The organism is Streptomyces sp. NPDC052236, from assembly GCF_044548015.1.
Taxonomy (GTDB): domain Bacteria; phylum Actinomycetota; class Actinomycetes; order Streptomycetales; family Streptomycetaceae; genus Streptomyces.
Window position 1 is genome coordinate 56191 of sequence record NZ_JBIUBL010000013.1, and the last position, 56357, is coordinate 112547.

Consider the following 56357-nt stretch of genomic DNA (forward strand, 5'->3'; position numbering starts at 1 on the left):
ACGATGATGTGGCTGCTCAGCGGCGGTGCGGGTTATACCGACCCGGTCGGCAGCTACGCGATCGACTCGCCTTCGAACGTCTCCACCTTCAACTGGCTGCGGGACGAGCTGGTCGGGAAGGGGCTCACCGGCCCGGTCTCGCCGTCCAAGCTGAACCGCAAGGAGGCGTTCGCCGCGTTCACGCGCGGTGAGGTGGGCATGCTCAATGGCCACCCCTCGCTGATGCAGGCCGCTCAGAAGGCGGGCGTCGAGGTGGGCAAGGTGGCGCTGCCGGGTCGGGCCGGCCGGTCCAAGGCGACGATGGGTGTCGCCGACTGGATCATGGGCTTCAAGGAGACCGGTCACCGGGCCGAGATCGGCAAGTTCCTGGACTTCGTCTTCGACGACAAGAACGTCCTCGACTTCGCGGGCCAGAACAATCTGCTGCCGGCGACGATCTCCGCGTCCGAGGCGATGGAGGTGGACCCGGAGCGCCAGGAGCTGAAGGAGTTCCTGGAAGAGCTTCCCGGGTCGGTGCTTCCGCCGGTCGGCAAGACGTCGTGGGCGTCGGTCAGCGAGAACATCAAGGGGAACATCGGCAAGGCGGTCGAGGAGGACGGGGACCCGAAGGTGGTGCTGGAGCGGATCGGCAGGCAGGCGACAGCGGCGGAGAACGCGGAGTAACGCGGAGTGGCCGGACAGGTTGCCCGGTCCCGGTATGTTGCCCGTATGACGGACAACGCGGACCGCCCCCGGACACTCTCCGAGCGGGACCGTGCCGTACTGGCCATGGAGAGCGGCTCGTGGCCGGGCCCCGGCGCGAAGGAGCGGGCCATCCGGGAACAGCTCGGGATGTCCCCGGTCCGCTACTACCAGCTCCTCAATGCCCTGCTGGACGATGAGCGGGCGCTGGCGCACGACCCGGTCACGGTCAACCGGCTGCGCCGCGTCCGAGACGCCCGGCGAAGTCGCCGATAGGGTCGGACCATGGGCAGCACAGCACCGTACGCGCATCCCTTGCCGACGCCGTCCACCCCTGCGGGGCGCGAGGGCCTGGCCGCGATTGTGGCCCGCCCCGCGAGGGCGGTGATCGCCCTCGATTTCGACGGCACCCTGGCCGACATCGTGCCCGACCCCGAACAGGCCCGCGCCAACCCGGCGGCGGTACCGGCGCTTGCCGCGCTCGCGCCGAAGGTGGCCTCGATCGCCGTGATCACCGGGCGCCCGGCCGGGGTCGCTGTCCGGTACGGCGGCTTCGCCGGCGTCCCCGGCCTGGACCACCTGGTGGTCCTCGGCCACTACGGCGCGGAACGCTGGGACGCGATCACCGGCACGGTCCGCACCCCGGCGCCCCACCCCGGAGTGGCGGCGGCCCGCGCCGAACTCCCCGGCTTCCTGGACGGCATCGGCAGCTGGCGCGGCACCTGGATCGAGGAAAAGGGCCAGGCGGTGGCGGTCCACACGCGTCGCGCCACCGACCCGCAGGCGGCGTTCGACGCCCTGCGTGAGCCGCTGTCGGCCCTTGCCGCCCGCCACGGCCTGATCGTCGAACCGGGCCGCATGGTCCTGGAGCTGCGCCCGCCGGGCATGGACAAGGGCGTGGCGCTGACGGAGTACGTACGCGAGGTAGGCGCGGAGTGCGTGCTGTACGCGGGGGACGACCTGGGCGACCTGCCCGCGTTCGGAGCGGTGGAGAAACTCCGCTCGGAGGGCGTGCCGGGCGTGTTGGTGTGCAGCGGCGGCACCGAGGAGGTGCCGGACCTGGCGTCCCGCGCGGATGTGTTGCTGCCGGGGGGGCCGGGGGCGGTGGCGGGCCTGCTCGCGTCGCTGGCGTCAGCGATGGCGGCCTGACCGTTCCGGACACGTGCGGGCCCTGGTCGGGGGCGCTGCCCCCGAACCTCCGAGCCTCAATCGCCGGCGAGGCTGGAAATCCAGCCCGTCCGGCGATTGAGGACACACCCGAAGGGCGTACGGGGTCTGGGGCGCAGCCCCAGTTCGGGATGGGGGTACTCCCCCTACGCCTGGCGGCGTGGGGGCACCTCCCACGCCGCCAGGCGTAGGGGGAGGGCGGGTAGGGGACAAGCCCGCCCCTTGGCGCACCCGCACCCACCGCACGCCCCTACCCCCGCAACGCTTCCAACTGCTCCAAAAACCACCGCTGAGGCGGCAACGCCATCGCCGCCGCCGCCAACCGCTTCGTCCGCTCCCCCCGCTCCCCCGCCGGCATCACCAGCGCCTCATGCAGCGCCTCCGCCGTCCCCATCACGTCGTACGGGTTCACCACCAGCGCGTCCTCGCCCAGCTCCTCGTACGCCCCCGCCTCCCGCGACAGCACCAGCGCGCACCCCGCGTCCGAGACCACCGGGATCTCCTTCGCGACGAGGTTCATGCCGTCGCGGATCGGGTTGACCAGCGCGACATCCGCCAGCCGGTACGCCGCCAGCGACCGCGCGAAGTCGTCCTTCAGATGGAGCACGACCGGCGTCCACCCCGCCGTCCCGTAAACCGCGTTGATCTCCCAGGCGACGCGCTGGACCTCGTCCATGTACGTGCGGTACAACGCCAGGTCCTGCCGCGACGGGTACGCGAACGCGACATGCACCACCCGCTCGCGCCACTCCGGCCGGGATTCCAGCAGCTGCCGGTACGCCAGCAGGCCCCGCACGATGTTCTTGGACAGCTCCGTGCGGTCCACCCGCACAATCGTCTTGCGGCCAGGGCCGACCTCCGCGCGGAGCGCCGTCAGCCGCTCCGCGACGTCCGGCCGGTGCGCCCGCTCCCGTAGGAAGTCCGCGTCCGTGCCAAGACCGTGCACCCCGATCCGGGTGCCCGCCAGAGGCAGCGCCTCCGCGCCCAGCACTTCCGTACAGCACGCCCGGAACGCGTCCGCCCACCGGTGGGTCAGGAAACACGCCCGGTCCGCCCCCAGCAACCCCCGCAGCAGCTGCTCCGCGATGTCGTCCGGCAGCATCCGGAAGTAGTCGACGGGCGCCCACGGCGTGTGCGAGAAGTGGCCGATCTTCAGGTCGGGCCGCAGCTCGCGGAGTATGCCGGGGGCCAGTGCCAGGTGGTAGTCCTGGATCAGCACCGCCGCGCCCTCGCCCGCCGCCGCGGCCAGGGCTTCCGCGAAAGCCCGGTTGTACGCCTCGTACGACGCCCACTGCCTGCGGAACTCCGCGTCGAAGACCGGCTCCAGCGCCGTTTGGTACAGCATGTGGTGGACGAACCACAGCGCCGAGTTCGCGATGCCGTTGTACGCGTCGGAGTAGACGGCCGGGTCGATGTCCAGCATCTGCACCCCGGGCTCGCCGACCCCCTGCCGTACCGCCGCACGGTCGCCCTCGCCCAGCGCGGCGCACACCCACAGCGCCTCCGCCTCGGAGCCGATGGCCGACAGGCCGGAGACCAGCCCGCCCCCGCCGCGCCGGGCGTCGAGTGAGCCGTCTTCGTTCAGCGTGTACGTGATCGGGCCGCGGTTGGACGCGACAAGGACCTGGGCGGAGCCGTGCTCGGAGACCATGTGCCGAAATCTAGCCCTTCCCGCAAACCCTCAAACGTACGTACGGTCGAAATGCGGTTGAATCGCAGCTCAGCGGCGCCCGCGCGTGGCGGCGACGGCGATCACGCCCGCCGCGGTCAGGGTCAGCGCCAGCCCGCCGAGCAGCCACAGGCGCTCGGCCCCGCTTGCGGCGTGTGCCGCCGTCACCATGACCGCCGGCGCCGCGATGAGTCGTCTTCCCATAAAGCAAAAAGGTAGACAAAATGACCGGCCGTCCCCGCTTATGCCGCGCGACGCGCCGCGTACTCACCGATCTCGCGCATCGGCGGCCTCTCCTGCGTGTCCACCGCGTACGTACGCGGCTCGAAGCCGCCCTTCGCTCCCGCCCCCCGCTCGAACTGCGTCAGTGACGGACGTATCAAGTGGCCCCGGGACAGCCGCAGTTGAGCCGTACGGTAGATCGCCGCGGCCATTCGCCCCAGCGCCTGCCCGTCCTGGTGGCGGTGGAGGCGCGAGCCCACGTCCACCTGCGCCAGCGCGTCCAGACCCACCGTGTGCAGCGAGTCCACGAGCAGGCCGAGCTCCACCCCGTAACCCACCGGGAACGGCAGCCGCTCCAGCAGCGAGCGCCGCGCCGCGTACTCCCCGCCCAGCGGCTGGACGAACCCCGCCAGCTGCGGCCAGTGCAGATTCAGCAGCGGACGCGCCACCAGCTCGGTCACCCGGCCGCCCTGACCCGCCGCGTCGCCGAGCGGCCGGTCGTACACCGCCTTGACGAACTGCACCTCCGGCTCGGTCAGCAGCGGCCCCACCACCCCCGAGACGAAATCCGCCGAGAACTCCCGCAGGTCCGCGTCCACAAAGCAGACGATGTCGCCGCTCGTCACCATCAGCGAGCGCCACAGCACCTCGCCCTTGCCGGGCACGGCGGGTATGCGCGGCAGGATCGCGTCCCGGTGCACCACCCGTGCCCCGGCCGCCGCCGCCACCTCGGCCGTACGGTCGGTGGAGCCCGAGTCGACGACGACCAGCTCGTCGACGAGCGGGACCGCCTCCATCAGCTCGCGCCGGATGACGGTGACGATCTCGCCGACCGTCGATTCCTCGTTCAGCGCGGGGAGTACGACGCTGACGGTCGTACGGCGCCGGGCCCTGGCCGCGACCAGCTGGTCGAGCGGGCGGTCGGACGCGGACCAGGAACGCCTGCTCAGCCAGCGCTCGACCTCTTCCAGCACGTTCATTACTCCAGGGTTGTGATGCGTCTCGCGGGTCGGACGACTATCTCAACCATCCGGGCCTTCGGTTACAGTCTTGAGCAACGCGGACGGCCCTTGCACACCGGGGCCTCACGCTGACAACCGAATAGCGCTCATCCAGAGGGACTGAGGGAACGGCCCGTTGAAGTCCCGGCAACCATCCAGCCGACCGCGAGGTCACGGTGGGGAAGGTGCCAATTCCGTCTCGTGGCGAAACGCGTCCCGAGGAAGATGAGGAGAAAGGGCCTCGCCTCCATGGCTGTGCAGACTGTTTCGGACACCACCACCCCCCTCACCCCCGTAAACCTGGGTCCCGCCACGGCACTCTCGTGCCGCGAATGCGGAGAACGTTTCGAACTCGGCCCTATCTTCGCCTGCGCCCTGTGTTTCGGGCCGCTCGAAGTCGCGTACAACCTGCCGAGCGGCACTGTGACATCTGAAAGCGCCGAAGCGCTGAAGAAGCAGATCGCGGCCGGTCCTGACAACATCTGGCGGTACGCGCCGCTGCTGCCCGTCCCCGCCGACGTGGCCGACAAGCCGAACCTCAACCCCGGCTTCACCAAGCTCGTCAAGGCCGACAACCTCGCCCGTGAGCTGGGCGTCACCGGCGGTCTGTACATCAAGGACGACTCCGGCAACCCGACGCACTCCTTCAAGGACCGCGTCGTCGCCATCGCCGTCGAGGCCGCGCGCGCCTTCGGCTTCACCACCCTGTCCTGCTCGTCCACCGGCAACCTCGCGGGCGCGGTCGGCGCCGCGGCGGCGCGGGCCGGGTTCCGCTCGTGTGTGTTCATCCCGCACGACCTGGAGCAGGGCAAGGTCGTCATGGCCGCCGTGTACGGCGGTGAGCTGGTCGGCATCGAGGGCAACTACGACGACGTCAACCGCTTCTGCTCGGAGCTCATCGGCGACCCGCTCGGCGAGGGCTGGGGCTTCGTCAACGTCAACCTCCGGCCGTACTACGGCGAGGGCTCCAAGACGCTGGCGTACGAGATCTGCGAGCAGCTCGGCTGGCGGCTGCCCGACCAGCTGGTGATCCCGATCGCCTCGGGGTCGCAGCTCACGAAGATCGACAAGGGGCTGCAGGAGCTGATCAAGCTCGGCCTGGTCGAGGACAAGCCGTACAAGATCTACGGGGCACAGGCGGAGGGCTGCTCGCCGGTGTCCACGGCCTTCAAGGCCGGGCACGACGTCGTACGTCCGCAGAAGCCGAACACCATCGCCAAGTCACTGGCCATCGGCAACCCGGCGGACGGCCCGTATGTGCTGGACATCGCGCGCCGCACGGGCGGCGCGGTCGAGGACGTCAACGACGAGCAGATCGTCGACGCGATCAAGCTGCTGGCGCGTACGGAGGGCATCTTCGCGGAGACGGCGGGTGGCGTGACGGTGGGGGTGACGCGGAAGCTGATCGAGGCGGGCGTGCTCGACCCGACGCTGACCACGGTCGTGCTCAACACCGGCGACGGGCTCAAGACGCTGGACGCGGTGGCGCCGACGACCGGCCCGACGGCGACGATCCGGCCGAGCCTGGACGCGTTCCGCGCGGCGGGCCTTGCCGCCGCTGCCGCCGGCTGAAGCCGCTCCCGCGCCGAAGAACCCCTTGAAGACTTGAGGAGAACCCCATGAGCGTCAATGTCCGAATCCCCACCATTCTCCGTACCTACACGGGCGGCAAGGCCGAGGTCCCGGCGGAGGGCGCGACGCTCTCCGAGGTCATCGCGGACCTGGAGAAGAACCACACGGGCATCGCCGCCCGCGTCCTGGACGATCAGGGCAAGCTGCGCCGCTTCGTCAATGTGTACGTCAATGACGACGATGTGCGCTTCGAGCAGGGTCTGGAGACGGAGACTCCGGACGGCGCGGGCATCTCGATCATTCCCGCGGTCGCCGGCGGCTGAGCGCCGAAGGAGAAGCGGAGGGGGCAAAACCGCAGGGTTGAGCGCGGTACAGTTGGGGAAGCCCCCTCCGCTGCTGATAGCGAGCGCATATGAGAATGCGCCCCCGCACGACAAGAAGCAGCCAAAGTGACCGAGCGAATTGCCGCTTAGGTGTCATTTGTTGGGCCCGAATTGCCCCGGAATTCACAGAATTCATATGAATCATCCCTTCGGCCGTGCCCGGAATTCTCGTCCGACTGACCTGTTGCAGAGGGCAGTTGGGCAGATACATTCAGCCGCGGTCGACGCGTTCCGGCGCACACCCCTCCTGTTGCGGGGGGTGGAGATCTGACCCGGGTCCGCGAAGTGCGGTCCTGCGCAAGGGCCAGTAATAGGGGAGTTAGGCATGGCTCAGGGCACCGTCAAGTGGTTCAACGCGGAGAAGGGGTACGGCTTCATCGCGGTCGACGGTGGTGCGGATGTTTTCGTCCACTACAGCGCGATCCAGATGGACGGGTACCGCACCCTTGAAGAAGGTCAGCGAGTCGAATTTGAGATCTCGCAGGGCCAGAAGGGTCCGCAGGCGGACATGGTCAAACTCGCCGTCTGATCTCGGCGCGATCGGCCACCGACGCACTCACGCCGAGGGGCCCGCATCCCACCAGGGATGCGGGCCCCTCGTGCGTCCCGGTCCCCTGCGCGGGCCCCCGGGATCCCCTGCCGACGCCCCCCAAGCCGCTTGCACTCGAAGGGGTCGAGTGCTAATCATTGCGTTAGCACTCTGACAGTGAGAGTGACAACCGGGACCGGTCGGTGAGGCCCGCAGGCCGTGTGGGGCAAGGAACCACGCGGTAGGCAGGCCGTCCGTCGCGGGCGCCAACACGGTCCGGAGAATCCACCCCAGTCCGGGAGGACCACTTCACATGGCCAAGATCATCGCGTTCGATGAGGAGGCACGGCGCGGTCTCGAGCGCGGGATGAACCAGCTCGCCGACGCCGTCAAGGTCACCCTTGGCCCCAAGGGCCGGAACGTCGTCCTCGAGAAGAAGTGGGGCGCCCCCACGATCACCAACGATGGTGTTTCCATCGCCAAGGAGATCGAGCTCGAGGACCCGTTCGAGAAGATCGGCGCCGAGCTGGTCAAGGAAGTCGCCAAGAAGACGGATGACGTCGCCGGTGACGGAACGACCACCGCGACCGTCCTTGCCCAGGCACTCGTCCGCGAGGGCCTGCGCAACGTGGCGGCCGGCGCCAACCCGATGGCTCTCAAGCGCGGAATCGAGAAGGCCGTAGAGGCCGTCTCCGGTGCCCTGCTGGAGCAGGCCAAGGACGTGGAGACCAAGGAGCAGATCGCTTCGACCGCCTCCATCTCCGCCGCCGACACCCAGATCGGCGAGCTCATCGCCGAGGCGATGGACAAGGTCGGCAAGGAAGGCGTCATCACCGTCGAGGAGTCCCAGACCTTCGGTCTGGAGCTGGAGCTCACCGAGGGTATGCGCTTCGACAAGGGCTACATCTCGGCGTACTTCGCCACCGACATGGAGCGTATGGAGGCGTCGCTCGACGACCCGTACATCCTGATCGTCAACTCCAAGATCGGCAATGTGAAGGACCTCCTTCCGCTGCTGGAGAAGGTCATGCAGTCCGGCAAGCCGCTGCTGATCATCGCGGAGGATGTCGAGGGCGAGGCGCTGTCGACCCTGGTCGTCAACAAGATTCGTGGCACCTTCAAGTCCGTCGCCGTCAAGGCCCCGGGCTTCGGCGACCGCCGCAAGGCCATGCTCAACGACATCGCCATCCTCACCGGTGGCACGGTCATCTCCGAGGAGGTCGGCCTCAAGCTTGAGAACGCCGGCCTGGACCTGCTGGGCCGCGCCCGCAAGGTTGTCATCACCAAGGACGAGACCACGATCGTCGACGGTGCGGGCGAGAGCGACCAGGTTGCCGGTCGCGTGAACCAGATCCGTGCCGAGATCGAGCACTCCGACTCGGACTACGACCGCGAGAAGCTCCAGGAGCGCCTGGCGAAGCTGGCGGGCGGCGTGGCCGTCATCAAGGCCGGCGCCGCGACCGAGGTCGAGCTGAAGGAGCGCAAGCACCGCATCGAGGACGCGGTGCGCAACGCCAAGGCCGCCGTCGAGGAGGGCATCGTCGCCGGTGGTGGCGTGGCTCTGCTCCAGGCTTCCTCGGTCTTCGAGAAGCTGGACCTCGAAGGTGACGAGGCGACCGGCGCCAACGCCGTGAAGCTCGCGCTGGAGGCTCCGCTCAAGCAGATCGCCGTCAACGGTGGTCTCGAGGGTGGCGTCATCGTCGAGAAGGTGCGCAACCTGCCCGTCGGTCACGGCCTGAACGCCGCGACCGGTGAGTACGTCGACATGATCGCCGAAGGCATCATCGACCCCGCGAAGGTGACGCGCTCTGCTCTGCAGAACGCGGCGTCCATCGCGGCGCTGTTCCTCACCACCGAGGCCGTCATCGCCGACAAGCCCGAGAAGGCCGGCGCGGCCGCTCCGGGCGGCATGCCGGGCGGTGACATGGACTTCTGATCGACCTCTGGTTGATCGACTGTCCTGAAGTTCCGAGGGCGGCACCCCTACTCCCAGGGGGGTGCCGCCCTCGGCGTTTGCGCCTTGGACCGCTTCAGCGGACGTAGTCCTTGAGCTTCTCGGTTTCGAGAGTGATGCCTACGGGGTCGGGGATCTCGACCGTGGCCCCGTACGGGTACGAAGCGTCCTGGTGGTAGGTCCCGTCCTTCGGCTCGCTGTAGACCGTGAGGGTGTCGGCGTCGCGGTCGACGAGGAGGAAGACGGGGATGCCGGCCTCGGCGTATCCGTCGCGCTTCTCGACGCGGTCCCGGCGGTCGGTGTCGGAGTCGTGGGAGGTGACTTCTACGACCATGAGCACGCCCTCCGGGTCGGCCCACTCGCCTTCACCTGAGAAGTGGCCGAGGGGGGCGAGAGCGCCGTCGGGTCGGGCTCGGCCCTGGCGGTAGGACTGGATCTTCAGGCCCTGCTCCGCATAGAGCCCAAATTCAAGACGCTGCTGCATGCATTGCCGCTGCAGCCACATGATGATCTCTCCGTGGTCGCCGTCCGGCACCGGCTTGACCTCTAGCTTTCCGTTGATGAATTCAAGCGTCACGGTCTCGGGGGCATGGCGTGCCAGTTCCTCGAAGTCCTCGACGGCCATCTGCGGGTGTTCGGCGGTGCTGGGGGTCATGGTGTCGCCTCCTCCCCTCCATGGTGCCCCGGCCCTGTGGCGGCGGATCGCTTGAATCGTCATGCGCGTGTCCTTTCCGGCGGACGGATTGAGATCCTCCGGTCTGCGGGTTTGTCAACTCCCGTTAGACGAATGGGGTTGTTGAGCCGCTTTCCGGGTTCAGGCTAGTAGTCGATCGGACACGCTGTGTAGAGAAAGCGAACACTCAGCGTGGAGGTGCCTGGCCATGGTGGCGAGATCGGCGGAGCGGATGCCGGCTGCGGAAGACGTGGTGGCCCAACGGCGAGACGGGCTCTGGGTGGTGGCGATGACCCTGTTCGCCGCCGCGCTCGATGGGCTCACGTCGTGACGGGGGGCGGTGCGTCGGTGCCGGAGCCGGGGTCGTACGCCGTTGACACCCGGGACGGGCGGGTGGGGCGGGTCATGGGGCGCGTAGGTATCTATGTGCAGCTGCGTCCGCCGGGCGGCGGCAAGGAGTGGGACTGCCCGCCCGAATGCCTCGGGGTGGCCGAGCCCGGGGCGCTGCTGCGGGCGCGGGTGCGGGAGATCAACCGGGAGAGCCGGCGGCCTTGAGCCGGGGTCAGGGGACGGGGCAGGGGCGGTTGGGGCCGTTGAGTGGCTGCTGGTGGGAGCCGCTGGATCAAGTCACGGTTCGGCTTCTCATCTGTCTCTCACGGTGAACTTAACTCGCCATCACATCTCGTACCTACGTTCGCGCCATGTTCTTCACCTACCTCCGGCGCGAGTTGCGCCGCCGCCGGAAGGCCGCGCTCGTCGTCGCCTCTGGCCTCGCCCTCGGCATCGCGCTCGTCATCATCGTCAACTCGGTCTCGTCCGGCATGGGCCGTGCCCAGGAGAAGGTCCTCGAGTCGCTGTACGGGCTCGGCACCGACATGACCGTCACCAAGGCAGCCGCGCCGCCGGGAGAGGGGGGTGCCACGCGGCCTCGCTTCGAGTTCGACGCCAACGGCGACGACGACGCCGCCGCGCAGAGCCAGGACCGCGTGATGGTCGAGGGGTTCCAGACCCTGGCCTCCTCGACCGTCGCGCAGGTCGGCAAGCAGGACGGCGTCGCCGACGCGGTCGGCGGGCTGAGCGTGCGGGTGCTGAAGATCAACGGTGAGTTCAGGCGCGGAGAGGTCCAGCAGCAGCCGGGGCAGGGCGGAACCACGCCTCCCGGTGGCGGTGGTGGCGGCGGTGGCGTGACCGGTGGCGGGGCGGCCTTCGACGTCGACTCGTACACCGCGTACGGAACCGACGTCGCCCATCAGCAGCTTGGTCCGCTGACCTCCTCGACGATCACCACGGGCCGTACCTTCAAGACCACCGAGGCCAACGCCAAGGTCGCCATCCTCGACAGCGCCTACGCCAAGGAGAAGAGCCTCACGGTCGGGAAGACGCTGACCGTCTCCGGTACGGCCTTCAGCATCATCGGGATCGCGACGGCGGACAGCGGCGACTCGGCCGCCAACGTCTACCTTCCGCTCACCCAGGCGCAGACGCTCGCCGCCGCGAAGGACAAGATCACCACGGTCTACGTCCAGGCCTCCGACTCGCAGCAGATCGACGGCGTCAAGCAGGCCATCCAGAAGAACATCTCCGGTACGACCGTGACGACCTCCGCCGATCTCGCGGAGACCGTGTCCGGGTCGCTGTCCACCGCGTCCGACCTCGCGTCGGGCGTGGGCAAGTGGCTGTCGATGCTCGTACTGGCGGCGGCGTTCCTGGTGGCCGGGCTGCTCACGTCGTCCGCGGTGAGCCGACGGGTGCGGGAGTTCGGCACCCTCAAGGCGCTGGGCTGGCGCAGCGGGCGGGTCACCCGGCAGGTGGTCGGTGAGGCGCTGGTCAACGGACTGGTCGGCGGCGCGCTCGGGATCGGTCTTGGGCTGGCGGGGGCGTGGCTGATCACGACGTTCAGTCCGACGCTGACGGCGCAGCTCGGTGGCGGCGGCCGGGGCTTCGGTGGTGGCGGTCAGGCCCGGCAGACCGCCTCCAAGGCGCTGGACATCGCGCTCACCGCGCCCGTCTCGCTGACCACCATCGGCCTGGCGGTGGCCCTCGCGGTGGCCGGCGGCCTGGTCGCGGGCGGCTTCGGCGGGTGGCGCGCGTCCCGGCTGCGTCCGGCCGACGCGTTGCGGCGCGTCGAGTAGCCCAGCCTGCGGTTGAGCTCGAATCCCTTATGTGCAAGAGGAGTTGAACCACCATGTACGAACTCAGTGGAGTCACCAAGCAGTACCGGCGCGGCAAGGACACTGTCCGGGCGCTGGACGGTGTGGACCTGACCATCGAGGACGGTGGGCGGCTGGTGATCCAGGGCCCCACCGGCGGCGGAAAGTCCACGCTGCTTCAGATGCTCGGCGGGCTCGACCGGCCGACGGCGGGCAGTGTGGTCCTCGACGGGGTCGATCTCGCGACGCTCCCCGAGGCGAGGCTCACGCGGGTGCGGGCGGAGAAGATCGGCTTCATTTTCCAGAGCTTCAACCTCATTCCGACGCTGAGCGCTCAGGAGAACGTGGAGACCGCGCTCGTACCGGGCGGGCTGAAGGCGGCGGAACGGCGTGAGCGGGCCGCGGAGGCGCTGGTGTCGGTGGGGCTCGGGGAGCGGCTCGGGCATGTGCCGGGTGAGCTGTCGGGCGGGCAGCAGCAGCGGGTGGCGATCGCGCGGGCGCTGGTGAAGCGGCCTGCGGTGCTGCTGGCGGACGAGCCGACCGGGAATCTGGATGAGTCGATGCGGGACGAGATCATGGATTTGCTGGAGGGGCTGTGGGAGGAGCGGGGGCTGACGTTTGTGATGGTCACGCATGACTCGGTGGTGGCGCGGAGGGTGGCTTCGCGGGTGGCGACGATTCGGAGGGGGAGGGTGACGGTGAAGGAGCGGGTTGCGGGGGCGGCGTAGGGGTGCGGGGCGCCCTTTGACTGGGGCTCGGCCCCAGGGCCCCGCGCCTCAAACGCCGGCGGGGCTGAGTTTGTCCTCGGGCCCTTGTCGGGGGCGCTGCCCCCGAACCCTCCCTCTACGCCTAGCGGCGTGGGAGGTACCCCCAGCGGGGCTGGAAATGTCTGGCCCTTGTCGGGGCGCTGCCCCGAACCCCGCTCCTCAATCGCCGGAGGGGCTTGAGGAGCGGGGCTCCGCCCCAGACCCCGCGCCTCAAACGCCGGCGGGGCTTGAGGTGTTGAACTGGGCACGCATCGTGCTCGTCAGGCCGAACCAGTACGTCGCCAGGAAGCCCACCACGTAACCCACCACCAAGCCCCCCGCGTACACCCCGATCGTTTCCGCCAAGGGCTTGTTGCCGTCCAGGAGCGGGAACAGCGCCCAGCCCGAGGGGCCGATTGCCGTGGAGCCGACCTTTTCGCCCAGCATGTTGAAGAGGCCGACGAAGCCGCCGCCGAACGCGCCGCCCGCGCATGCCGTCAGGAACGGGCGGCCGAGCGGCAGTGAGACGCCGTAGATCAGCGGTTCGCCCACGCCCAGGAAGCCCGCCGGGAGCGCCGACTTGATCGTGCGGCGGATCGAGGTGTTGTGGGGGAGGCGGAAGTAGACCGCCACCGCCGCGCCGACCTGGCCCGCGCCCGCCATCGCGAGGATCGGGAGCAGGACCGTGTAGCTCTGCTGCTCGATGAGCGTCGTGTGGATCGGGATCAGCGCCTGGTGCAGGCCCAGCATCACCAGCGGCAGGAACAGGCCGCCCAGAACGAAGCCCGCGCCCGCCCCCCCGCTGGCCAGGAGCCAGTTCGCGAAGTCGCCGATCGCGGTGGAGACCTCACCGGCCACGTACATCAGGCCGAAGATCGTGACCAGCCCGGAGACCAGGACTGTGAGGGTCGGGGTGAGCAGGACGTCCAGGGACTCCGGTACCCAGCGCCGGCACCACTTCTCCACGTACACCGCGAGCACCGCCGCGCCCAGCGCGCCCAGGACGCCGCCCTGGCCCGGCGAGAGTTTCTGGCCGAACGCGTCGATGTTCGCGACGCCCGGGAAGACGATGATCGCCGCCACCGCCCCGCCCAGGATCGGCGTACCGCCGAACTCCTTCGCCGTGTTGTAGCCGACGAAGACCGCGATCAGCGACATGAAGCCGGACGCCGTGGCCGTGAGCGCGGGGACGACGGCTGGCAGCCAGGCCAGGTTGGTGAGCAGGCCGCCGAGGCCCGCGATGATGCCGCAGCCGATGAGGGCCGGGATCAGCGGGACGAAGATATTCGCGATGCGGCGCAGGAAGAGCTTGAAGGGCGTCGCGTTTCTGGCCTTCTGGGCGGCCTTGATGGCCGAGCCGTGGGAGGCGAGATCGTCGGCCGTCCGGGGGGGCGGCGGCGACGAGCGCCTCGAACTCCGGGGTGACCCGGGCGACCGTGCCCGGTCCCAGCACGATTTGGTACGTGTCGTCGTCGACCACGCCCATGACCGCGGGCAGCGCCTTCAGCGCTTCCTCCTGGACGAGGGAGCGGTCGCGCAGGCCCAGGCGGAGCCGGGTCATGCAGTTCGCGACGGTGGAGACGTTCTGGGCGCCGCCGACCAGGGGGAGGATCGCGGCGGCGGTGGCGGTGGCGCTGTTCGTCCGGGGGGTGTCTGTGGGCATGGGGGAGTGCCTTGCTGTGCGGGGGTGGGGGGAGGTGGGTGAGTTCAGTTCGTACGAGCGGACTGGAGCGCCGCCCGCAAATGGCCCTGGCTCTCCGCCAGCAGCCGCGCCGCCGTGGCGCCGTCGACCGAGCCCAGAATCGTCAGGATCGCGTTCTTCACCTCGCCGTCGGTCGCGGTCAGCGCCCGCTCGATCTCCTCGTCGGACGCGCCGGTCGCCAGGGCCACGATCCGGCGCGAGCGTGCGCGCAGCTTCTCGTTCGACGTGCGAAGGTCCACCATCAGGTTTCCGTACGTCTTGCCGAGCCGGATCATCGTGATCGTCGAGATCATGTTGAGGACCAGCTTCTGCGCCGTACCGGCCTTCAACCGGGTGGAGCCCGTGAGCAGCTCGGGGCCGACGACGACCTCGATGCCGTGGTCGGCGGCAGCGCCGAGCGGGCTGGCCGCGTTGCAGGACAGGCCGATGGTGAGTGCCCCGCGCGACCGGGCGTGTTCGACCGCGCCGATCGCGTACGGAGTACGGCCCGAGGCCGAGATCCCGACCACCGTGTCCTGCGCGGTCAGCCGCAGCGCGTCGAGGTCGGCCGCGGCCAGTTCCTTGCTGTCCTCCGCGCCTTCCACCGCCTTGACCATGGCGGAGGGGCCGCCCGCGATCAGGCCGATGACCTCGGCGGGGTCGGTGTTGAAGGTCGGCGGGCACTCGCTCGCGTCCAGCACTCCGAGCCGTCCCGCCGTGCCCGCGCCCGCGTAGATCAGCCGCCCGCCGCGCGACATCCGCTCGGCGGTGGCGTCGATCGCGGCGGCGATACGCGGCAGTTGCCCGGCGACGGCGGCGGGCACGGTCTTGTCCTCGCCGTTCATGATCTGGGCGATTTCGAGGGTTGGGAGTCGGTCGATCTCGGCGAGGTCGGGGCGGAACGCCTCGGTGGTGAGGGCGGCCAGCTCGGCGCGGAGTTCACCGTAGGTGGAGGGCGGCGTGGAGTTCATGGACAGCGGCTCTGCTTTCTGGCGCCATTGGGTGAGTCAGCTGTGTGAGTCAGCGGGTGCGCGGGCTGTGGCGGTGCGCCAGCGCCTCGTACGAAGCGGCCAGGGCAGGGGCCGCCGTCTCGTACGTACGCTGCGCGATGCCGATGAACAGGCAGTCCACGACGAGCAGCTGGCTGGTCCGGGACGACATCGCCGCGGGCCGCAGCTCGCTCTCGCGCGCGGTGGACGTGGTCAGCACATGGTCGGCGTACTGCGATACGGGCCCGTCCGGGCGGCCGGTGATCGCGACCGTCGTCGCGCCCCGGTCGAACGCGACGCGCAGCGGCTCGATCACGTCCCCCGTGGAGCCGGAGTGGGTGATCGCTATGGCCACATCGCCGGCGCGCAGCTGCACGGCGTTGGTGACGGCGAGATGCGGGTCGGTGTGCGAGTGCGCGATCAGGCCTATGCGCAGCAGCTTCTGGGCGAGGTCCATGCCGACGAGAGAGGACGCGCCCGCACCGTAGATGTCGATGCGGCGGGCGGTCGCCGCGGCGGCCACCGCCGCGCCCAGTTGTACGGTGTCGAGCCCGGCGGCCGTATCGGCGAGGGTCTGCTGCTCGTCGTAGGCGAGCTTGGTGACCACGTCCGCGATCGGGTCGTCGACGGCGATGTCGGCGGTGACGGCGGGCGCCCGGCCCGACTGCTGGTGCGCGGCGAGCCCGGCCAGCGCCAGGCGCAGATCCCGGTAGCCGGGGTAGCCGAGCAGCCGGGCGGTGCGGACCACGGTGGCCTCGCTGGTGCCGGTGAGTTCGGCGAGGCCGGTGACCGTGAGGGCGGCGCAGCCGGCCGGGTTGGCGGCGACGGCTTCGGCGACCCGCTGCATGGAGCGGGTCATGGACGGCGCGAGGGTGCGGACCTTGGCGGCGAGCGCGGCGGGGGCGGGCGGGGCGCTACCGGCGCTGGCGCCATTGCCGCTGAAAATTTCCTTCACTGGGTTGGTCACTCCTGAAAGGTATTTTCAGAGTTCGCTCAGCGTCAACCCCCTCTGGTTCTGTGGAGGCCCGGGGGCCGCACGTGGTGCGGGTGGGGCGACAATGGCTGCATGGACGACGCGAACCCTTCACTGGAGCAGGCCCTGCACGCCGCGCGCGCCCTGGTCCTCGCCGACCTGGCCGCCCGCGAGGTGGCGGACGTCGGCGTCGTCTCCCTGGTCGAGGACGCGGTCACGCACCGCCGCTGGTGGGTCGAGCAGTGGCCGGACGGCATCGGATACGTCGCGGGGCTGATCGCCCAGGACGTTCAGGACGCGCTGCTGGAACGGTACGGCAGATGGCCGCTGTGCCCGGTCTGCGACGCGGGCGACCCGCACGCGCTGGCCGTCGAGCCGGAGCTGGGGCCGGACCCGCACTGGGTCTGCGTGGAGGCGGGCGTGGTCGTGGCGCGCGTCGGAGACCTGCGGTGACGGTGTACATAGACCCGCCCAGCTGGCCGGGCCACGGCAGGCTGTGGTCGCACCTGGTGAGCGATGTCTCCTACGCGGAACTGCACGCGTTCGCGGCCTTGATCGGCTGCCCGGCGCGGGCCTTCGAGCGGGACCACTACGACGTACCGTCGGAGCGGTACGGGGACGCGGTGCGGGCGGGCGCGGTCGAGGTGGGCAGCCGCGAGGTGGTCAGACTGCTGACGCAGGCGGGCCTGCGCAGGCGCAAGAGCAGCTCGAAGTAGTCGGTGTAGTCGGTGTAGTCCGTCAGGTTCGTAGGCGGTCAGGTTCGCGTGGTGGCGATCGCAGCACCCGACGGTGACGCGGTCGCCACCACCCGCGACTTGCCGTGCAGCCGGAGCGACACGGCGGCAAGGCCGAGCGCCACCACCGTCATCGCCGCGCCCGCCCACGCCGTCGACGCGAAGCCGAAGTCCGCGTCGATCACCGTGCCGCCGAGCCAGGGCCCGCCCGTATTGCCCAGGTTGAACGCCGCGGTCGTGGTCGCCCCCGCGAGGGTCGGCGCCGCCCCCGCGACATTGAACATCCGGGCGTTGAGCGCCGGGGCGGTGTAGAACGCCGAGAGGCCGAGGAGGAAGGCGACGGCGACTACCGGAGCGGGGTGGGAAGCGAAGAGCGCGAGCACGGCGAGCAGCAGCGTGGAGGCGGCGATGCCGCTGAGCAGTACGCCGAAGAGGTGCGCGTCAGCGACCCGGCCGCCGATCACCGTACCGATGAGCGCGCCGACCCCGAAGAGCGCGAGCACGGTCGGCACCCAGCCCGCGTCGAGCCCGGCCACATCCGTGAGCAGCGGCGCGAGATACGAGAACGCGCAGAAGACGCCGCCCGCCGCGAGGGCGGTGACGGCGACCGAGAGCCAGACCTGACGGTCGCGGTAGATGGACAGCTCACGCCTCAGCCGCGGCTTCTCGGCGGGCAGCGGAATGCGGGGGATGAGCGTCGCCACTCCGGCGAGCGCGACGACGGACGCGGCTCCGACCGCCCAGAACGCGGAGCGCCAGCCGAGGTGCTCTCCGAGGAAGGCCCCGGCCGGGACGCCGAGGACGTTCGCGATCGAGAGCCCGCCGATCATCACGGCCATCGCGCGGGCGCGCGAGGCGACCGGCACCATCGCGATGGCGACGGCCGCCCCGACCGCCCAGAAGCCCGCGCACGCGAAGGCGCTGACGACGCGGGACGCGAAGAGGACCTCGTACGTGGGCGCGAGCGCGCCCGCGATCTGGCCGAGGCCGAACACGGTGATGAGGGAGATGAGTGTGGTGCGGCGCGGGAGTCTGAGGGTCGCCACGGCGAGCAGCGGAGCGCCGACGACCATGCCGATCGCGAAGGCGGATATCAGCAGCCCGGCGCGGGGAATCGAGACGTCCATGTCGTCGGCGATGGGCGGGAGGAGCCCGGAGAGCATGAACTCGCTGGTGCCGAGGGCGAAGACGGCGAGTCCGAGGACGTAGACGGCCAGGGGCATGCGGGAGCGGGAGCGGGAGCGAGAGCGGCGATCGGCGGAGTCAGAGTCAGGCACGACAGGTGCGAACGCTGATGACGGGCCGGACATTCCGTCGCAGCCGGCCGGTCAGCCGGTGAGCAGAGCGATCTCCGAGGAGAGGTTCCGGCGGGCGGCGGCTTCCCAGTGGGCCGCGCCATACGGCGTACGGAACAGCCTCGGCAGCGCGAGCAGCTGCCGCAGCACCGCCGCCCTGCCCTCGCGGAACGCCTCGTCGGGGACGAACGCGTACTCCTCCCGTACGGCCTTGGTGTACGCGGCGTACGCGTCCGGGGCCGCCGCCAGGATCGCCAGGTCCGCGTCGCAGAGGACCTCGCCGTTGGTGTCGCCGGGAGCCGGGTCGTGGGTGACGGTCAGCCGTACGAGGCGGGCGACCTCGGCCGTACGGGACGAGGGGACGCCCGCCTCGGGCAGCGCGCGCTCGGCGAGGGCGGCGCTGCGCTCCTCGTTCTCGGAACGGTCCGGACGGTAGACCGCGTCGTGGAACCAGGCGGCGAGCCGGACGGCTTGAGGGTCGTCCGCGTGGTCGGCGAGCGTGTCGATGTGGTCCAGGACCGCGATCAGGTGGGCGGTGGTGTGGTAGCGCCGGTGCGGCTCGGCCCAGCGGGTGAGCAGGTTGTCGGCGTACGGGAGTGGGTCGGGGGCGGTGGCTCCGTCGCGGGCGGCGATGAGGGTCCGCGTCCAGCGGGCGCGGAGGTCCACGGAGTGGTTGGTCATGGGCCGACTGTAGAGGGGGGTGACGGTGCGGGGCGCGGGTGCGGGTTGCGCCTGCGGCGGGCCTCTCCCCACCCCGCCCTCCCCCTACGCCTGGCGGCGTGGGAGGTACCCCCATCCCGAACTGGGGGCTCCGCCCCAGACCCCGTACGCCCTTCGGGCGTGTCCTCAATCTCCCCCTACGCCTAGCGGCGTGGGTGGGGGTCCCCCCAGGCCCTTTGGGCCGAGGGGGCGTGCCCCCAGACGGGCTGGATTTCCAGCCCTGCCGGCGATTGAGGCGTAGGGGGCGGGTTCGGGGGCAGCGCCCCCGACCAGGGCCCGAAGGCCGCGCCCCACCTACCGCGCCGCGCGGAACCCCCGCAGGCGGAGCGAGTTCGCCACCACGAACACCGACGAGAACGCCATCGCCGCCCCCGCGATCATCGGGTTCAGCAGGCCAGCCGCCGCCAGCGGCAGCGCCGCCACGTTGTAGGCGAAGGCCCAGAACAGGTTCGTCCGGATCGTGCCCAGCGTCTTGCGGGCGAGGCGGATCGCGTCCGCCGCCACCCTCAGGTCGCCGCGGACCAGCGTCAGGTCGCCCGCCTCGATCGCCGCGTCCGTGCCTGTGCCCATCGCCAGGCCCAGGTCCGCCTGCGCCAGCGCCGCCGCGTCGTTCACGCCGTCGCCGACCATGGCCACCGAGCGGCCCTCCGCCTGGAGGCGCTTGACCACGTTCACCTTGTCCTCGGGCAGGACCTCGGCGTACACCTCGTCGATGCCGACCTCCGCGGCCACCGCCTCCGCGACCGCCTTGTTGTCGCCGGTGAGCAGGATCGGCGTCAGACCCAGCGCCCGCAGTCGTACGATCGCCTCCGCGCTGGTCTCCTTCACCGCGTCCGCGACCTCCAGGATCGCGCGGGCCTCGCCGTCCCAGGCCACCGCTATCGCTGTACGGCCCGCCGCCTCCGCCGCGGACTTGACGCGCTCCAGCTCCACGGGCAGGTGGATCTCCCACTCGGCAAGCAGCTGCTCGCGGCCGACCAGCACCGCGTGGCCTTCCACAATGCCCTGCACTCCGAGGCCCGCGATGTTCGCGAAGTCCTCGGGGGTGGGGAGCGTACCGACCTCCGCGACCGCGCCCGTGGCGACGGCCCGTGCGATCGGGTGTTCCGACGCGTGCTCCAGCGCGCCCGCCAGGCGCAGCACGTCACGCTCGTCCACACCCGCCGCCGGGTGGACTGCGAGCAGGGTCATCTTGCCGGTGGTGACCGTGCCGGTCTTGTCCAGGACGATCGTGTCGACCTTGCGCGTCGACTCCAGGACCTCCGGGCCCTTGATCAGGATGCCGAGCTGCGCGCCCCGCCCCGTACCGACCATCAGTGCGGTCGGCGTGGCCAGGCCCAGTGCGCAGGGGCAGGCGATGATCAGTACGGCGACAGCCGCCGTGAAGGCCGCGGTGAGGCCGGAGCCGTTGCCGAGCCAGAAGCCGAGGGTCGCCAGGGCCAGCGCGATGACGACGGGGACGAAGACCCCCGAGATCTTGTCGGCGAGGCGCTGTGCCGCCGCCTTGCCGTTCTGGGCCTCCTCGACCAGCTTGGCCATACGGAACAGCTGCGTGTCCGCGCCGACCCGTGTCGCCTCGACCACCAGCCGGCCGCCGGCGTTGAGCGTGGCGCCGGTGACGGAGTCGCCGACGGAGACCTCGACCGGGACGGACTCGCCGGTGAGCATGGAGGCGTCCACGGCGGACGAGCCCTCCACCACCGTGCCGTCCGTGGCGATCTTCTCGCCGGGACGGACCAGGAAGCGGTCGCCGACCTGCAAGTCCGCGGTGGGGATCAGGACTTCACGGCCGTCCCGCAGGACCGTGACCTCCTTCGCGCCGAGTTCGAGCAGGGCCTTCAGCGCCGCGCCCGCCTTGCGCTTGGAGCGGGCCTCGAAGTACCGCCCGGCCAGGATGAACGCGGTGACTCCGGCCGCCGCCTCCAGGTAGATGTTCCCGGCGCCGTCGGTACGGGAGATGGTGAGCTCGAAGGGGTGGGTCATGCCCGTCATACCCGCCGTACCGAAGAACAGCGCCCACAGCGACCAGAGGAACGCCGCCGACGTGCCGACCGAGATCAGCGTGTCCATCGTCGCCGCGCCGTGCCGGGCGTTCGTCCACGCCGCCCGGTGGAAGGGGTACGCGCCCCACGTGACGACCGGGGCGGCGAGGGTGAGCGAGAGCCACTGCCAGTTGTCGAACTGAAGGGCGGGGATCATCGCCATCAGGATGACGGGCAGGGCGAGCGCGACCGAGCCGTACAGCCGCTGCCGCAGGGCGGTCAGGGCCAGGTCGGATTCGGGCGCGACCTCGGGGCCCGTCGGTACGGGTGGGGGCTGGGCGGCGGTGCGTTCCGGTATCGGCTCGGCCGTGTAGCCCGTCTTCTCCACGGTGGCGATGAGGTCGGCGACCTGCGTGCCGTTACTGAAGACGACGCGCGCCTTCTCGGTGGAGTAGTTGACGGTGGCCTCGACGCCCTCCATGCGGTTGAGCTTTTTCTCGATGCGGGCGGCGCACGAGGCGCAGGTCATGCCGCCGATGGCGAGTTCAACCCGGGCTTCAGCTGCTGTGGTGGCGGTCATGGCTGCTGCTCCTTTTCTGTTACCCCCAGGGGGTATGGTGCCTGCCGGGTTCCATGTATACCCCCCGACCCTATGTGAAGCAAGCGTCTCACCGACTTGACTTCATACCCCATGGGGGTATCTTCCAGTGTATCGAACACCACTTCCCGCAAGGACGTTAAGGAGCAGGGCCATGAATACCGGACTGAAGATCACCGCCTTTGCCGCCGCGCTCGCCGCGACCTTCGGCACCGCGTACGGGGTCGGCCAGGGCGTGGACCCCGTCGTGGACGCGGCGTCGCCGGTCGTTGAGAAGCATGGCGACGCCCACGAGGCGGCCCCGGAAGAGAAGGCGGAGGAGAAGGCGGAGGAGAAGGCGGAGGCAGCACCTGCGGCCGGCGGGCTCCAGATCTCCGAGGGCGGCTACACCCTGGCCCTCGAAACCCCCACGGTCGCGGCGGGAGCCCGTACCGAGATCCGGTTCTCCGTCAAAGACGGCAGCGGGCGCAAGGTCACCGCGTACGAACGGGAGCACGAAAAGGAGCTGCACTTCATCATCGCCTCGCGCGACCTCACGGAGTACCGCCACCTGCATCCCGTGCGCGCCGCCGACGGTACGTGGTCGACACCCGTCGTACTGCCCAAGGCGGGCGGCTACCGCGCCTTCGCCGACTTCACGCCCGCCGCGCCCGGCGCGGAGAACCTCACGCTCGGCGCCGACCTCGCCGTCTCCGGCGCGTACACCCCCGCCGCACTGCCGCCCGCCACGGCCACCGCCGAGGTCGACGGCTACCAGGTGGCCCTGGGCGGCGATCCGCTGCGGCCCGGCAAGGCGGGCGAGCTCAAGCTGACCGTCAGCAAGGGCGGTCGGCCCGTCACCGATCTCCAGCCCTACCTGGGGGCGTACGGGCACCTCGTCGCCCTGCGCTCCGGCGACCTCGCCTACCTCCACGTCCATCCGAACGAGGGCGGGCCCGGGCCCGAGGTGTCATTCACGGCGACGGCGCCCAGCTCGGGTACATACCGCCTGTTCCTCGACTTCCAGCACGAGGGGAAGGTCCGTACGGCTGCCCTCACCGTGCACGCGCAATAGGATGGTCATTGGACTAGACCTATAAGGAGAGTTGGGGACCATGAGCAGCGAGCGTGCCGAGCGTGCACTCCTGGAGGTGATCGCCCTCGACGCGGCGGACGCGGTCGCCGCGCAGGCGGGCGGGGCAGACCGTCTGGAGCTGGTCACCGACATGGCGGCGGACGGGCTCACGCCGCCGCGCGAGACGTTCGCGGCGATCCGGGCGGCCGTCGACATCCCGCTTCGGGTGATGCTGCGGCGGGCGGACGGCTTCGCCGCGGGTGATGTGGGGGCCCTCGTACGGGACGCTCAGGCGCTGCGCGCGGAGGGCGCGGAGGAGTTCGTCTTCGGCTTCCTCAACCCGGACGGGTCCCCGGACCTGGTCGCGGTGGAGCACCTGCTGGGTGAGGCCTGCCTCGACGAATGCCGCTGGACCTTCCACCGCGCGATCGACCGCGCCGCGGACCGCGCCGCCCTGCGCAAGCGGCTCGCGGACCTGCCGGGCCTGGACGCGTACCTCACGGCGGGTTCGGCGGCGGGCGTCGACCAGGGAATGGACACGCTGCTGGCGGAGGCGGCGCGCGGGGCGGCACGGGAGCCGGGGTACGAGCCGCGGCTCCTGGTGGGCGGCGGCCTGCGCCTGGAGCACCTGCCGGTGCTGCGGGCGGCGGGCATCGACGCGTTCCACATCGGGGGCGCGGCGCGGCCGGGCGGATGGTCGGGTCCGGTCGACGCGGGCGCGGTGCGGGGATGGCGGTCGGCGCTGGACGGGTAGCCCTACCCGCCCCTTCCCGAACTAGGGGCTCCCGCCCCGGACCCTCCCCCTACGCCGCCGCTAGGCGTAGGGGGAGATTGAGGACACCGCCCGAAGGGCGGTACGGGGTCTGGGGCGGAGCCCCAGTTCCCTAGGGCGTGTTTTAGAAGTAGCGCCGTCCGCCCGTAGGGCGGGCCCTGCGGCGTCTGGTGCGTGCAATCGCAAGGCGGAGGATCGTCCTCGTACTGGACGTACTTGGGCGACTCCGACAACACCGCGAGTGCGCGTGCCAGGCGTCGCGGGGCAGGCGGGACTTCTAAAACACGCCCTAGCCCAGCTCCCTCGGCAACGCCGCCGCATGAATCACCGTCAACCCCGACACCGCCCTCGTCAGCGCCACATACAGCCGCCGCAACCCCGTCCGGTCGTCCGGCTCCGCATCCACCACCGCCGCCGGCTCGTCCAGCACCACGTAGTCGTACTCCAGGCCCTTCGCCAGCGACGCCGGTACCAGCGTCAGCCGCGACTCCGCCGTCGTCTCCTCGCCCGGCGCCAGGTACGCCATCCCCGCTCCCCGCAGCGCCTCCGCCAGCGCCGGAATGCGCGGGTTCGCCGCGATCAGGCCGATCGAGCCCTCGTGGGCGAGCGCGTCCCGGCACGCCCGCACCGCCGCCGCGTCCAGTTCCGTGGGGTCGGCCACCTCACGTACGTCCAGCGAACCCGGCGACTCACGCACCGACTTGACCTCCGCCAGGCCCGGCGACATGTGCGGCAGCAGCCGCGACGCGTACGCGATCACCTCGCGCGGCACCCGGAAGCCCGCCGTCAGCTCCTCCACCACCGCCTCCGGCTTGCCCAGATGGAACAGCGCCTGAGCCCAGCTCTCCGTCGCCCACGGCGTCGTCCCCTGCGCCAGGTCGCCCAGCACCGTCGCCGAGCCGGTCGTGCAGCGGCGGCCCACCGCGCGGTACTGCATCGGGGACAGATCCTGCGCCTCATCCAGTACGACATGGCCCAGCGAGTGCGTACGGGCGATGAGATCCTGCGCCTCGTCGATCAGGACCGCGTCCGCCGACGACCACGCGGCGGACTTGATGCCACGCGGCGGCCTGGCCCACTGAATCGTCTTCTGCTCGTCCGCGCTGAGCAGCCCCTCCGCGTGCTCCGCCAGGAACTCCGCGTCCGAGAGCAGCCGGAGCACCAGCTTCTGCGGGTCCACCGGCGGCCACACCGCCTTCACCGCCGCCTTCACCGCCGGATTGCGGGCCACCGCGTCCTGCACCCGGTCGTCCGGTGCCTCGCCCGCCTGCTCCATCCGGACCAGGATCGTGTGCGCGATCCGCTGCGGAAGCGCGTCGCGCGCCGCGCCGTACCTGATGTCCCGGTCCAGCAACTCGCTGACGATCTCCTCCAGTTCGTACGCCGGTACCCGCCACCGCCGCGAGCCGCGCACCACCATCAGCGGCTCGGTGGGCAGCGTCACATGCGCGCGCACCGCCCGGCGCAGCACCTGTGCCATGCGCGCGTCACCCTTGAGGACGGCGGCGTCGGACGGATCCGTGCCGCGCACCTCCACATGCGCCACCAGGTCGTCGACCGTCGCCTGCTTGACCGCCAGTTCACCCAGCGCGGGCAGCACTTGCTCGATGTAGTGGAGGAAGGACCGGTTCGGCCCGATGACCAGCGTGCCGGTGCGGGCGAGCCGGTCCCGGTGCGCGTACAGCAGGTACGCGACCCGGTGCAGGCCAACGGCCGTCTTGCCGGTGCCGGGGCCGCCCTGCACACAGACCGTGCCGCCGAGCCCCGACCGTACGATCTCGTCCTGCTCCGGCTGGATCGTGGCGACGATGTCCCGCATCGGGCCCACGCGGGGGCGCTCGATCTCCGCCTGGAGCAGGCGGCTCGTCTGCTCCTGCTCGCTCGGGTCGGTCAGATGCTCGTCCTCGTACGCCGTGAGGTCGCCGCCCGTGTAGCCGAAGCGCCGCCGCAGTCCGACGTCCAGCGGCGCCTTCTTCGACGCCCGGTAGAACGGCTGCGACACGGGCGCGCGCCAGTCGATGACCATCGGATCGCCGTTGGGATCGTGGACATGGCGGCGGCCGATGTAGAAGCGCTCGCCCTCCGCGCCCTCGGCCTGCTCCGCGCCGACGACATGCAGATAGTCGAGGCGGCCGAAGAAGAGCGGGGTGTGGGAGAGATCGGCGAGCGCCTTGATGCGCTCCTCGATCTGCGACTCCAGGACGGCGGCGTTGACCCAGTTCGCGGTGACGTCGCGGATGTCGAGGGCCTGGACGTCCTCGCGCATCGCGCGGAGCGCGGCACGCGAGGCGGACAGATGGGCACGTTCACGCGCCAGCGGATCGGCGTGATCGGGTTCAGGGGGGTGCGCGGGCACGGGTTTGCCTCCGGCGGATACGGCCTTGATACGGCTTGGCTGGCGGGCCGGCCGGTTTCCGTCCGGGCGGCGGCGCTCCACGAGGGGAGGCGGGGAAGACCGGCGATTCTAGCCAGCGCACGTACGACGGGCGAATGGTTTTATCCGCGGGGGGCCATCCCGTAGGGGATGGCCCCTATGCCTGGAGTCGTACGCGAGCGGGCGCGCGGTTCAGCCCACAGACCGACGCGCCGCGGGAGCCCCAAAACCATCATGGATACATGAGCACAGCGACCTTCACCCCAGGCACCCCAGGCACTCACCGTGCGACCCACCACATCGGCAACGCCGCCCGCGCCCTCAAAGTCTTCGCGAGCGCCGTCTTCAGCGTTGCCGTCCTCGGGGAGTACGGGAAGTACGCGGAGGAGGCCGGTGTCAGTCGTTCGTCAGCAGCTCATCCGCGTCCATGATCCGGTACGCGTACCCCTGCTCCGCCAGGAACCGCTGCCGGTGCGCCGCGAAATCCTGGTCGATCGTGTCCCGCGCGACCACCGAGTAGAAGTGGGCCTGGTGACCGTCCGCCTTCGGACGCAGTACGCGGCCGAGGCGCTGCGCCTCCTCCTGCCGTGAGCCGAAGGTGCCCGACACCTGGATGGCGACCGTCGCCTCGGGCAGGTCGATCGAGAAGTTCGCCACCTTGGACACGACCAGGACCGAGATCTCGCCCTGCCGGAACGCGTCGAAGAGCTTCTCGCGTTGCGCGTTCGACGTCTCGCCCTTGATGACCGGCGCGTCCAGATGCTCGCCGAGCTCGTCGAGCTGGTCGATGTACTGGCCGATGACCAGCGTCTGCTGGCCCGCGAACTTCCGTACCAGCGCCTCCGTCACCTTCCGCTTGGTCGCTGTCGTCGCGCAGTAGCGGTACTTCTCCTCCGGCTCCGCCGTCGCGTACGCCAGCCGCTCCGTCTCGGTCAGATTGACCCGCACCTCCACACAGTCCGCGGGCGCGATATAGCCCTGCGCCTCGATCTCCTTCCACGGCGCGTCGAAACGCTTCGGCCCGATGAGCGAGAACACGTCCGACTCGCGGCCGTCCTCGCGTACGAGCGTCGCCGTCAGGCCGAGCCGCCGCCGCGCCTGAAGATCCGCCGTGAACTTGAACACCGGCGCGGGCAGCAGATGCACCTCGTCGTAGATGACCAGGCCCCAGTCGCGTGAGTCGAAGAGCTCCAGGTGCGCGTAGACACCCTTCCGCTTCGTCGTCAGCACCTGGTACGTGGCGATGGTGACCGGCCGGATCTCCTTGCGCGTACCGCTGTACTCGCCGATCTCGTCCTCGGTGAGCGAGGTCCGCTTCACCAGCTCGTGCTTCCACTGCCGCGCCGAGACCGTGTTGGTGACCAGGATCAGCGTCGTGGCCTTCGCCTGCGCCATCGCGCCCGCGCCGACGAGCGTCTTGCCCGCGCCGCAGGGCAGCACGATCACGCCTGAGCCGCCGTGCCAGAACCCCTCGACGGCCTGCTTCTGGTACGGGCGCAGGGCCCAGCCCGACTCGTCCAGTTCGATGGCGTGCGCCTCGCCGTCGACGTACCCGGCGAGGTCCTCGGCGGGCCAGCCCAGCTTCAGCAGCGTCTGCTTGATCTGGCCGCGCTCGGAGGGGTGAACGGCGACGCTGTCCGGGTCGATCCGGGCGCCGACCAGCGGCTGGACCTTCCTGGACCGGAGGATCTCCTCCAGCACCGGGCGGTCGGTCGTGGTCAGTACGAGCCCGTGGACGGGGTGCTTGGAGAGGGTGAGCCGGCCGTAACGGTCCATCGTCTCGGCGACGTCGATGAGGAGGGCGTGCGGGACGGGGTAGCGGGAGTACGCCACGAGCGCGTCCACGACCTGCTCGGCGTCGTGCCCGGCGGCGCGGGCGTTCCACAGGCCGAGCGGGGTGATCCGGTAGGTGTGGATGTGCTCGGGGGCGCGCTCCAGTTCCGCGAAGGGCGCGATGGCCCGACGGCAGGCGTCGGCCTGCTCGTGGTCCACCTCCAGGAGGAGAGTCTTGTCGCTCTGGACGATGAGGGGTCCGTTCACGCGGCGCCCTTTCCTATGGTCGTACGGCCAAACCTCCAGTGTGCCGTACTCGGAACCGGGCGTGGGGCCTCAGGCGGAGTCGTCCGCGAGCTCGGCGACGCCGGTGATGCGGTGCAGGGGGTACGTGCGGACCTCGTCCGCCGTGTGGTCGTACGCCGTCACATAGCCGCCCTCGACGCGTACGGGCGCGATGACGCGCTGGCTGGCCGCGCCGTCCACGTTGACGTAACCGATCCAGACCGCGGAACCGGTCATCGCCGCGGCCTGGACGGTGGCGAGGGTCTCGGCGGAGGTGGTGCGCGGCAGCGCGGCGCTCTGCGTGCTGGTCTGCGTGGTGTTCTGCGCCGGTGTCAGTGCGGGTTCCTCCGGGCCGGACTTGCGTACGGCGGTCGCCGCGAGGTCGCCCGCCCTGATCGCCCGCACCGCCGCGCCGAGCAGCGTGCTGTCGGGCGCGGGCGGGCCGTCCGGTACGGGTGCGGGCGGCGTGCGGGGCGGGGTGCGGCGGGCGTGGGCGCGGGTGATCAGCACATCGCCCGCGGCGCCCTCGGCGGCGGGCGCGAAGCCCATGGAGCGCAGCCCCTCCAGCAGCGCCCCCGGGTCGGCCTGGGCGGCGAGCACGGTCGGGGCGAGGCGGCGCAGGCGCAGGCCCTGGGACCGCTTGTCGGCGAGGATCTCGCCGAGCAGGGCGTCGTCGTCGCAGCGCACGTAGGCGGAGGCGGCGCCGACCCGCAGGTGGCCGTGGCGGCGGGCGACGTCGTCGATGAGGTAGCTGAGCGGCTGCGGCACGGGGGTGCGGGAGTGCGTGGCCAGGAAGGTGTGCAGGTCGGACGCGGACTTTCCGGCGTCGAGGGCGCGGCGTACGGAGCCGGGCGTGAAGCGGTAGACGGTCGCGCCGCCCTTGGACTCGATGTCCGCGAGTACGGAGAGGGTCTCGGCGAGCGGCCGGTCGAGGGGGCCGGGGGCGACGGCGGTGAGGTCGGCCTGGAGGAGGACGTGGTCGAGGGGCTTGGGCAGCAGCGGCGCGAGCACGTCGGCGGCGGCGCGGGGGTCGGGGGCGGTGGGGGCGGTTTCGTACGGGGTGGCGGCGGGGATGCCTGTCGCCAGGGCAGCCGCTTCGGCCCGCCCGGCGGCACGGGCGGCACCCGCGCCACCTGTGGTGCCTGCGGTGCCGGCCGGACCGGTGCCGCCCGCGGACCTCGACCCGGCGGTGGCCTCGCCGGCCTCCGGCTGCGGCGGGTGGCCGATCAGGGCCCGGCCGTGCGTCGACAGGGCCCCGCGCCCCGTGACGCCCAGGGTCTCCGCCTCCGCCAGCGTCCAGGCCGCGATGCGTGACCGCAGGTCCGCAGGCCCGCCGCCGACACGGCCCGCACCGCCGCCGCTCCGCAGCGGGCGTTCCCAGCGCAGCCGGGCCAGCACCGTCTCCGGATCCGGGGCCGTGCCCGCGGGGAGCGTCGCCAGCAGGTCCAGGACCCGGCGGCGGACCTCCAGGGCGGCCGGGCGGTCCAGGTCGGGGCCGAGGGCCGAGAGCGTGCGGCCCTTCGCGTCCTGGGTGCCGATCAGGCCCGGTGTACGGGTCGCCGTGAGCCAGGCCATCGCGAGGCGCGCCCACTGGTCCGCCGCCGGGAGGGTGAGCCAGTCGTCGTACGCGGGCGTCGGCGCGTACCGCTCGTTCGGCTCGCCGTCGGCCGCGACCAGGCCCGCCCCGTAGGCGAGTTCGAGCCAGAACCCGGCCATCTGCTCGGTGGTGTCCAGCGCGGTGGCGGTGCGCTTGAGGTCACGTACCGACAGGCCCCCCGAACGCAGCACCGCCGGGCCGCCCTCGTGCCAGTCCTTCAGCAGGTCCTCGACCATGGAGAGCGCGGTGTACGCCTGCCCTGCCGCCACGTTGTCCACAAGCTGTGGACGACCGTGCGGCATCGACGCGGACGCCGCCGGAGCGACCTCCGGCGGCACCGGTTCCGGCACCCGGTGCGCGCGGCCCGCCCGCAGATGCAGCGCCGCCTCACGCGGCAGTACGACGGTGCGCGGCGAGGCGGGCAGCAGCAGCCCCCGGTCGCGCAGCCACCGCACCGGCGGCGTGGGGTCGGCCGCCACCTCCCCGTACGGAGGGCCCCAGACCAGCCGGTCGAGCACTGTCAGCGCCTCGGGCGGGGCGGTGTCCAGCAGCGCCGCCATCCGCGTCCGGTCGGTGAACAGCGAGGTCAGCGCGGCGACGGCGGAGACCGGGTCGTGCGTGGTGGGCAGCGCGGCTGCCGCCAGGATCTCCTGCAGCCGGGTGGGCGACATACCGGCGGTGGCCTCGGCGACGGTCGGACCCAGGCCGGTCGGGGAGGGCCGGGTCGGGGAGGGGGCCAGGAGCTCCCGGGCCGTGCGCACCAGCCGTAGCCGGTCGGCATCGCCCCAGATCAGGGCCTGGGTGCGAAGCACGGCCACGGCAGGCGGCAGGGCCGCCTCGATGGTCGCGTCGCCTTCGTCGCCGGTCATCAGAGCGAGGAGGGTGGCGTACGGGGCGGGGTCGGGGGCCACCGCCAGCGCCTCGGCGGTCTGGAGCGTGAACCGGTCGAGCCGTTCCAGGGCGCGTACGACGGAGGCACGGGTGCCCGCCCGGGTCGCGAGCTGCGTCAGATCGCCCGGCACCGGGTTCAGGAGATCGGGGCGGGCGCGCAGCAGTGCGGCCAGCTCCTCGTCACCGCGGGTGCGGAGTGCTTCGGCGAGCGTGCGCGGACTGCTTCGATCGGGCATGGTCCCCATCCGCCCCACGGTAGTGCCTGGAGCGCTACGGTCGGGGGCGGGGCAGGCCGGGAGAGACGGAGAGGCCTGTCCGGCAGCGCGCAGGCACGGAACGGGCAGGGAACGTACAGGGGAACGCCGGTGGGGATCGAGAGCGATCAGCTCGTCTACGACTATCTGAGCAGGGTCGGAGATTTGGCGCAGCAGTGCCAGTTGCCGTCCGGCGAGCGGATGCGGCTGGTGTCGACGCTGCGCAGCGAGATCGACCGGCAGCGGGCCGGGTTCGGCGGCGACAGCCCGGCGGCGGTGCGCCGGATTCTCGGTCGGCTCGGCACGCCGGACGCGGTGGTCGCGGCGGCGTCAGGCGGTTCCGGCTCCGGCTCCGGCTCCGACGACAGAGTGGTGCCGCAGCCGGAAGAGGTTGCCCTGCCACAGCAGCGCGTACGCCGCCGTATCCCGCGACCGCGCAAGTCAGCGGCGCCGGAGACAGCCGCCCCGTCGGGCGCGTCGCCGCCGCATCTCGCGGGGATGGATGAGCTCGGCCCGTCCGGCAGCGAGCCGGACTGGTGGCGGATCGAGCCGGGGCCGTTCGGGGCGGAAGAAGGAGTGGCCGGGTTCAGCGGCGGCGTGGAGATCCCCGAGATATTGCGGCCTCCCGTGCCCAAGGAGCAGTTGGAGCCCGACCCCGCCGAGGACAACCACGACCACGAACACGAGGCTGCGGCCGTACCGCGTCGGCTGCTCGCGCGGCTGCGCCGCCGCCGTACCGCCGCGGCCGAGCAGCGCGCCGAGCAGAAGCCGGTACGGACGGGCCTGGCCAACCCGTTCCTGCTGCTCGCCGCCGCCCTCCTCGTCGCCGGGGCGGTCCTCGGCTCCTGGCTCGCGCTCGGCGGCGGCTGGCTCCTCGCGTACGCCTCGCGGAAGCTCTCCCCCGCCGAGACGAAGTGGGCAGTGGCCTTCCTGCCGGGAGCGGTTGTGGCGGGCGGTTTTGTCTGGCTGTGGGGCCGGGTGAACGGGCGCTGGGGCGAGCCGATCCCCGAAGGTGCCATGCGGGACGCGCTCAGCGGCACCTGGCCGTGGGTGGTGAAGGGAGCGGCCCTCGCCTCGGCGCTCTACCTGGTGTGGCGGGCGCGGCGACGGTAGTTCTCCGGGCCGAGTTTTCCGGGCCGACCCGGACGACTACCGTCGGCACAATGCCCCCCATGGCCCCGCCCCCAGCCCCGCCCCCAGCACCGCGGCCCGCGCCGCAGCCCCTCACCGTCGGCTTCGACCTCGACATGACCCTGATCGACTCCCGCCCCGGCATCCGCGCCGCCTACCGCGCGCTCTCCGCCGAGACCGGCGTCTGGATCGACGCCGACCTCGCCGTCACCCGACTGGGCCCGCCCCTGGAGCACGAGTTGGCGCACTGGTTCCCGGACGAGCGCATACCGGAGGTGGGTGACCGCTACCGCGAGATCTACCCCGCGTACGCCATCGAGCCGACCTTCGCCCTCCCCGGCGCCCGCGAGGCCGTCGCCGCCGTCCAGGCACTCGGTGGCCGCGCCATTGTCGTCACCGCCAAGCATGAGCCGAACGCCCGGCTCCACCTCGCCCACCTGGGCATTCACGCCGACGAAGTGATCGGCTGGCTGTGGGCGGAGGCCAAGGCGGAGGCCCTGCGCGAGCACGGCGCGAGCGTGTACGTCGGCGACCACACCGCAGACGTACGCGGCGCACACACAGCGGACGCGCTGGCCGTCGCCGTGGTCACAGGACCCTGCGACGCGGCGGAGCTGCGCGAGGCGGGCGCGGATGTGATCATCGACGACCTGGCCGCGTTCCCGGCGTGGCTGCGCGACTACAGGCGTGGCGACCACAAGCCCGGCGACCAGAGGCCCGGCGATTACCGGCCTGACGCGGCCTGACGGCGCTGGTCGGCAATCGAGCGCAGCAGCCCCGCCGCGGCGATCACAAACCCGACCCCCATCAGCATGCAAACGGCGTACGCGACCGGCGGGAACGGTTCGGTGCCGAGAAACAGCGGCGCCACGGTGATCAGAGTGGCCACAGCGCCGACGATGAAGACGATCGCGCCGACGCGTACCAGCCCGTCACCGGGGGCGGGAGGAGTAGCAGTCATCCGGCCAGGGTAGTTCCCTGCGCGGAGGAACCAAACGGCGACGTCTTGTCACCAGCCCCTGGACCATTAGCCTTGGGGTGGCGGGTCGGACGGCCCGCTGTAGTGCTATCCAGAGTCGTTTTTCGACGCCGGGCCCGGGCTTGCGTTTCCGGTGTACCAGCGCCCCAACGAGTACGAGGACGAGGACAGACGTGCCTACCGGCAAGGTCAAATGGTTCAACAGCGAGAAGGGCTTCGGCTTTCTCTCCCGCGACGACGGCGGCGACGTCTTCGTCCACTCGTCCGTACTGCCCGCGGGGGTCGACGCGCTCAAGCCCGGCCAGCGTGTCGAGTTCGGCGTTGTGGCGGGACAACGCGGTGACCAGGCGCTTTCGGTGACAGTTCTCGACCCGACCCCCTCGGTGGCGGCGGCCCAGCGGCGTAAGCCGGATGAGCTGGCGTCCATCGTGCAGGATCTGACGACCCTGCTGGAGAACATCACACCGATGCTGGAGCGCGGCAGATACCCCGACAAGGTGCACGGCGCGAAGATCGCGGGCCTGCTGCGGGCCGTCGCGGATCAACTGGACGTCTAGATCAACTGCTGCTGAGCGCGTCGGGGTGGAGGGGCGGTACGAGCCCTTCCGCCGCGGCGCGGGTCAGCAGCCCGCGCACCGCCGCGTATCCGTCGTCCCCGAGGTCGGCGGTGAACTCATTGACGTAGAGCCCGATGTGCCGGTCCGCCACGGCCGGGTCCATTTCCTGGGCGTGTTCCCGTACGTACGGCCGGGAGGCCTCGGGGTCGTCCCAGGCCATGCGTACCGACGTACGGATGGACTCGGCCAGCAGCGCCAGCGTCTCGGCGCCGAGCGACTGTTTGGCGATGATCGCGCCCAGCGGGATGGGCAGCCCGGTCGTCGACTCCCAGTGCTCGCCCATGTCGGCGAGTGAGTGGAGCCCGTACCGCCGGTAGGTGAACCGGGCCTCGTGGATGACGAGTCCGGCGTCGACCTTGCCGTCGCGCACCGCGGGCATGATCTCGTGGAACGGCAGCACGACGACCTCGCCGACGCCGCCGGGCACCATGTCAGCCGCCCACAGCCGGAAGAGGAGATACGCCGTCGAGCGCTCGCTCGGTACGGCGATGGTCCTGCCCGCGAGGTCGGCCCCGGTCCCGGGCTCCTTCGTCAGTACGAGGGGCCCGCAGCCACGGCCGAGGGCGCCGCCGCAGGGCAGCAGGGTGTACTCGTCCAGGACCCACGGCAGTACGGCGTACGAGACCTTGAGGATGTCGAACTCACCGCGCTCGGCCATGCCGTTGGTGATGTCGATGTCCGCGAAGGTGACATCGAGGGCGGGCGCGCCGGGTACCCGGCCGTGCGCCCAGGCGTCGAAGACGAAGGTGTCGTTCGGGCACGGTGAGTACGCGATCCGCAGGGTCACAGCGACTCCTCAAGAAGGACCGGGCCGAACTGCTGGAAGGCCTGCCGCAGTGACTCCAGGGCCTGGCCGATGCGCCAGGCGGCCCGGTCGCGCGGGCCGACGGTGTTGGAGACCGCCCGGATCTCCAGCACCGGCACACCGCGCAGCGCCGCGGCCTCCGCGACCCCGAACCCCTCCATCGCCTCGACGGCGGCCCGGGGGTGCCGGGCGGCCAGCTCGGCGGCGCGGGCGGCGGTGCCGGTGACGGTGGAGACGGTGAGGACGGGCGCGTACAGGGCGTCGAGGGCCTTCGCGACGCGCGCGGACAACTCGGCGGGAGGGTGGTGGACCGTACGGCCGAAGCCCAGTTCGTCGATGGGCAGGTAGCCGTCCGGGGTTTCGGCGCCGAGGTCGGCGGCGACGATCGCGTCGGCGACGACGAGTGCGCCGAGGGGGGCGTGCGGGTGGAAGCCGCCGCCGATTCCGGCGGAGATGACGAGGTCGTACGGGGTGGTGGCGAGCGCGGTGGCGGTGGCGGCGGCTGCGGCGGCGGGTCCGACGCCGCCGGCGATCACGTCCGCGGGGGTGGTGAGCCCTGCCGAGACGGCATCGGCCTCAGCGGCCACCGCGGTCACCACTAGTACGCGTAGAACGCGACGCACGGCACGCCCCCGCGGGTCATTCGGCCTTCTCCAGCGTGTAGTGCCAGACGCCGACCAGCTTCTTGCCATCGGTCTCGACGATGCTGATCTGCGCCTTGTCCGAGGTCTCACCGGTCTGGGAGGCGAAGAATGCGTTGCCCGAGATGGTCCGGTACGACTTCTTGTACGGCTCCTGCTCGGCCTGCTGCCCGCCGATGAAGAGGGTCCAGCCGTGGTCCGAGATCTCCGGGTCGACGCCGAAGCGGACCCTGTCGTCCATCGCGACCTTGATCGTCTTGCCGGTCTTCTTGTTCAGGCAGTCCTGGACGACGGACTCCTTGAGCTCCTTGCCGTCGTTGTAACAGGCGGCCTCGGAGTGGACCGAGTTCGACCCGACCGTCACGGTCGTGATCGGTGTCGGCTTTTCGCAGGCAGAGAGAACGAGGAGCCCGGCGGAGACGGCACCGAGGGCGGCGGTGGCGCGGGCGCGCTTGCCCGAGAGGAACGCAACGGTCATGGGTCGAAGGCTATCGGTCGGCTCGGCCGGGCCCACGCCGGGGGCTTATTCCCCACCCCGCCCCTTCCCGTAACCAAGGGGCTTCGCCCCCTGGACCCCCGGTACGCCCTCCGGGCGTGTCCTCAATCTCCCCCTACGCCTAGGGGCGTGGGAGGTGCCCCCCAGACGGGCTGGGAAAACCAGCCCCGCCGGCGATTGAGGCGCGGGGTCTGGGGCGGAGCCCCAGTTCGGGAAGAGTCGGGAAGAGGCGGGTAGGGGAAAGCCCGCCGCAGGCGCACCCCGCACCACCGAAACCCGCACCGGCTACGCCACCCGCGGCCTGGGCGCGTTCCCGCGCCGCGCCGCCCCCACCAGCCCCCGCACCGTCGCCAGCATCCCCACCGCCACGATCCCGCCCGCCACCGACATCCCGAGCGAGCCATTCAGCGGCAGCGCTATGCCGATCGCGCCCCCCAGCACCCACGCCATCTGCAGCAGCGTCTCCGAGCGCGCGAACGCCGACGTACGCACCTGTTCCGGGACGTCCCGTTGGATCAGCGCGTCCAGGGACAACTTCGACAGCGCCTGCGAGAAGCCCGCCGTCGCGCCCAGCACCGCCACCAGCCCCGAGCCGAAGAACACCGCCGAAATGATCGCCGCGGACAGAACGAGCCCCAGCATCGTCACGATGATCAACTCCGGGCCGCGGGTCTTCAGCCAGGCGCCGACCGCCGTGCCGACCGCGTTGCCGACGCCCGCCGCGACGCCCACTATCCCGAGCGACACCGCCGCGGTCTGCCCGCCGACCGGATGTTCCCGCAGCAGGAACGCCAGGAAGAAGATCAGGAAGCCGGAGAGCGCGCGGATGGCCGCGTTCGCCTGGAGGCCGTGCAGTACGGACGGGCCGACCGTGCGCAGGCTGGGCTTCTTCTCGCCGTGCAGGAGGATGTGCGCCTTGCTCTCGCCCTTCGCCGAGTCGACCTTGTGCGGCAGCGTGAACGCCCAGTACGCCCCGAGCAGGAACAGCACGCACGCCCCGTACAGCGGCCACTCCGGCCCGATCTGGTGCAGACCGACCCCGATCGGCGCGGCGATGCCCGTCGCCAGCAGCCCCGACAGCGTCACCCGCGAGTTCGCCTTCACCAGCGAGAAATGGGGCGGCAGCAGGCGCGGCACGACCGCGCTCCGTACGACTCCGTAGCCCTTGGAGGCGACCAGCACGCCCAGCGCCGCCGGATACAGCTCAAGGCCGCCCGTCGCGACTGCCCCGGACAGCGCGAGTGCCAGCAGCACGCGGGCGAACATCGCGCCCGCCATCGCGGCCCGGCGGCCGTGCGGAAGGCGGTCCAGGAGCGGGCCGATGACGGGGGCCAGCAGCGTGAAGGGCAACATCGTGACGGCGAGGTACAGGGCGACCCGGCCGCGGGCCTCGTCCGTCGGGACGGAGAAGAAGACCGTGGACGCAAGGGCGATGGTGATCATGACATCGCCCGCGCCGTTGACCGCGTGCAGTTCGATCAGCTTGCCGAGGCCCGACTCACCCGCGCCGTGCGCGTGCGTCGCCTTGCGGATGGAGCGCGCGGTGCCCGTGAAAGGGAGCCGCAGGGCACGCCCGATCGCCCGGCCTGCTCTCTTGAGCGCCCCGGCTTTCTCGGACGACTTTGCGGCTGCCACCCCGCAATAGTGCCCCAACCCCTGTCGGGCCGAACCGAGATGCGCTGTTGTTAGCCCCTTGTTGGGGCGGGCAGGTGGGCGAGGGGCGGCGGAGAGGGTAGCGTGCGTAGCGCGCCACCGGCGGTTGTTCCGGCCGCGCGCCTCTTCGGCATCCCGCAGAATGGATGACGGTAGGTGCGCCCGAGACAGGTTGGTCTGGGCGCGGACGTCGATGCGGCCCTCTGGTCCGCTCCGTCTGCGGCCCGAACCTCGCGAATCGGCCGGCGCACCCGGGATACGGCGTAGGAGAGAAGCGAGACCTGTGAGTGCTGCGACGACGCGAAGCCGTACACCTGACCGCCTGTGCGCCGAGGCGGTAGACATCGCCAGGGCGGCGGCCGAGGAGGCCGCCGCGCCAGGGGCGGTCGGCGAGCATGTGTCTCTTGTCTCGGAGGGGGACCGCGTAGTCACGCACTTCTTCGAGTGCCTGGAGTCCGGTTACCGGGGCTGGCGCTGGGCGGTGACGATCGCCCGCGCCTCCCGCGCCAAGAACATCACCCTTGACGAGGCGGTTCTGCTCCCCGGCCCCGACGCGCTGCTGGCGCCGGAGTGGGTGCCGTGGAGCGAGCGGCTGCGGCCCGGGGACATGGGCCCCGGCGACCTGCTGCCCACCGAGGCGGAGGACCTGCGTCTTGAGCCGGGTTACACGGGCGAGGACATGCCCCCGCCGAACTCCGTGATCGCCGAGGTCATGCCGTCCGACGACCTCGCCGAGCGCGTCGAGGCGGAGGACGCGGAGCTCACCGACCGCGGTCCCTGGACGGATGCCACGGCGGCCAATGGGCGCGGCGCGATCGCGGCGCTCGCCGAGGAGCTCGGCATGCGCCGGGCGCGGGTGCTCTCCCGGTACGGGCTGCACATCGCCGCGGACCGCTGGGACGAGTCGTACGGGGCGAAGACGCCCATGGCGCAGGCGGCGCCCGCGAACTGTGTGTCCTGCGGGTTCCTGGTGCCGATGGCGGGCTCGCTGCGGCAGGCCTTCGGCGTCTGCGCGAATGAGTTCTCACCGGCCGACGGGCATGTGGTGTCGCTGTCGTACGGCTGCGGCGGGCACTCGGAGGCGGCAGTGATGCCGAAGCCGCCGACGCCTCCGCCGCCGGTCTTCGACTCGATGGGCGTGGACGAGTTCCCGCTGCGCCCGGCGCGGGACGGCGGCTCGGTGGAGCCGGAGCCGGACGGCGAGTCGGAGGATCTCGGCCACTCCTGAGGGCTTGAGGGCGGCGGCCGGACCCAGGGCTCAGTCGGGGTCCGGCTCGGATGGTTGCCCGGAGATCTCGCGCTCAGGTGCCCCGGCCCAATGCCCAGGGCTGTCGGCCCGGTCTCAGGTGGTCGGCCCAGGGGCTGGGCTCGGGAGACCGCACGGGCGGCCCGATCCAGGGGCTCGGGAGACCGCACGGGCGGCCCGATCCAGGGGCTCGGGAGACCGCACGGGCGGCCCGATCCAGGGGCTCGGGGCTCAGCCAGGGTCCCGGGTATAGGCGGGCTGGCCCAGGTTCCAGGGCCCACGGGACAGGCCCAAGGTCCAAGGCTCAGGTGCCGGGGCTTCAGGCGGCCCAGCTCAAGTGGGCGGCCACGATCCCGAGCCCAGGCGGCCCGGCCAAGTGCCCAGGGCCCACGCCGCTCGGTTCCCGCGGCCCGGCTCGCGGCTCAGGCGGCTCAGGTGACCGGGCTCGGGGTTCCGGGGGACCAGCCCCACTCGCCCGGCTCAGCCCCTGAGCGTGAGCGTCTCCTCGTCCGCGTCGCTGAACAGCTCGATCTTGAGCCGGGTGATCCCGGCCGGGAACGAGGACCCCAGCGAGACACGGATGTCGTGCGTACGGGAAGACAGGCCCGCGAGATCCGCGCCGCCGGAGCCGGCCAGTGTCGCTTCATAGCCCGCCGTGCCGATCCCCCCGACGGGCCTCCACGCGCCCGTGGCGGGATCGCGCAGCGACACACTGATGTCGCCGGCCCCGAGCGTGCCGCCGCCCGCGTCGGCCTCGATGGTCAGCACCTCGGAGACGTTCTCGGCGGCATCCTCGCTTTTGTTCTCGACCTTCGCGGTCATGGCCGCGACGCCCTCGCCCGTACGCAGCGTGAAGGTGCTGCTCGCCGGCCCGTACGCGACAGTGACGGACCGGGACGTGGACGTATTGGAGGGGCCCGAGGGATCGGCCGGGCCGGACGGATTGGCCGGGCCGGACGGGCCTGGCGGGGCCGAGGTGGCCGGGCCCGGTGTGACCGCCGTGGCAGGCGGGGACGGCGTCAAGGGCGCCACCGTGGGCGGGGTCTTCGCCACCGGGTCCGCGTCCGGCTCCCAGAGCATCGTCACCACCGACGCGCCGACCAGCGCCGCGCCCGCCACCGCCGCGGCCAGCGCGAACATCAGCGGGCCGCGGCCCCGCGCGGCCCAGTTCGGCGAGGGCGGGTTGCCGGGCCGCAGCGAATGCGGCCCGATCTGCTCGGCGCGGGCCGCGAGGGCGCGTACGAGCAGCTCCTCGGTCGCGGTGTGTCCGTCGTGTCCGTCGTGTCCGTTCCCGTGCTCAGGGTTGTCCGGGTTCCGGGTTGTCATCGGGTACTCACTCCCCTCGGCCCGTCCTGGGCCTTCATAGCCCGCTCCAGCGCGTCCAGCGCCCGGCTGGCGGTCGATTTGACCGCCCCTCGGGACAGCCCCAGCGTTTCGGCGATCCGCGCCTCGCTCAGATCGGACCAGTAGCGCAGGACGAGGACTTCGCGCTGGCGCATGGTCAGTTGGCCCAGCGCGTCCAGGACCCGCCGGTGTTCGTCGCTGAGCAGTACGTGGTCCTCGGCCGACGGAGCGTCGGCCTCGTGCGGTGGTACGTACTCCCGGGCGGTCTTGCGGCGGCGCAGGACCGAGCGAGCGGTGTTCACCACCGACGTACGGAGGTAGCCGAGGGCGTTGTCGACGTCGGCGAGGGTTTCGCCGTGCCGCTTGTACAGGGCGACGAACGCGTCCTGCACCACGTCCTCCGCCGACGACTGGTCGTCCACCAGGAGAACCGCGAGGCGGACCATGGACACCCGGTGGGAGCGGTAGAGATCGGTGACGGTGGGCCGGGGCCCGGCTGCCCCGGGCCCCGCCTTCTCCTTCTCGGCACTCTCGGCCTTCGCCGCCCGCTTCGAGGGCCGGGCGCCGTACTTCCCGGATCCCGCGGTGAGCGAGAACAGAAGCCGCCACCCGGTTCTGCGCACGGGCAAGGGCATGACCAGGGGCAGGCCATAGGTTGCGTTCAAGACGTCCGTACCTCCGGAGCCGCACATCATCCTTGCTGCAGCATCCGGCGATCCCCACCCCCGTAGCCCTCAGCACCCGCAGGCTACGTGATCTTAGAAGGCCCGCCGACGGGCAGTCAGCACCGCGCCCGCGCCCAGGGCGACCAGCAGTCCGCCCGCGCCGATGAGCAGCGGCGTGGTGCTGTCGCTTCCCGTCTGCGCCATCTCGCCGGTCGTCGGGTTCCCGGCGGTCCCGGCGTTCGCGGCGTTCACGGGCTGCACGGTCACGGCGGTGCCCGGCTGCGGCGTCTGCGACGGGGTGGCGGTCGCCGCCGCGCCCGAGACCGTGAACGGCAGGCTGATCCGGGTGGCGGAGAGCTTCGCGCGGGCCTCCAGGTCGACGCGGAACGCCGACGCCTTGTTGGTGTCGGTCGCGGCGATCCGCAGCTGGAAGGCGGCGCTGTCGCCGGGGGCCATGATGAGGTCGTTGCTGCCCTCGCGGGGCACGATGGCCGCCATCAGGTGCCCGTTCTCCGTGGAGGTGGTCACCTTGACGCTCTTCCAGCCGGTGGCCGCAGCCTTGACGTACTGTTGGATGCTGAGCTCTCCGGCCTGCATCCGGCGCTTGATGTCCTTGTCGGTGATCTCCATCAGGACGATCGGCTGCTGGGAGATGTTGCCCTTGTTGGTGACGGTGGCGGTGAACTCCTTGGCCGCGCCGCCGCGCTTCAGCGCGGTGGCGCCCGCGAGGCCCTGGGTGGTGACTGTCAGGTCACGGTTGACGCTCGGGTCGGGGGTGCCGGCACCCTCGTGCTTGACGGTGAAGTCGAACGGCGTGCCGGCCAACTTGCTCCACACCCAGAACTGGCCGCGGTTGACGCTGCTGGGGAAGTGCTTGGTCAGCGAGAGACGGAGGGCGTACGTACGGGAAGCGCCCTGCTTGAGCGTGCCCTTGTCGAGGTCGCCGATCAGCGACGGGTGCTTCTCGCTGAGCGTGACCGGAACCCAGGTGCCCGAGCTGTCGCGGCGCTCGACGGTGACGTGCTGCGGGTCGATGTCACCGCCCCTGTCGGGGCTGACGCTCAAGGAGTCGTCGGCGGGGGAAAGGTCCTTGCCGGTGTTGTTGGTGACGGTGGCGGTGAACTCCACCGGCTTGCCGCCGGTGACCAGCTCGGGGCGGGAGGCCAGGCCGCCGAAGCTCACCTCGGGCTCCAGCGTCTGGGTGCGCGGGAAGCTGAAGCCCATGGTGTGCATGGCCGTGCCGTTCGCGTACGCGCCGACGGAGATCTCGCCCATGTTGGCGTCGGCGGGGATGGAACGGTCGATGGTCACATTGAACCGCTCGACGGATGTACCTCCGGGCGCGAGCGTGCCGCCGTTGCCGTCGGCGATGCTGAAGGCCGCCTGCACGGTGCTGTTCTTGCCCGCCGTGATGGGCAGCCGCTCCCAGACGCCGTCCGACAGGTGCTCCACGATGACCTTGGAGGCGTCGGGAGTCATCGCCTCCAAGGCGGCGTTGACGTGCTTGCCATAAGCGATCGTGATGAGGCCGTGCTGGCCCTTGACCTGCTTACTGGTGCCGTTCTTGATCACCGCGACGAATGCGTTGCGCCGGCCCAGCTCGTAGCTGTCGTAGTCCGTGGAGACGATGGTCGTGAGTCCGGGGGCCGCCGTGGTGTCCGCGGCGGCGGCCACCGGAGCGGCGGCCGGCTGGGCGGTCGCCGCTCCCGCGACGGTGACTGGCGTGACGACGGTGAGCAGCACAGCGCCGGCCGAGACGACGGCGCGGGTGGCAACGAGGGACGGGGCGAAGCGGGATGGGGCAAAGCGGGATGAAAGGTGCGTGCGCATGATGTAAGTCCCCCCAGGGAGCATGTTCATGGTGAATGGGAGGGCGGTTGGCTCTCGTCCCGGTCCCCCGGTGCCGTCGGCTTTTTGTTCCGCCTTCACTTGGATAGACGTGCGGCCCCCACGGGGGTTGCAGGTGAGTTCAGAAAACTTTTCCGGGGCGCACGGGAAGCGCACGGGAAGCGCCTGAGGCAGAGCCCGAGGCACGGCTGCCTCCGGCCAAACCCATGCCGCCCGGCGAACCGGGTACCCGCCCCGCGAGGTACCTTCAGGCCGCACAGTAAGCGGATCCGGTGAAGCGGAAGCGGAAGCCGAAGCCGGGCAGTGGACGCAGTGGACAGAGTGGAGAAGCAGCGTGAGCGTGACGGCAACCGAGGGGGCCGACCCGTTCGGAACGGCGCGGCTGCGGCGTGGGGTGCTCGACGCGTGGGCGGCCAGCCCCGCCCGCTTCCGTGAGGACGCCAACGCCGAGGAGGACCTGGCGCTCGGCGGCTACCGCGACCGTCTCGTCATCGAGCTCGCCCAGAACGCCGCGGACGCCGCCGCCCGCGCCCAGGTCCCCGGCCGCCTCCGGCTGACCCTGCGCCCCGGCACCGGCGACCAGCCTGCCGTCCTCGCCGCCGCGAACACGGGCGCGCGCCTGGACGCGACCGGCGTCGAGTCCCTCTCCACCCTGCGGGCATCCGCCAAACGCGAAGGCCACGAGTCCGCCGTCGGCCGTTTCGGCGTCGGCTTCGCGGCCGTACTGGCGGTGAGCGACGAGCCGGCCGTCATGGGACGCCACGGCGGCGTGCGCTGGTCCCTGGCCGAGGCCAGAGAGCTGGCTCAGCAGACCACCGGCAAAAGCCCCGGCCTCGCCGACGAGCTGCGCCGCCGCGACGGACACGTACCGCTGCTGCGGCTCCCGCTGCCCGCCGAGGGCACGGCCCCCGAGGGGTACGAAACGGTGGTGGTCCTGCCGCTGCGCGACGGGTCCGCGGTCGACCTGGTGGAGCGGCTGCTCGCCGGGATCGACGACGCGCTGCTGCTGACGCTGCCCGGCCTGACCGAGGTCGTCATCGAAACCCCCAGCGGCGTACGGGAGCTGAAGCGCTCCGTGCACGGGGCGTACGTACACATCGAGGACAGCGACGCGGACGGCGACCGGCGCTGGCGCGTCGTCACCCACAGCGGCGGAATCGAGCCCGCGCTGCTCGCGGACCGGCCCCTGGAGGAGCGGCTGCGGCCGTTCTGGTCCGTCACCTGGGCCGTGCCCGTGGACGACGAGGGCGCGCCGGCCCGGCCGCTCACCGCCCCCGTGGTGCACGCGCCCACCCCCACCGACGAGCCCCTGGGCGTACCGGCGCTGCTGATCGCCTCGCTGCCCCTGGACACCACCCGCCGCCACCCGGCGCCGGGCCCGCTCACGGACTTCCTGGTGCGGCGCGCGGCGCTTGCGTACGCCGAACTGCTCGCCAACTGGCAGCCGGTGAGCGTCGGCACGATCGACCTGGTGCCGGGGCCGCTCGGCAAGGGAGAGCTGGACGGGGCGCTGCGCGCGGCGATCCTGGAGCTGCTGCCGCGTACGGCGTTCCTGGAGGCCGCGGCCCCGCGCGACGTGTCGAGCGAGTACACCGGTCTGCCGGACCGCGAGGTCTCCGCCGGGCTGCGCCCGATCGAGGCCGAGGTCCTGGAGGGCGCGGGCGCCGACACCGTACGGGTGCTGGCCGAGGTGCTGCCGAGCCTGCTGCCCGCCGGCCTGGAGCGGCGCGTGGAGCTGCGTACGCTCGGCGTCGCACGGGTGCCGCTGATTGAGGCGGTCGACCGGCTCGCGGGGCTCGAGCGCGAGCCCGGCTGGTGGTGGCGGCTGTACGACAGCCTCGCCGGTGTGGACCCGGACCGGCTGTCCGGGCTGCCCGTGCCGCTCGCTGGGGGCACTCCCCCTGGCTCCGCCGGGGGAACCCCCACCCAGGCCGGAGGCTCTGGGGGAGGCCGTACGACGATCGGGCCGCGCCAGACGCTGCTGCCGATGGCGCAGACCCCGCCGCACCTGACCCGGCTCGGGCTGAAGGTCGTACACGAGGAGGCCGCGCACCCGCTCCTGGAGAAGCTCGGCGCGCTGCCCGCGACACCGCGCGCCGTGCTGACGACGCCGCAGGTACGGGCGGCGGTGGCGGGCTCGATGGAGGCGGGGGAGGTCTGGGACGAGGACGCGGACGCGCTGGACGCGGACGAACTCGCCGAGACCGTGCTCTCGCTCGTACGGGACGCGGGCATCGAGCCCGGCGACGAACCGTGGCTGGCGGCGCTGGCGCTGCCGGACGAGGACGGCGAACTCGCGCCCGCCGGTGAACTGGTGCTGCCGCACAGCCCCTTCGCCTCCGTGATGCGCGAGGGCGAACTGGCGCTCTGCGACAGCGAGCTGGCGGCCCGGTGGCGCGAACAGCCGCTGGCCGCGTGTGGCGTGCTGGCGAACTTCGCGCTCGTACGGGCCACGGATGTGGTCCTCGACCCCGACGAACTGGAGCCCCGCGAAGGCGACTTCGCTGAGCCCGACGACCCGGGCCTGCTGGACGCGGTCGACGTGTGGTGCGAGGACGTACTCGACCGGCTGCCGGACACACCGGTGCCGCCGGTCGCCACGGAGATCGTCGCCGTACGGGACCTGGACCTGGTGGACGACGACCGCTGGCCGCAGGCACTGGCCCTGCTGGCGCAGCCGCCACTGCGGGACGCGCTGACCCAGTCCGTACGGATTCTGCTGCCGGACGGGACGACGGAGACGGTACGGCCGTACACGGCGTGGTGGCTGCGGGACCATCCCGTACTGGAGGGCCGCCGCCCGGCGGGCCTGCGCTCGGCGACCGGGGACCCGCTGCTCTCGGGCCTGTACGACGCGGTGGACGCGTCCGGCTTCGACGACGCGCAGATCCTCCGCGCGCTGGGAGTCCGTACGTCTGTCGCGGCCCTGCTGGACGAGCCGGGCGGCGCGGCGGAACTCCTCGGCCGCCTCGCGGACCCCGACCGCCCGGTGTCGGCGGCCCAGCTCCGCGCCCTCTACACGGCACTGGCGGACCTCGACCCGGACCAGGTGACGCTGCCGGACGAGCTGCGTGCGGTGGTGGACGGCGAGGTCCGGGTGGTCGACGCCGGGGAAGCGGTGATCGCGGACACCCCGGACCTGCTCCCGCTGGCCGGGGGCCTGCCGCTGCTCCCGGTGACCCCGTCGCGGGCGGCGGACCTCGCGGAGCTGTTCCAGGTGCGCCGCCTGAGCGAGACGGTCCCGGCGGAGGTCACCTCGGACGGCGAGGAACACGACGTCCCCGAATCGGTCCACGTCCTGCTGGGCCCGGGCACGCCCGCGACCTACGTGGAACACGAGGAGCTGGTGGCGGGCGGCGTCGAACTGGACTGGCGCCGCACCCCGGACGCCGTGATCCACGCGTCGACGGTGGAGGGCGTGGCGGCGGGCCTGGCCTGGGCGACGGCGCAATGGCCGCGCCGCTTCGAGGTGGCGGCGCTGCTGGAGGACCCGTCGCGCACGGACGAACTGGCCAGGGATCGCTGGTTCGACCCGCTGGGGTAGGGGCCCCGCCCCTTGGGCGGAGCAACGCCGCGAACCGGCTGCGCCTCGAACCAGCTACGCCGGGCCGCTGCTGACGTCGGCACGCTCCAGCACGATTGCGCTCCACGACACACCCGCACGTCCCTGCAGGTCAGGCTGTTCACGCACAGAGACGATGTCGAGTCCCGCCCGGCGTCCCAGCTCAATCGTTTCGGACGCCGGGACATCGAACATATAGCGGCCCGATGGGATGGGCCCGTGGCGCAGAGTGATGAGCAGTCGTCCGTGTGCGGCCAGCAGGAGTCGGACGCGTTCCATGGCACTTCTCCGGTCCTGCCGGTCCAGGTGCATCCACACAGCGACGATCAGGATGAGGTCAAAGGGACCGTGTAGCCGGGGCAGTTCGGGCAGAGCGCTGTCGAGCCATTCGATGGGCGAGTCGGCATGAATCCGCTGAGCGAGCTTGCGAAGTTCCGGTGTCGGTTCCACTGCCACGACATGGTGACCGAGGGCGGCGAGGGCTGCCGCGTCCCGGCCCGAGCCCGCGCCGAGATCGGCGATCCTGCTGGGTGGGGGCGGAAACAAGGAAAGCACTTCGCCATGAACGTCGCGGAAGGACACGCTCTCGTACTGACGAGCAAGACTCTCCGCAGCGTTTCCGTAGCCCGCGGTCCCCGCTGTCAAAGGCATGTAATTCTCCGGCCACAGCCTTCCCGGCGGATGGGGAAGGCGTTCTTGTCCATGACGCTACGCCATGGATCGGGCACTCGGACGGATGGATGTGCGGGCGAGTAGAAATCCCAACGGCTTGCCTAAGCCAGCCGTCCACGCCGAGTAGACCTGCCGAGTAGGGCCACTCACTCCCACGCTCTACTCCGAACCCGGCTGATCTGCGGGGAAAAGCTGTTCGATTAATCTGTCGTAGCTTCAATTTCGGTCATATGTGGCAGAGAATGCCCTTTCGCTTGTGCGGGCAAGTTGAACCCTGTAACTTACTTCCATCCTTTTGTCTCTCCACAGCGCTCTCTGCTGCTCCGTCGAGTGAGGGTGGAATATGCGTCACGAGCTCCAGTGCGCCGGCTCCGACCTCTGCGAAGAAATCGCCGGCGCTCAGGAAAATACATTTTCCTCGGTCTATGAAGGCGACCCGCCGAGCCGCGCAATATGGGAAACAGACGGATTCCGCCTGATTGCTGATGTGTCTCCCCTGTCCATCGGCCACTTACTGCTGCTTCCGGTCGAGCATTACCTCAGTTTTGCGCAACTGATGGACGAGAGCGAAGTTCAGCCGGCGAGGGTGCTCGAAAAGATCGGCTCCTTATACAGGGCCGCTTTTGGCGAGCTCACTGTACTTGAACACGGCTCTTCCATAGGCATGAGATCGAGCGCATGCATCTCCCACGCACACTGGCACATAATGCCGATCGACGGGTCTCGCATTAATTCACTCATCAGGGCGGATGCTCTGCCTTCGGTAGCCCTGACGGATATCGAACAGCTCGCGGGCTTCGGAGCCGCTCCGTACTTCCTCTGTGGTCATGGGAACGAATATCACGTATACGACGGACGGCGACCGATGCGCAGCCAGTACCTCCGCTCCATAGTCGGACAGGTACTTGGAATTCCGGACCCGCTATGGGATTACGCGTTGGTGGTCCGCAAGGAACTACTCCGGGAGACCATCGCACGCACCAGTAGCTGGAGAGAAATTTTGGGGAAGCAAGGGTAATTCACCCTCAAGACGTGTGGAGGCGGCGCATGCCGCGTATCTCAATTTCTATCGACGGGCCAACCGCCAGTGGCAAGACCACGCTGGCCACAAGTCTGGCCCAAACCCTGGGCCTTGCCTTTCTGGACACCGGGCTCACCTACCGGAGTTTGGCGTACGCACTCACTCGCGAGTCGGCAGAGGGACTGCGGAGCGAGCTCGGCTCCGTTCTGGAGCATCGTCCGGTGGTGTACGACAAGTCGGTTTCGGGGCGGCCCGTAAAGAGGCACGGCATTTTTCTCCACGGGGAGGAAATCACCGAGAAGATCTGGGACGTGTCACTGGACGACAACCTGAAGACGGTTGCCAAGGATCCAGTCTGGCGGCAGCTGATTCTGTGCATGCATCAGGACATCGCAGAGGAGCACGAAAATATCGTTGCCGTCGGCAGGGATGTGGCCGTCACCCTCCTGCCTGCCGCGCATCTGCAGATCTACTTGACTGCCAGTCTGGCTGTTCGCAGGGAGCGACGGCGAGCGCAGTACCGGGACATGAGGGACCGCTCGGCGACGGTCGGACCTGCGACGGCTCGTGACGTCGAGAACCGTGCCGCTGTCCGGGCGCTCCCGAATTCTCTCGAAATCCAGTCCACATATCTCCCGGCCTCGGCAGTGTTGGCTTGCGCGCTGAACGGGCTGGAAAACAAGAAAGGTGCAACAACTCATGAACTTCCCTGAATCGGTGTATTCGGATGAACCTACACGGGTGCAACAGCTCGTGAGTGAGTTCCTCAGCGGGCAGTCCGGAGCCGATGTGGGCGCGGATGGCCTGGACGTGCTGTTAACCGCAGGGGCCGACGCAAAAGACGACTGCGCGGTCTACGACATCGGCTCGCCCATGACCCTTGTCGTGGGGTCGGACTACATTCGGGGTCCGAAATTCATTCTGCATGAAATGGGCCTCCTGTCGGATTTCGACATCGGCTACTATCTGGCCGCGGCCAACATCAGCGACATCGCCGCCATGGGCGCCACTCCGATCGGTCTGCTCAGTGTCATTCGCTATCCACACGAGTTGGACGACAGCGGATTCCGGCAGGTAATGGCCGGTATTCATCAAGCCTGCACGGATTTCGGCACGCTCAATGTCGGCGGTGACATCGGGAACGCCGAGCGCCTTATTCTCGCCGGCACGGCTCTGGGTGTGTGCCGACCCGGAAAGGTACTGAGGCGGGACGGTGCCCGCCCGGGGGACCTGCTCTGCGTTACTGGCGTGTGCGGCCTTCTTGGAGCCGCAGTCGCGTACTTTCCCAAGCGGGATTCCTTCGCCGGAAGGATTCCCGCCGATGTGGAGCAGCGACTGCTGGACAGCTGGAAGAGGCCGCGCGCCCGAGTTGCTGAGGGACGGGTTCTTTCCCGGCTGCCCTACGCCACGTCGTGTCAGGACACCTCGGACGGGCTCAAGGCCACCATCGAGCAGATCATGCAGGCCAGCAACGTAGGTTTCCGCGTCATCGAGCAGGATGTTCCCGTGGACCCAGCAGTCCGCATGGTGGCAGAGCTCATGAATGTCGAGCCCCTGGCCCTGACGATGAGTGCATCGTCCGATTTCCACTTGGCCTTCACCATCGCTGCCGACGACCTTCCAGCCTGCCGTGCGGACTTCACTGAGCAGGGCCTGGATTTCCATGTGATCGGCGAAGCGACCGAGAAGGGAGGAGCGCAGGCGGTGCACAACGGAAATTCCAGGCCGCTTCCCGGCGTGGCGTGGAAACATCAGAAGTCTGACATCAGCCTCCTGGCCGCCGGCCCGCCGGAGGCGTGAGGAGCAGCAAAAGGCGCCTACTGTCGAATTGCGTGGGGTAGCCAAATGAGACCGCTGACCGCCAAGCTCCTGGACCGATCGATCCTACTCGCGGCAACCATCGGCATGGTGGCTCGTCAATATCATATTCCCAGCAAGGAATTCTGGTCCGAGAGGCTGGAGCAGCGGCCTTACATTCTTGTGGTGCTCATTTGCGTGATCGGTGTGTTCGGCGCCTTCACTCCGTTGCAAGCGTACTCGGGCCGGAAGAGGGTGGAACGCAGGTCAGTAGTCCGACAGCAGGTTCTGACACACTTCGGAAAAATGCTGGCCGTAGCGAAAAATTCCAATCCACCCATTGAGGCCGGTGACCTCGGACTCCATATCTGGCTGATTCGCCGATCTTTCCGCCACCCCTTGCGCGGGTATCTTCAGCGTGTCGCCACATATCGTCTGGGATCCACACCGACCACCAGGTCTTTCGCGCCCACCAGAGGGATGGGCGTTGTCGGTCTCTGCTGGAAACATAATGAAGAGGTTTCCATTGACGTGCAGAAACTGGCGAGTCGACTAACGGATCAACAGTCGTTTGAAGCCTGTCGTGCCAATGAAGGTCCTGACGCCGTCATGGGTTTCACCTGGCCAGAGTTCAAACGCGTTTCTCATCGAGGAGCTGTCTTCGCCAGCCCGATCAGGGGCGGCAGCGGCGATTTCATCGGCTGCATAAGCGTTGATGCCCGACACGGTCATGACTCCATGAACGTGGACGATTTCTGGCACGAGGTGAACTCGCTGTGTTCCCATCTCGGGCACGATGACTTCGACAACCTGTAATGCAGAAGGATCTTAACGGCGGCTGGGCTGTGCCTCTGTGAGCGCCTTGAGTGCGGCTTCCGCACGGCCGGACTTTTGAGCCCAGGCGTCGGGTTCGCAGTTGGGGGCCGCACGCCTGATTCCCCCACGGGGATCCTCGACGTCACCGAAGTGTCGCGGAATCAAATGAATATGAAGATGATCGACGGTCCTGCCGGCCGCTCGGCCCTCGTTGATCCCAATGGTGTATCCGTCGGGGTGGTGTTCCTTCGAGATCTGTTTCTGAGCGGCCTGGATGAGGGCGTAGGCGTCCTTCAGTTCCCGGGCTGTGAGCTCGAAGAATGATTCCACATGACGCTTTGGAACGACTTCTACATGGCCGGCCGCAGCGGGAAAGTTGTCATATCGCACATAGAAAGTCTTGTTCTCGTGCATGATCCTATTGACGTCAGGCCGGTGCAATTGGCAGAAGATACAGCCTGCTTCCTCCGGGGTCTTCCCTTCGGGACGGAGTGGCTCTTTTTCGTCAACTTTGAGCCGAGTCACGCGTTGAAGCCATTGTCCGAGGCGAGAAAATCCGGACCTTAATGATAGCCGCAAGGAGGTAAGGGCGGATCGGTGTGATCCAGTGAACGTAGTTCCGCCCGCCGACAATTCATAATTCATTGCTCGATTTCGCTCCTTCTTCGTGGGTCGACAGCCGAATGCTGCCTTCGGGGCAACCCATGGGGCGCTCTACCACGGTCACGCGGCCCATGCGGGCATAGTGCCGCATAGGTGACAGCCGTTGGATGGAGCAGACCGATGAGCGACATCCCAGGACGGTATCGAAATCCTCAGCGACACGCTAGCTGCGCCTCGTTTCCATGAGGGTGGGAATGTTGGTGAATGTGAGGGCCGGCGACCGAGATTCGACACGACGTTTCGGACCCGTGACCAGTCCTTTCGTATGTGATCATTTCACCGTCTTCATTACCGCGAAGGCGGCAGTCCAACCACCGATCAGTTCGGACGATTGCTGTGTGCTTCACCCGCCCACCGACCAGGCAAGGCCCGCCGCCACGCGGACGACAGGGTGCCGCCTTCCTCCTTGGCCGGTCTCAGTTCCCGGCCGCTGACAAGCGTCTGGCTGCTTGGGCCTCTTGATAACCCCTCTTATCGTGGATTCGTTCGATGCGCCTGAGGACATGGCCGTAGAGCCTCGGATGCACTGACGCCGAGCACCGGCAGGTGAGGCCGGAGCCCTCGGCAGCGCATACGAACAAAACCACGGGAGGGGGCACGGCATGGTTCACCTGTTGGATTCGGTGACGCGTTCGGCGGCGTCCCGCGCCGCCGCACCGCTCGTCTCGATGGCCTAGATCGCGACTCTCGCGCAGGTGAAGCGTCCGTGGTCTCCACCGGGCAACGCCGACCCGCTCCAACTATCTGCGTGACCTGAAGAGTCCGGGACGCGGCGATGGCTCGGGAAGTCTCCGACGAGGCCCGGCGTGGTGAGCCCTCAACCCGCCGCTCAACCATGCAGAGCCAGCCTTCTACGACGCCGTCGCACACCGCGACATGGCCGAGCTGATGGCGGGCGGTGACGACAAGCTCGCCGAGATAGCCGACAGCCCGTTCGTCAGGGCCAGGTGCGCTCGATGCGGTCCCGCCGTACGGCATACGCGGCGGGGCCGCCCTTCTCGACGGCCCGGTAAATCGCGTCGCGGTGCCCGTCGAGCCGCTCGACCATCTCGATACTGCGAAGCTGCTGGTTGTCGAGATAGAAGAGCACCGCACCGCGGTCCAGTACAGGCTGGATCTCCAGGTCTCGCGTCTTGATTCGGCCGTCCTTCGACAGCGGGACCCAGGCCTGGTCGAGGCCGTGGGCGATCCACTGCTCATCGGGGATGTCCTGCGCGTCTGTCGGAAAGACATCGGCGATGCAGTGAACCGCCCATCCACGATCCCGTAGTTCCTCCGCGACGCGCCGCCCGAGGTCGCGGTCGAGGAAGAACTCAGGCGGCAAGACGCACCACTGCGTGGCACAAGCAGTCGACCTGCTCGGGGGTCATGTCGAACTCGTAGGCGATGTCCTCGACGGTCTCGCCGGCTTCCCAAAGGTCGGTGATGGCCTTCACCGGGACGCGATTGGCGGCAATGACGGGCAGACCACGGCCGAACCTCGGGTCGATCACTACCGGAACGGAATCCGGGTACTGCCTCAGTTGAAGACTCGACGGGAAATCGTCGCCCGCGTCCCAGGTCAGGTATCGCAGATACTCGGACACCACCTCGTGGATGGGAGCCTGCCCGTCCCGCGCCCTGCGGAGATCTCCGAAGCCATGCTCCACGAAGATGTCCACGCCGTCGGTGGCGATCCGCTTCGAGACGAGGCCGTAGGGGGTGTCGAAGGCGTTCCGTACCGCGGCTGCCGCTTCCCTGATCTCGCTCATCCGCAGGCCGAGGGAGCGCAGCGAACGGAGGACATGGGCTTCGGCCACGGCGATGAACGGCACCGAGGGCTGTCCCTTGCGGACAGGGTCCACCTGGTGGATCAGAGGAGCCCCGGCAGCCTTGCCCTTCAGCCAGGAGGTGAGAGTCGACGACGGAATCTCCAGGTAGGAGGACGTTTCCGTAGGAGTGAGGAGCCCGTCCCTGAACCGGTCGACCATGATCCACCTCCCGCTGTTGTCAGGTCTCGCATCGTCGCACAACCAGGCTCCCACGAGGGGAGCGGCGGCACAGACCTCGCTCAGCATGCCGTGGGCCAGTCGTCGTCATGAGGTACGGCGGTAACCGCCGTGGAGCCGTTCTCGGGTGGGCAGTCGCGGCAGCGGCCGGGTTCGGCGGCGCGGAAGGCGCGTTCGCAGCCGCCGTCACAGGTCTGCCAGGGCAGTACAGCGGCGGGTGCGGCGGCCTGAGTGGCAAGGGCGGGAAGAGGGAGCGGCAGTTCGCGGAGCCGGTAGGCCAGGATGTGGCTCGGGTTCGGTCCGGCGAGGACCCGGCGGCGAGGGCGGCACTGGGGGCTCGGGCTCCGCGCCTCGCGGCACGTCGTAGAAGTACGTACGCGTATGCAGCATGCCGCCCGGTCCGCGCTCGCGCCGCCGTTCCAGATAGCCGGCTGCCTCCAGCTCCCGCAGCGCCCGGGAGATGAGGATCTCGCCTTCGGTGAAGTGCTCGCACAGCGCCTCGATGCTCACGCGTGTGCCGTCCGGCAGCGACAGGATGTAGGCGGCGACGCCTACCGTGACCGCGCTTCCGCGCCGCTGGGCGAGGGCGTTGGAGATCACCGCGAAGTCGGCGGTGAGGCGGGTTCGGACGTGGATCACGCCGGAGGTCGGTGCTCCGGCGTCGGCGCGCAGGGGCGCGTTAGACTGCGGTTCAGCCATCGGGAAGCTACTTCTTCCTGATCGGTGAGGCCCTCGATCGGGATGCCAGTCCCGGCCGGGGGCCGCATATGTCTTCGGTTGTTGCGGCGAACGTAACCGCCCGCCTCCCGCCCTCGCAAGCCGGTCACTCGACCGGGTGACGCGGGGAGGGGAGGGAGGGCAGGTGGTTCTTTACCCCAGGTTCTTTAGGGGAGTTCGTGGCTCACCGGACCCCCTTGGGCGAGGCCCCGGAGGGTTCGGGAGACCGGCCCGCGAACCGGTACCTGGCCGACTCAGCCCCGGTCGGGGGCTACTTTCAACTCGCTGATGAACGAGGCCCAGCAGGCTGGGCAGTTCGGGGTCTCTGTCACGGACGGGACGACGCCGGGGAATCCGTCCGCGACCTCCACGCAGTCTCCGAGGCGCTTAACGCAGCACGGCCGGCAGCAGTCCGGCCCGGGGCCACGCGGGCACAGCTTCTCTGCCTGCGCTGCCGCACGGAAGCCGAGACGGCTCGACGGGTCAAGGCCGTGTGGAAGCTCCTCTGTCTGGGTTGCCACTACTACCAGTACGAGATCGGACCGACAGCAGGGCAGCTGAGGCTGTGGCGCGTCGAAGTCGGGCTGGTCGTCGAGCGATTGGGCAATTGACCAGCCATTACCTGGTATTTCTGATAACCCTGTGACCGGGGTTCCGGGCGGCAGCCCGTCGCAGCGCCGGTGCGCTGTCTGGATCTGTGGCGGACGACGGAGGGCTGGGGCGGGGAGGACACAGAGACCGCAGTTGGCGCAGGCAGCCAACTGCACGGCCGAGGGGGAGCAGGATGATTTCTGAGCCGGAGCTGGCGGGGGAGTTCGGTGCGGGTGAAACCCGCGAGGTGGTGGGCGGCTTCGGCCCGGAGCCTGTGGGGGGACTCCGGCCGGGAAGGCCGTGGCGCTGGGCGCTGGGCGGGGTGCTGGTTGCTTCGGCGCTGTGGGCGGCGGGGCTGTTCCTGTATGGATTCGGCGATCGGAAGCCGGACATGCACGGCTACCAACTGAACAAAGACCCTTGCCCGACTCTACGGCTGAAGTCGATCGGCACGGCGATCGCACCGAGACAGGCCACCGCCGATGCCGGAACAGGGCTGTTGAACCATCCCGTCCTCGACCAGATCCAATGTTTCATTCCTCTTCAGCCTCCGGTTCAGTCTCCGGCCGGTGCGGGGCGGCCGGAGAAGGGCTGGTCCATCGACTACTCCGTCGCAATCGCGGTGGCACTGCACAAGAAGACCGACCCCGGCGCCGAATTCGAGGTGCAGCGAGCGACGATCGATGGCTGGGCTGATCCTGAAGCGAAGCTGGAGAGAGTTCCGAACCTCGGCGACAAGGCGTATCTGCTGATCCGGGGTGACGGTACTTCGGAGCTGCGGGTGCTGGAGGGTGGAGCGGTTTTTTCACTGGCTCTCTCCGCCTACACGCAGTACCAGCCCGACGACGACGGCGAAGGCCCGTCCGGCGAGGGGCCGGACACACCTGACCTGTCCCCGTACCAGTCGGCCCTGATCAGCGACATGCGTGACCTGATGTCAAGCCTCAAGCAGTGAGCTCGGGATTCAACCTCTGCGGCCTGCGATCCAGAGCCTCAGTCCTTGCGGCCTGTCGCGGCGACGGTGACGCCGAGGCCGATCATCGTGAGCCCACCGACCCCGCCGACCAGGGAGAGCCGCTGCGGTGAATGAGCGAACCAGCTGCGCGTGGTGGCCGCGACCAGTCCCCAGACGCTGTCGGACGCCACCGCGATGGCACTGAAGACCAGGCCGAGCACCAGCATTTGAACCATGACGTGGCCCTGGCCGCGGTCGACGAACTGAGGCAGTACGGCGGCGAAGAACACGATGGTCTTCGGGTTGGCCACGCCGACCGCGAACCCCTCCCAGAACGTGCGCAGACTGCCCTGCTCCTCGGGCCTGTCACCGGTCAAAGCGGCATGCAACGACTTGCGCTGCCGCCAGGCCTTTACACCCAGGTACACCAGGTACGCGGCGCCTATGAACTTCAGCGCGGTGAAGACAAGAATCGAGCGCTCCACAATGGACCCGAGCCCGAGCGCCACGACCACGACGAGTACGTAGGCACCGAGCGTGTTGCCCACGACCGTGGTCAGCGCGGCACGGCGCCCCTGCGCCAGCGCCCGCCCGATCACGAACAGCACGCTGGGGCCGGGAATCACGATCAGCAGGAACGACATGGCCGCGAACGCCAGCAGCCGATCAGTAGACACCATGCGGCTCATGGAAGCACGGAGATCCTTCGCCCCTCCAGCCGTTTTCCGCCTGGGGGGCAGCGACCCGACAAGAGCCCGAGGCCCTCAGTGGGCACGGATGGACGCCGAGATGTTGCCGCCCTCGATGACCCGAAGGGAGGCTGAGCGGGACGTCGTCACCGGGTCTCAGCGAGCGTGGACGGGACCGCGCCGGTCACGGTGCACGGTAAGGAGCGAATGCGATGAGGGTCATGCTGCGAGCGCGTTTGGACACCCAGAGGTCGAATGAGGCGATCAAGAGCGGCGAACTGCAGAAGATCATGGAGTCGATGATGGAACGGCTCAAGCCTGAGGCGGCCTACTTCGGCCCCACCGAGGGCGGGCGGTCCTGCACCTTCGTCTTCGACATGCAGGACAGCTCACAAATGCCCACCATCGCCGAGCCGCTTTTCGAAGGCCTCGGGGCGAAGATCGACATCCAGCCCGTGATGAACGCCGAAGACCTGCGCAAGGGCCTTGCCGCGCTGAAGTAGGGCTGACCTCTCCGTCAGCAGGCAGCAGGCAGCAGCCAGCAGGGGGCCGACCTCGTCGGCGCCGCCCGGCTCGCCTCGGGCGTCCCTACGCCGGGAACCGCCGGTCCACCCACCGCCACGCCCCCTCCAGCAGCCCCGCCCCCACCACCGCGATCCCCACCGCCGCCCACGGCATCGTCGTCCCCACCAGCCGCAGCGCGAAGAAGTTCTGGAGCCACGGCACGACCAGCACGACCAGG

53 protein-coding genes, 2 pseudogenes and 1 riboswitch (2 of these 56 only partly in view) are annotated in these 56357 nt (G+C 70.1%); of the genes and pseudogenes, 27 read left to right on the forward strand and 28 right to left on the reverse strand.

The genetic code is table 11. The annotated features are described in order from the left end of the window. The 3 genes in view from ACIHCQ_RS21940 to otsB are tightly spaced (at most 45 nt apart) and all read left to right on the forward strand, a layout consistent with a single transcriptional unit that may run on beyond the window. Positions 1–663 carry the 3' portion of an extracellular solute-binding protein gene (locus ACIHCQ_RS21940; protein ID WP_399665186.1) on the forward strand. It extends 564 nt beyond the left edge of the window, so only the last 663 of its 1227 coding nucleotides appear in the window; its start codon lies beyond the left edge, outside the window; it ends in the stop codon at positions 661–663. Positions 664–708: 45 nt separating this feature from the next. Beyond that, positions 709–957 (forward strand): DUF3263 domain-containing protein, encoded by a 249-nt coding sequence (locus ACIHCQ_RS21945; RefSeq protein WP_399664671.1) that lies wholly within the window; start codon positions 709–711, stop codon positions 955–957. Positions 958–966: 9 nt separating this feature from the next. Beyond that, complete coding sequence (gene otsB / locus ACIHCQ_RS21950; RefSeq protein WP_399664674.1) at positions 967–1830, forward strand: trehalose-phosphatase; 864 nt, start codon at positions 967–969, stop codon at positions 1828–1830. Positions 1831–2098: 268 nt separating this feature from the next. Here otsB and ACIHCQ_RS21955 read toward each other — a convergent pair whose 3' ends face one another. The 3 genes from ACIHCQ_RS21955 to ACIHCQ_RS21965 form a co-directional block, all read right to left on the reverse strand. Continuing rightward, positions 2099–3499 (reverse strand): trehalose-6-phosphate synthase, encoded by a 1401-nt coding sequence (locus tag ACIHCQ_RS21955; protein WP_399664678.1) that lies wholly within the window; start codon positions 3497–3499, stop codon positions 2099–2101. Between the two features lie 69 nt (positions 3500–3568). Further along, entirely contained in the window at positions 3569–3721 is a 153-nt protein-coding gene (locus ACIHCQ_RS21960) for a hypothetical protein (protein ID WP_399664681.1), read from the reverse strand. Positions 3722–3759: 38 nt separating this feature from the next. Beyond that, positions 3760–4713 (reverse strand): glucosyl-3-phosphoglycerate synthase, encoded by a 954-nt coding sequence (locus tag ACIHCQ_RS21965; RefSeq protein ID WP_399665189.1) that lies wholly within the window; start codon positions 4711–4713, stop codon positions 3760–3762. 131 nt (positions 4714–4844) lie between these two features. Further along, a riboswitch (SAM riboswitch) is annotated at positions 4845–4972 on the forward strand. Between the two features lie 17 nt (positions 4973–4989). Here ACIHCQ_RS21965 and thrC point away from each other — a divergent pair. The 4 genes from thrC to groL all read left to right on the forward strand — a co-directional run bounded on the left by thrC (position 4990) and on the right by groL (position 9160). Beyond that, complete coding sequence (thrC, locus tag ACIHCQ_RS21970; protein ID WP_399664684.1) at positions 4990–6312, forward strand: threonine synthase; 1323 nt, start codon at positions 4990–4992, stop codon at positions 6310–6312. 47 nt (positions 6313–6359) lie between these two features. Further along, a complete protein-coding gene (locus tag ACIHCQ_RS21975; protein ID WP_399664687.1) occupies positions 6360–6635 on the forward strand; it encodes a MoaD/ThiS family protein in 276 nt (91 codons plus the stop codon). A 385-nt stretch (positions 6636–7020) separates the two neighbouring features. Next, complete coding sequence (locus ACIHCQ_RS21980) at positions 7021–7224, forward strand: cold-shock protein (protein ID WP_005315736.1); 204 nt, start codon at positions 7021–7023, stop codon at positions 7222–7224. 313 nt (positions 7225–7537) lie between these two features. Beyond that, a complete protein-coding gene (gene groL, locus ACIHCQ_RS21985; protein WP_399664690.1) occupies positions 7538–9160 on the forward strand; it encodes a chaperonin GroEL in 1623 nt (540 codons plus the stop codon). A gap of 94 nt (positions 9161–9254) precedes the next feature. Here groL and ACIHCQ_RS21990 read toward each other — a convergent pair whose 3' ends face one another. Next, positions 9255–9833, reverse strand: coding sequence for a Uma2 family endonuclease (locus tag ACIHCQ_RS21990; RefSeq protein WP_399664692.1), 579 nt, complete (start codon positions 9831–9833; stop codon positions 9255–9257). A 226-nt stretch (positions 9834–10059) separates the two neighbouring features. Between ACIHCQ_RS21990 and ACIHCQ_RS21995 the strand changes: the two genes are divergently transcribed. The 4 genes from ACIHCQ_RS21995 (at position 10060) to ACIHCQ_RS22010 (ending at position 12729) form a co-directional block, all read left to right on the forward strand. Then, complete coding sequence (locus ACIHCQ_RS21995) at positions 10060–10182, forward strand: hypothetical protein (protein ID WP_399664695.1); 123 nt, start codon at positions 10060–10062, stop codon at positions 10180–10182. Further along, positions 10179–10406 (forward strand): hypothetical protein, encoded by a 228-nt coding sequence (locus ACIHCQ_RS22000; RefSeq protein WP_399664698.1) that lies wholly within the window; start codon positions 10179–10181, stop codon positions 10404–10406. The genes ACIHCQ_RS21995 and ACIHCQ_RS22000 overlap by 4 nt, the downstream gene beginning before the upstream one ends. Positions 10407–10552: 146 nt before the next feature. After that, positions 10553–11983, forward strand: a complete 1431-nt coding sequence (locus ACIHCQ_RS22005; RefSeq protein WP_399664701.1) for an ABC transporter permease — start codon at positions 10553–10555, stop codon at positions 11981–11983. A 53-nt stretch (positions 11984–12036) separates the two neighbouring features. Beyond that, entirely contained in the window at positions 12037–12729 is a 693-nt protein-coding gene (locus ACIHCQ_RS22010; RefSeq protein ID WP_399664704.1) for an ABC transporter ATP-binding protein, read from the forward strand. 267 nt (positions 12730–12996) lie between these two features. Here the strand turns inward: ACIHCQ_RS22010 and ACIHCQ_RS22015 are convergent. The 3 genes and pseudogenes from ACIHCQ_RS22015 to ACIHCQ_RS22025 form a co-directional block, all read right to left on the reverse strand. After that, a pseudogene (locus tag ACIHCQ_RS22015) lies at positions 12997–14410 on the reverse strand (PTS transporter subunit EIIC); the annotation flags it as partial. Between the two features lie 44 nt (positions 14411–14454). Next, a complete protein-coding gene (gene murQ / locus ACIHCQ_RS22020; protein WP_399664708.1) occupies positions 14455–15399 on the reverse strand; it encodes an N-acetylmuramic acid 6-phosphate etherase in 945 nt (314 codons plus the stop codon). Between the two features lie 49 nt (positions 15400–15448). Next, positions 15449–16384: a MurR/RpiR family transcriptional regulator gene (locus tag ACIHCQ_RS22025; protein ID WP_399664710.1), complete on the reverse strand. Its 936-nt coding sequence runs from the start codon at positions 16382–16384 to the stop codon at positions 15449–15451. A gap of 99 nt (positions 16385–16483) precedes the next feature. Between ACIHCQ_RS22025 and ACIHCQ_RS22030 the strand changes: the two genes are divergently transcribed. Then, positions 16484–16843, forward strand: coding sequence for a hypothetical protein (locus ACIHCQ_RS22030; RefSeq protein ID WP_399664712.1), 360 nt, complete (start codon positions 16484–16486; stop codon positions 16841–16843). After that, entirely contained in the window at positions 16840–17106 is a 267-nt protein-coding gene (locus tag ACIHCQ_RS22035) for a DUF4031 domain-containing protein (protein WP_399664715.1), read from the forward strand. The genes ACIHCQ_RS22030 and ACIHCQ_RS22035 overlap by 4 nt, the downstream gene beginning before the upstream one ends. Positions 17107–17144: 38 nt before the next feature. Here ACIHCQ_RS22035 and ACIHCQ_RS22040 read toward each other — a convergent pair whose 3' ends face one another. The 3 genes from ACIHCQ_RS22040 to ACIHCQ_RS22050 form a co-directional block, all read right to left on the reverse strand. Continuing rightward, positions 17145–18347 (reverse strand): Cmx/CmrA family chloramphenicol efflux MFS transporter, encoded by a 1203-nt coding sequence (locus ACIHCQ_RS22040; protein WP_399664718.1) that lies wholly within the window; start codon positions 18345–18347, stop codon positions 17145–17147. Positions 18348–18452: 105 nt separating this feature from the next. Beyond that, complete coding sequence (locus ACIHCQ_RS22045) at positions 18453–19100, reverse strand: hypothetical protein (RefSeq protein WP_399664721.1); 648 nt, start codon at positions 19098–19100, stop codon at positions 18453–18455. Positions 19101–19433: 333 nt separating this feature from the next. Further along, complete coding sequence (locus ACIHCQ_RS22050) at positions 19434–21701, reverse strand: heavy metal translocating P-type ATPase (protein WP_399664724.1); 2268 nt, start codon at positions 21699–21701, stop codon at positions 19434–19436. A gap of 172 nt (positions 21702–21873) precedes the next feature. Here ACIHCQ_RS22050 and ACIHCQ_RS22055 point away from each other — a divergent pair, with 172 nt between their 5' ends. Both ACIHCQ_RS22055 and ACIHCQ_RS22060 read left to right on the forward strand, forming a co-directional pair. Then, the gene (locus ACIHCQ_RS22055) at positions 21874–22773 is read left to right on the forward strand and encodes a hypothetical protein (protein WP_399664727.1); all 900 of its coding nucleotides are present in this window, start codon (positions 21874–21876) and stop codon (positions 22771–22773) included. A 40-nt stretch (positions 22774–22813) separates the two neighbouring features. Then, positions 22814–23527, forward strand: a complete 714-nt coding sequence (locus ACIHCQ_RS22060; protein WP_399664730.1) for a copper homeostasis protein CutC — start codon at positions 22814–22816, stop codon at positions 23525–23527. A 307-nt stretch (positions 23528–23834) separates the two neighbouring features. Here the strand turns inward: ACIHCQ_RS22060 and ACIHCQ_RS22065 are convergent, their stop codons facing one another. Then, positions 23835–25901: a HelD family protein gene (locus ACIHCQ_RS22065; protein ID WP_399664733.1), complete on the reverse strand. Its 2067-nt coding sequence runs from the start codon at positions 25899–25901 to the stop codon at positions 23835–23837. 260 nt (positions 25902–26161) lie between these two features. On the opposite strand from ACIHCQ_RS22065, the gene ACIHCQ_RS22070 reads away from it, so the two are divergent. Further along, positions 26162–26350 (forward strand): hypothetical protein, encoded by a 189-nt coding sequence (locus tag ACIHCQ_RS22070; protein ID WP_399664736.1) that lies wholly within the window; start codon positions 26162–26164, stop codon positions 26348–26350. Here ACIHCQ_RS22070 and ACIHCQ_RS22075 read toward each other — a convergent pair. Next, positions 26316–27959, reverse strand: a complete 1644-nt coding sequence (locus ACIHCQ_RS22075; RefSeq protein WP_399664738.1) for a DNA repair helicase XPB — start codon at positions 27957–27959, stop codon at positions 26316–26318. The two genes, ACIHCQ_RS22070 and ACIHCQ_RS22075, sit on opposite strands and share 35 nt — an antisense overlap. 69 nt (positions 27960–28028) lie before the next feature. Next, positions 28029–30701, reverse strand: a complete 2673-nt coding sequence (locus tag ACIHCQ_RS22080; protein WP_399665192.1) for a helicase-associated domain-containing protein — start codon at positions 30699–30701, stop codon at positions 28029–28031. 129 nt (positions 30702–30830) lie between these two features. Here ACIHCQ_RS22080 and ACIHCQ_RS22085 point away from each other — a divergent pair, with 129 nt between their 5' ends. Further along, the gene (locus tag ACIHCQ_RS22085; protein ID WP_399664740.1) at positions 30831–31832 is read left to right on the forward strand and encodes a hypothetical protein; all 1002 of its coding nucleotides are present in this window, start codon (positions 30831–30833) and stop codon (positions 31830–31832) included. Positions 31833–31882: 50 nt separating this feature from the next. Next, a complete protein-coding gene (locus tag ACIHCQ_RS22090; RefSeq protein WP_399664742.1) occupies positions 31883–32596 on the forward strand; it encodes an HAD family hydrolase in 714 nt (237 codons plus the stop codon). On the opposite strand, the gene ACIHCQ_RS22095 is transcribed toward ACIHCQ_RS22090, so the two are convergent. Further along, complete coding sequence (locus ACIHCQ_RS22095; RefSeq protein WP_399664745.1) at positions 32575–32811, reverse strand: hypothetical protein; 237 nt, start codon at positions 32809–32811, stop codon at positions 32575–32577. The genes ACIHCQ_RS22090 and ACIHCQ_RS22095 overlap by 22 nt on opposite strands. Positions 32812–33002: 191 nt before the next feature. Between ACIHCQ_RS22095 and ACIHCQ_RS22100 the strand changes: the two genes are divergently transcribed. Further along, positions 33003–33386 (forward strand): cold-shock protein, encoded by a 384-nt coding sequence (locus tag ACIHCQ_RS22100; protein WP_046507938.1) that lies wholly within the window; start codon positions 33003–33005, stop codon positions 33384–33386. A 1-nt stretch (position 33387) separates the two neighbouring features. On the opposite strand, the gene ACIHCQ_RS22105 is transcribed toward ACIHCQ_RS22100, so the two are convergent. The 4 genes from ACIHCQ_RS22105 to ACIHCQ_RS22120 form a co-directional block, all read right to left on the reverse strand. Beyond that, positions 33388–34233, reverse strand: coding sequence for a 1,4-dihydroxy-6-naphthoate synthase (locus ACIHCQ_RS22105; RefSeq protein WP_399664749.1), 846 nt, complete (start codon positions 34231–34233; stop codon positions 33388–33390). Next, positions 34230–34850, reverse strand: a complete 621-nt coding sequence (locus tag ACIHCQ_RS22110) for a futalosine hydrolase (protein ID WP_399665194.1) — start codon at positions 34848–34850, stop codon at positions 34230–34232. The genes ACIHCQ_RS22105 and ACIHCQ_RS22110 overlap by 4 nt, the downstream gene beginning before the upstream one ends. Positions 34851–34890: 40 nt before the next feature. Then, positions 34891–35370: a DUF2771 domain-containing protein gene (locus ACIHCQ_RS22115; RefSeq protein WP_399664752.1), complete on the reverse strand. Its 480-nt coding sequence runs from the start codon at positions 35368–35370 to the stop codon at positions 34891–34893. Positions 35371–35673: 303 nt separating this feature from the next. After that, positions 35674–37023, reverse strand: a complete 1350-nt coding sequence (locus tag ACIHCQ_RS22120; RefSeq protein ID WP_399664755.1) for an MFS transporter — start codon at positions 37021–37023, stop codon at positions 35674–35676. A gap of 301 nt (positions 37024–37324) precedes the next feature. On the opposite strand from ACIHCQ_RS22120, the gene ACIHCQ_RS22125 reads away from it, so the two are divergent. After that, entirely contained in the window at positions 37325–38269 is a 945-nt protein-coding gene (locus tag ACIHCQ_RS22125; RefSeq protein WP_399664758.1) for a DUF3027 domain-containing protein, read from the forward strand. A gap of 498 nt (positions 38270–38767) precedes the next feature. Here the strand turns inward: ACIHCQ_RS22125 and ACIHCQ_RS22130 are convergent, their stop codons facing one another. From ACIHCQ_RS22130 to ACIHCQ_RS22140, 3 genes are all read right to left on the reverse strand, one after another. Continuing rightward, positions 38768–39613, reverse strand: a complete 846-nt coding sequence (locus ACIHCQ_RS22130; protein WP_399664761.1) for a hypothetical protein — start codon at positions 39611–39613, stop codon at positions 38768–38770. Then, positions 39610–40296: an RNA polymerase sigma factor gene (locus ACIHCQ_RS22135; RefSeq protein ID WP_399664764.1), complete on the reverse strand. Its 687-nt coding sequence runs from the start codon at positions 40294–40296 to the stop codon at positions 39610–39612. The genes ACIHCQ_RS22130 and ACIHCQ_RS22135 overlap by 4 nt, the downstream gene beginning before the upstream one ends. Positions 40297–40389: 93 nt before the next feature. Beyond that, a complete protein-coding gene (locus tag ACIHCQ_RS22140) occupies positions 40390–42126 on the reverse strand; it encodes an LAETG motif-containing sortase-dependent surface protein (protein ID WP_399664767.1) in 1737 nt (578 codons plus the stop codon). Between the two features lie 352 nt (positions 42127–42478). Here ACIHCQ_RS22140 and ACIHCQ_RS22145 point away from each other — a divergent pair, with 352 nt between their 5' ends. Beyond that, positions 42479–45688 (forward strand): sacsin N-terminal ATP-binding-like domain-containing protein, encoded by a 3210-nt coding sequence (locus ACIHCQ_RS22145; RefSeq protein ID WP_399664770.1) that lies wholly within the window; start codon positions 42479–42481, stop codon positions 45686–45688. Between the two features lie 54 nt (positions 45689–45742). Here the strand turns inward: ACIHCQ_RS22145 and ACIHCQ_RS22150 are convergent, their stop codons facing one another. Further along, positions 45743–46357 (reverse strand): class I SAM-dependent methyltransferase, encoded by a 615-nt coding sequence (locus ACIHCQ_RS22150; protein WP_399664773.1) that lies wholly within the window; start codon positions 46355–46357, stop codon positions 45743–45745. 364 nt (positions 46358–46721) lie between these two features. On the opposite strand from ACIHCQ_RS22150, the gene ACIHCQ_RS22155 reads away from it, so the two are divergent. The 4 genes from ACIHCQ_RS22155 to ACIHCQ_RS22170 are packed head-to-tail and all read left to right on the forward strand — an operon-like array spanning position 46722 to position 50012. Next, entirely contained in the window at positions 46722–47396 is a 675-nt protein-coding gene (locus ACIHCQ_RS22155) for an HIT family protein (protein ID WP_399664776.1), read from the forward strand. Positions 47397–47425: 29 nt separating this feature from the next. Next, positions 47426–48112 (forward strand): (d)CMP kinase, encoded by a 687-nt coding sequence (locus ACIHCQ_RS22160; protein WP_399664779.1) that lies wholly within the window; start codon positions 47426–47428, stop codon positions 48110–48112. Further along, positions 48099–49199, forward strand: coding sequence for a thiamine-phosphate kinase (gene thiL / locus ACIHCQ_RS22165; RefSeq protein WP_399664782.1), 1101 nt, complete (start codon positions 48099–48101; stop codon positions 49197–49199). Before ACIHCQ_RS22160 ends, thiL begins: the two co-directional genes overlap by 14 nt. Positions 49200–49244: 45 nt before the next feature. Further along, entirely contained in the window at positions 49245–50012 is a 768-nt protein-coding gene (locus tag ACIHCQ_RS22170) for a hypothetical protein (protein WP_399664785.1), read from the forward strand. Positions 50013–50024: 12 nt separating this feature from the next. Here the strand turns inward: ACIHCQ_RS22170 and ACIHCQ_RS22175 are convergent, their stop codons facing one another. The 4 genes and pseudogenes from ACIHCQ_RS22175 to ACIHCQ_RS22190 all read right to left on the reverse strand — a co-directional run bounded on the left by ACIHCQ_RS22175 (position 50025) and on the right by ACIHCQ_RS22190 (position 53362). After that, entirely contained in the window at positions 50025–50657 is a 633-nt protein-coding gene (locus ACIHCQ_RS22175) for an HIT family protein (RefSeq protein WP_399664788.1), read from the reverse strand. A 955-nt stretch (positions 50658–51612) separates the two neighbouring features. After that, complete coding sequence (locus ACIHCQ_RS22180; RefSeq protein WP_399664791.1) at positions 51613–51999, reverse strand: toxin-antitoxin system, toxin component, PIN family protein; 387 nt, start codon at positions 51997–51999, stop codon at positions 51613–51615. Beyond that, positions 51989–52645, reverse strand: a complete 657-nt coding sequence (locus ACIHCQ_RS22185) for a DUF433 domain-containing protein (protein WP_399664793.1) — start codon at positions 52643–52645, stop codon at positions 51989–51991. The genes ACIHCQ_RS22180 and ACIHCQ_RS22185 overlap by 11 nt, the downstream gene beginning before the upstream one ends. An 80-nt stretch (positions 52646–52725) precedes the next feature. Then, positions 52726–53362: pseudogene (locus ACIHCQ_RS22190) on the reverse strand (hypothetical protein). 859 nt (positions 53363–54221) lie between these two features. Between ACIHCQ_RS22190 and ACIHCQ_RS22195 the strand changes: the two are divergent. Continuing rightward, a complete protein-coding gene (locus tag ACIHCQ_RS22195) occupies positions 54222–54926 on the forward strand; it encodes a hypothetical protein (protein ID WP_399664796.1) in 705 nt (234 codons plus the stop codon). Between the two features lie 38 nt (positions 54927–54964). Here ACIHCQ_RS22195 and ACIHCQ_RS22200 read toward each other — a convergent pair whose 3' ends face one another. Beyond that, entirely contained in the window at positions 54965–55606 is a 642-nt protein-coding gene (locus ACIHCQ_RS22200; protein ID WP_399664799.1) for a LysE family translocator, read from the reverse strand. A 221-nt stretch (positions 55607–55827) separates the two neighbouring features. On the opposite strand from ACIHCQ_RS22200, the gene ACIHCQ_RS22205 reads away from it, so the two are divergent. After that, complete coding sequence (locus tag ACIHCQ_RS22205; RefSeq protein ID WP_399664802.1) at positions 55828–56118, forward strand: DUF3303 family protein; 291 nt, start codon at positions 55828–55830, stop codon at positions 56116–56118. 85 nt (positions 56119–56203) lie between these two features. On the opposite strand, the gene ACIHCQ_RS22210 is transcribed toward ACIHCQ_RS22205, so the two are convergent. Continuing rightward, a protein-coding gene (locus ACIHCQ_RS22210) for an HAD-IC family P-type ATPase (RefSeq protein ID WP_399664805.1) crosses the window boundary here: on the reverse strand, positions 56204–56357 show its end. 2306 nt of this gene lie beyond the right edge of the window; the window shows 154 of its 2460 coding nt (coding positions 2307–2460); its start codon lies beyond the right edge, outside the window — the gene reads right to left on this strand; the stop codon is at positions 56204–56206.

Coding starts and splice junctions, on each gene's coding strand:
- ACIHCQ_RS21945 (WP_399664671.1), top strand. CDS start 709: ATGACGGACAACGCGGACCGCCCCCGGACACTCTCCGAGCGGGACCGT.
- otsB (WP_399664674.1), top strand. CDS start 967: ATGGGCAGCACAGCACCGTACGCGCATCCCTTGCCGACGCCGTCCACC.
- ACIHCQ_RS21955 (WP_399664678.1), bottom strand. CDS start 3,499: ATGGTCTCCGAGCACGGCTCCGCCCAGGTCCTTGTCGCGTCCAACCGC.
- ACIHCQ_RS21960 (WP_399664681.1), bottom strand. CDS start 3,721: ATGGGAAGACGACTCATCGCGGCGCCGGCGGTCATGGTGACGGCGGCA.
- thrC (WP_399664684.1), top strand. CDS start 4,990: ATGGCTGTGCAGACTGTTTCGGACACCACCACCCCCCTCACCCCCGTA.
- ACIHCQ_RS21975 (WP_399664687.1), top strand. CDS start 6,360: ATGAGCGTCAATGTCCGAATCCCCACCATTCTCCGTACCTACACGGGC.
- ACIHCQ_RS21980 (WP_005315736.1), top strand. CDS start 7,021: ATGGCTCAGGGCACCGTCAAGTGGTTCAACGCGGAGAAGGGGTACGGC.
- groL (WP_399664690.1), top strand. CDS start 7,538: ATGGCCAAGATCATCGCGTTCGATGAGGAGGCACGGCGCGGTCTCGAG.
- ACIHCQ_RS21990 (WP_399664692.1), bottom strand. CDS start 9,833: ATGACCCCCAGCACCGCCGAACACCCGCAGATGGCCGTCGAGGACTTC.
- ACIHCQ_RS21995 (WP_399664695.1), top strand. CDS start 10,060: ATGGTGGCGAGATCGGCGGAGCGGATGCCGGCTGCGGAAGACGTGGTG.
- ACIHCQ_RS22005 (WP_399664701.1), top strand. CDS start 10,553: ATGTTCTTCACCTACCTCCGGCGCGAGTTGCGCCGCCGCCGGAAGGCC.
- ACIHCQ_RS22010 (WP_399664704.1), top strand. CDS start 12,037: ATGTACGAACTCAGTGGAGTCACCAAGCAGTACCGGCGCGGCAAGGAC.
- murQ (WP_399664708.1), bottom strand. CDS start 15,399: ATGAACTCCACGCCGCCCTCCACCTACGGTGAACTCCGCGCCGAGCTG.
- ACIHCQ_RS22030 (WP_399664712.1), top strand. CDS start 16,484: ATGGACGACGCGAACCCTTCACTGGAGCAGGCCCTGCACGCCGCGCGC.
- ACIHCQ_RS22040 (WP_399664718.1), bottom strand. CDS start 18,347: ATGCCCCTGGCCGTCTACGTCCTCGGACTCGCCGTCTTCGCCCTCGGC.
- ACIHCQ_RS22045 (WP_399664721.1), bottom strand. CDS start 19,100: ATGACCAACCACTCCGTGGACCTCCGCGCCCGCTGGACGCGGACCCTC.
- ACIHCQ_RS22050 (WP_399664724.1), bottom strand. CDS start 21,701: ATGACCGCCACCACAGCAGCTGAAGCCCGGGTTGAACTCGCCATCGGC.
- ACIHCQ_RS22055 (WP_399664727.1), top strand. CDS start 21,874: ATGAATACCGGACTGAAGATCACCGCCTTTGCCGCCGCGCTCGCCGCG.
- ACIHCQ_RS22060 (WP_399664730.1), top strand. CDS start 22,814: ATGAGCAGCGAGCGTGCCGAGCGTGCACTCCTGGAGGTGATCGCCCTC.
- ACIHCQ_RS22070 (WP_399664736.1), top strand. CDS start 26,162: ATGAGCACAGCGACCTTCACCCCAGGCACCCCAGGCACTCACCGTGCG.
- ACIHCQ_RS22080 (WP_399665192.1), bottom strand. CDS start 30,701: ATGCCCGATCGAAGCAGTCCGCGCACGCTCGCCGAAGCACTCCGCACC.
- ACIHCQ_RS22090 (WP_399664742.1), top strand. CDS start 31,883: ATGCCCCCCATGGCCCCGCCCCCAGCCCCGCCCCCAGCACCGCGGCCC.
- ACIHCQ_RS22095 (WP_399664745.1), bottom strand. CDS start 32,811: ATGACTGCTACTCCTCCCGCCCCCGGTGACGGGCTGGTACGCGTCGGC.
- ACIHCQ_RS22115 (WP_399664752.1), bottom strand. CDS start 35,370: ATGACCGTTGCGTTCCTCTCGGGCAAGCGCGCCCGCGCCACCGCCGCC.
- ACIHCQ_RS22130 (WP_399664761.1), bottom strand. CDS start 39,613: ATGACAACCCGGAACCCGGACAACCCTGAGCACGGGAACGGACACGAC.
- ACIHCQ_RS22140 (WP_399664767.1), bottom strand. CDS start 42,126: ATGCGCACGCACCTTTCATCCCGCTTTGCCCCATCCCGCTTCGCCCCG.
- ACIHCQ_RS22150 (WP_399664773.1), bottom strand. CDS start 46,357: ATGCCTTTGACAGCGGGGACCGCGGGCTACGGAAACGCTGCGGAGAGT.
- ACIHCQ_RS22155 (WP_399664776.1), top strand. CDS start 46,722: ATGCGTCACGAGCTCCAGTGCGCCGGCTCCGACCTCTGCGAAGAAATC.
- ACIHCQ_RS22160 (WP_399664779.1), top strand. CDS start 47,426: ATGCCGCGTATCTCAATTTCTATCGACGGGCCAACCGCCAGTGGCAAG.
- thiL (WP_399664782.1), top strand. CDS start 48,099: ATGAACTTCCCTGAATCGGTGTATTCGGATGAACCTACACGGGTGCAA.
- ACIHCQ_RS22170 (WP_399664785.1), top strand. CDS start 49,245: ATGAGACCGCTGACCGCCAAGCTCCTGGACCGATCGATCCTACTCGCG.
- ACIHCQ_RS22175 (WP_399664788.1), bottom strand. CDS start 50,657: ATGAATTATGAATTGTCGGCGGGCGGAACTACGTTCACTGGATCACAC.
- ACIHCQ_RS22185 (WP_399664793.1), bottom strand. CDS start 52,645: ATGGTCGACCGGTTCAGGGACGGGCTCCTCACTCCTACGGAAACGTCC.
- ACIHCQ_RS22200 (WP_399664799.1), bottom strand. CDS start 55,606: ATGGTGTCTACTGATCGGCTGCTGGCGTTCGCGGCCATGTCGTTCCTG.
- ACIHCQ_RS22205 (WP_399664802.1), top strand. CDS start 55,828: ATGAGGGTCATGCTGCGAGCGCGTTTGGACACCCAGAGGTCGAATGAG.